Here is a 57,135-nt window from a genome sequence, read left to right on the forward strand (position 1 = left end):
GATGCCCGGGGCCCACTGGATCGTCGGCCCGTCAGACGGACCGGCCGATCGGCGGCTCAGCAGCCGCTGGTCCGCCAGCGGCAGGCGGTGATGAGCGCGGCGGCGTGCTCCTCGCCGCGCGCGTCCTCCGTACGGACCTCCTCGGGCAGGACCTGCAGGGCGTCGATGTCGATCTCGTGTTCCACGATGGCTTCTCCTTCTTGAGAGGGGTGAGAGGGACCGCGGTCCGCGAGCGGACCGCTTCCGGGGGCGTCGGCGAGCGGCGCCTCCGGAAGATCAGGGATTACCGGCCGGCCGCGCGAGGACAGCGGGTCGGTGCCGCGCCGGGGCCCGGCTTCCCGGGCCGGGCAGCGCTCGGGAACCGGCGGCGGCCACCGGCAGCCACGGGCGGCCACCGCCGTGCCGCAGCCGGAGCAGCAGCGAGAGGGTGCCGGCCAGCCCGGTGGCGTACTCGGCGAGGACGGTGGCGCGGTTCTCGTCCGGCAGGAGCAGCCGGCCGTCCCGCAGCACGGCTTGCACCGCGAGGTGGTCGACGAGCAGGTCCGCCCAGGCCCGGTAGCGGGGGTCGCCGGTGAGGTCGGCGGCGTCGAGCAGGAACTCGGCGTTCCCGGTGAGGCCGTGGCAGGTGGCGGTGGAATCGGCGGCCCGGCCCGCCACCACGGCGCGCGCGGCGCCCTCCACCAGACGCAGCAGTCCGGAGTCCGTGGCTCCGGTGGCGTGCCACAGGCGGACCAGGAAGGTGCCGACGCCGGAGGAACCGCTGCACCAGTGGCGGGCGAGGTTCTCGTCGTCGGACAGATGACGCGCGCGGTCCACCGGCCAGAGTGCGCCGGCCGGCCCCTTACGGGCGGCCGTCGCCAGCGTGTGGCCCGCGTCGACGGCCGCCGCGAGGCAACGTTCGTCCCCGGTGGCCTCGGCCGCGGCGAGCAGGAAGGTGCTGACGCCCGCGACGCCGTGCGCGAAACCGTAGTGCCAGGCCCCGGCGAGCGAGGAGTCGAAGTCCTCGGGCACCGGCCAGAAGACGCCCTCGGGCACCCGTTGGGCGGTGGCCAGCAGGCCGTCCGCGGCCTCGGCGGCCCGGTCCAGGAACCTCGGATCGCCGGTGGCGTGCCAGAAGTGCAGTTGCGTCAGTCCGGCACCCGCCGCGCCGTGGCAGACATCGGGGTTCGGCCAGCGCAGGGGCAGTTGGACGGCGAGGTCCTTCGCCCGTTGGGCGAGGCCGGCGTCGTCCAGCGCCCGGGCCGCGTCGAGCAGCGCCCATGCCGTGCCGGACCGCCCGAAGTGCAGGCCGGGGAGGTGCGAGGGCACCGCCTCCTGCCGGGCCACCGTCCACTCGGCCGCCGTCCGGAGACCGTCCCGCAGGATCTGTGCTTCCTCGGGGGACCACAGGGGGCGGGGCCGGTCCTCGTGGTCGTAGGCGTTGCCGTCTTCTTGGTCGTCGTTCCCGTGGACGTACGCGTTGTCGCCTTTGTGATTGTTGTCCCCGTGGTCGTACCCGTGGCCGTCTGGGTGATCGTCGTCTTCGTGGTGGGGGGCGTTCCGCTCGTTGTGCGCGGCGCTCGCCTCGCGTCGTGCGCCGTTTCCGTGGTCGTGCCGGTCGCGCCGGTCGTCCGGACGGGCCGTGCCGGAGTGGTCGGCGTCGAGTACGCCCAGGGCACGGGCCAGTACCGCCACCGGGCCGGCCGCGCCGTGCTGGACGGCCACCGGGTCGCAGGTTTCGCCGAAGTCGTCCGAGGGCCACAGCCGTTCGGCGCGCGGACGCATGGTGGCGAGCAGGTGGGCGACGCCGTCCCGCAGCAGTCGGTGACGAGTGGCGGTCGAGGCGCCGGTGACGGAGACCCGCGGACCGGGAGAGGGCGGAATCTGCGGCGCGGTGGTCCGTCGTCCGTCGCGCGCGTCGTCCGAGAGCGGGGGCTCCTGACCCGGCGCGCCGGATGACGGAATCTCCGTGCGCGGGACCTCACGGCCGACCACCACCCCGGACGCCGGAGCTGCCGCGACGTCCCTCCTACCCTCCGTCCGCGTCGACCGACCCAACCACCGCTCCACCCGCTCCAGGTCCCACCGCTCCCCCGGTTCGTCCCGCATCAGGCCGAGGACGAGTTCGGCGAACCGGTCCATCACCGGGTGGTCGCGCGCCAGTAGACGGACCAGTTCTCCGAGCCGTTGTTCGGTGGGCCGGGCCACCGGGCGGTCCGCGGCGAACAGCGGATCGGCGCCGGTCAGTGCGGGGAGCACGGTCGCGCCGAGCGCGTACAGATCGGCGGTCCGCGGCAGTGCGGGGGCCACTTGGGCGGTGGCCAGCAGTTCGGGCGCGGCGTAGCCGGGGGTGGCGCCGAGGACCCAGCGTTCGCCCTCCGGGGCGGCCATTTCCAGGTCGATCAGCAGGACCCGGCCGTCCGGGGTTACCATGACGTTGTTGGGGTTGAAGTCATGGAGCGTCAGTCCCAGGTCGTGCGCGGCGGTCACCAGACCGACCAGCCCTCGGGTCAACCGGTGCGCCGTCTCGTCATCGGGGCAGGCCACCCCGTCGCCTGCCAGGCGGTCGGCGACCGTACGACGCACGGTGGCCCCGGGGACCGACTCCGTCACCAGGAAGACGCTTCCCTGTTGGTCGAAGGTCTCGATCAGGCGCGGCACGAGGGGCGCCGCGGACGGCTCGCGGCCGAACCGTCCGAGCAGGGACGCCTCCCGGCGCAGCAGGTCCTGCACGTCCAGGCCCTCCAGCCCGGCGCCGACATGGGCTCTGGCCTGCTTGACGACCACCTGCTCACCGGTCGCGGTGTCCTCCGCCCGGAAGACGCCGCCCTTGTTGGAGTGCTGGATGGCACCGCGCACCCGATAGCGGCCGTTGAGAAGTACGGGTTTGGAGGCGCCGCCGCTCCGGACCGGGGCGGCCGTGCGCCCGGGGAACGGGTCCCCGGCCCAGGCCGGCGGGCTGAACCAGGCCTTGCGCTCGTCGGGGACGCTACGGCCGTCCGGATCGGTGAGGCGGGCGGCGAAGCAACCGTCGTTGGTGAGCTCGGGGACGGCCGCGAAGGCGCCGAAGCGGTAGAACACCTGGCTGTCCGGCAGGTAGCGCCGGTCGGAGAGCACCGCGGGGCCCGGCAAACCGCGGGTGGCCCGGTGCAGTTCCTCCGCGAGCAGCCGGAACGCCGCGTCGTCCGCGGGGTACACCGTGAGGAACTTGCCGCCGCCTCCCCGGGCGTACCGGCCCGAGACCAGTTCGGCGACCCGGCCCGGCGTGCCCGCGAACTTGAACGCGGCCCGATGGGCGACCAGCACCTCGGCGGCCCTGGCCAGGGTCAGCGGGGCCGACAGCGGTGTGGCGGAGACGTGCAGCTTCCACCCCTGGGCCCGCCGCACGACCCCGCCCGGGGGCCGGACGTGGCACCAGAACTCCCCCGGTTCGACCGTCCAGCCACCGGATGCCGGCCGCGCCGGTGACGGGTGCCCGGAGGACGGGTCAGGGGTGAGAGCGTCCTGTGGGAGCACGGACGACGGGTCCGGTTCGGCCGTGTGCGTCGGCCGACCGGTCTCGGCGCGGGCGATGGCGGCCCTGACGATGTCGGGCAGCAGCGCCAGGTCCGCCCGCTGTTCACCAGGCGAGCGGGCGGGTGACCGGCCCTGTTCCGGCCGGGCAGCCGACGCCTCGGGGCCGGTTCCGGCGGCGGATGGCCTCGGCCCCGTCGCGGTGCCGGAGACGTTCGTCTCCGGTGCGGTGCCTGACGGGTTCGGTCCCGTCGTAGCGGCCGACTCGCTCGTCCCGGCTTCGGTGGCGGACCTCACGGCAGCAGGCCTCCGACCGGAACGGTACGGACCGCATCCCCCTGCGACGTCGCAAGCGTGGAGTTCCACCGCGGCCGGCCTCGGGCACCTCCGAGCCGGGCGGAACAGGTGGCGGGCACCATGGCGAAGACCCCCTGGGACGAGTGGGACCGGGACGTGATCAACCCTGCGCCCCGGCCCTGACGTCCGGCTGACGTTTCGCCGATGTGCGCGCCGAGGACGTCAGCACATACCTCCAGTGACGTGCACAGCGAACGCGCGTCAGTGCGCACGGACGACTCACCGTCAGACGCCGCGCACGGACGACTCACCGTCCGTACGCGGCGTCGCCTCAGAGAGGCTGAGGCTTCCTCTCCGGAGCCCGCGTCAGTGGCCGAGGTTCCGCGTCGCCTCGCTCTGCCGGCCGGCGGCTTCCCTCATGAAGCCGGCGACGACGGCGAGCTGATCGTCCGTGTAGTCCGCGCACAGTTCCCGCAGCGAGGCGACGAAGTCGTCGAAGTCGGGGGCGACGGAAGCGGCCCAGCGTTCGTCGAACTCGACCAGTACCTTCCGCCCGTCGGCCGGGTGCCGGATCCGCCGGGCCGCTCCCTTGTCCTCCAGGCGGCCGATCAGGGCGGTCACGGACGCGGGCGTCAGCCCGGTGTGCCGCGCCAGCTCCCCGGCGGTCAGCGGGCCGAGGCGCTGGAGCAGGTCCAGCGCCTTGGTCTCGGTCGCGCTCAGCCCGTGCCGGGCGGCGAGCGCCGTGTGGAAGAGCACGGCGGCGGTGCTCAGCTCCCTTCCCGCCATCAGCACTCGGTCGATCAGTTCCTCGCGTTTTGCCACGGCGGCAGTCTACCCGTACTCTTTAGTTAGATCGAACTAAATAACTCATGGTCAATGTTCCGCCTCACGCCGCGACGGCGTGGCGGACCCGCGTCAACGCACCGCATCCGCGCACCACGCCACCAACGGGTCGCGCTTCCGCGGCCCTCACCCAACCGATCGTCACTGACCCGGAACCCACGGCATGGGGGCTACATCGTGAAAGCACTGATCATCGGAGGCGGCATCGCGGGCCCGGCCGCGGCCATGGCCCTGCGGCGGGCCGGCATCGACGCGACGGTTTACGAAGCACGCCCGAGCGGAGCCGAGGGCGCCGGCGTCTTCCTCACCCTCGGTTCCAACGGCATCGACGCCCTGCGTGCCATAGGCGCCGACACCGAGGTGGTTTCCGCCGGTTTCCCGACGCCCGAGATCGTCGTCTACAGCGGTACGGGCAAACGGCTCGGCGTCACCCGCGTCAGCGGCACCGCCGGGTCCGGACCGGTCAGCCACACCCTCCAACGCGCCGGCCTCTATGGCGCGCTGCGCGACGAGGCCCGTCGCCGCGGCGTTCCCTTCGTACACGGCAAGCGGCTCACCGCCGCCGAGGAGACCCCCGATGAGGTGCGCGCCCTCTTCGCCGACGGCAGCGAGGCCACCGGTGACCTGCTCATCGGCTGCGACGGCATCCACTCCGCGGTGCGCCGCCTCATCGATCCCACCGCCCCCGCGCCCGCGTACGCCGGACTGCTCGGCCTCGGCGGCTACACCCGCGGCGTTCCCGTGGACGTGGAGCCGGGCAGCTACCACATGATCTTCGGCAAACGCGGTTTCTTCGGGTACGCGCTCGCTCCGGGGGGCGACGTGTGGTGGTTCGCGAACGTGCCGCGTCCGGACGAGCCCGCACGCCATGAGACGGAGGCGATCGGTGCCGAGGAATGGCGTGCACGGCTGGTGCGGATGTTCGCGGACGACGCCGGGCCGGCCGCGCGGCTGGTGCGGGCGAGTCAGGAGATCCTGCCCGCCGGCCCCCTGCACACCGTGCCGCGCCTCCCCCTGTGGCACCGCCACCGGATGATCGTCATCGGGGACGCCGCGCACGCTCCCTCCCCGAGTTCCGGGCAGGGCGCTTCGCTCTCCCTTGAGGACGCCGTCGAACTGGCCAAATGCCTGCGCGACCGGCCCGGGATCGAGGAGGCGTTCAGCGCCTATGAGGCGCTGCGCCGCCCGCGTGTCGAGCGCATCGTCCGGCAGGCGGCCCGGATCAACAACAGCAAGGCCGCCGGGCCGGTCGGCCGGGTGGTCCGGGACGCGCTGATGCCGCTCGTCCTCAAGCTGACCGCCGACGGCAAGCAACTGCGGCGGACGTACGACCACCGCACGGACTGGGACGCGCCGGCCCCGGCCGCCACCCCGGCGCGCTGAGACCAAGGTGCGCCCCTTCGGATGGCCGCCGCACGGCTGGGCCAAGGATCACCCCTTGCTCCCGGCCTCCGTCTCACCGAGCGAGGTCACGAGGTCGGACGCGGTGAGGAGGCGGACGGCGCCCGCGTCCAGACCGGCCGGGTGCAGGGCGAAGACCTCGCTGCCCTCCGGGAGGGCGAGGTCGCCGCGCAGCAGGCAGGCGAACTCCGCCCGCGCGGCCTGCGCCTCGGGGACGTCGTCGGTGGCCGGGGTGCCGATCCGGGCGGCGAACGCCGCCACGTCCTCGACATCGCCGCGCCGGTAGGAACCGCACGTGCCGTCGTGGTGCCGTACGAGGACGGTCCGCGCGCGGGCCGCGGCCTGCCAGGTGGCCAGCTCGCCGAGGCCGATCCGCGCTCCGGACGCGAACAGCCCCGTCAGGCCCTCCCCGAGGATGGCCAGACTGTCGGCGTGCCGGTGGACCGCGTGGTGGGTGCCCGTGACGCCCTGGGCGATGTCGAGCCACCGCATGGTGCGGTCCGCCACGTCGACGATCAGCGGGACACCGGCGCGGGCCCGGCCCGTCAGGTCGAACCGCTGCTCCACCTGGCGCGGGTCGAAGACCGGCCCGGTGCCGCCGGGCTCGTCACGGGCCATCAGGCCGGCGAACCCCTCGGCGAGGTCCTCGAACGCCACATTGTTGAACGAGAAGACGACCGCGACCACGTAGCGGACGCCGGCGGCGGCCAGCTTCTCCAGATCGAGGTCGATGAACTCGCTGGCACCCTGCGGGGGCGGCGCGCTCGTCAGGTCGCCCGAGTGCACCGCAGCGTCTTGAGAGAAGCGCAGGCTGGTGTAGTCACAGGTCCCGATGTGCTTCCAGTCGGCGCTGAACAGCGCCGCGGACAGGTCCAGGTCGGTGCGGCCGGACATCTCGCTCTCCATCCAGTGGAGGAAGAGCCTCAGCGTCCGCCCGGCGGGCACCGGCAGCTCACTGCCGCGCGGCAGCGTGACGAGGGCACGCGACGCGGTCCGCTCCGCGAACGGCGCCATCACGCCCTCCAGGGCGGCGTCTACCACCGCGACGTCGACCGCTCCCAACGCGCCCGCCCGCCGCAGCACTTCCCCGTGCAGGATCGCCACCGCCCGCTCGACCACGGCGGCCGGCAGCGGCGCGCGGTCGTCCGGGATGATGTGGGCCTTCGCATTGCCGCCCTTGGGGAAGAAGACGCGTTCACGGCGCGTGCGGGAACGCGTACGGATCTCCCCCAGCGCTGACAGCAGCACGGCGGGAGCCACCCGGCGAACGGCCTTCTCCAGCACGGTCAGCACAAGGTCGCCGGTGCCCGGGGCCGTGGAGCCGCCGTTTGCGCCGGTAGCGCCTTCGTCCGGAGCCGTAGGGCCGCCGTCCGCGCCCGTAGAGCGTGCGTGCGGGCCCGTAGAGCGTGCGTCCTCGCTCGTAGAGCTTTCGTCCACGGACAGACTCAGCAGGTGGTTCAGTCGGCGGAGCAGCTCGCCCGGGCGCCGGGCGAGGAGGCTGACGGCGGCGGACACGTCCCCGGCCGCGAGCGCCGTCTCGACCCGGGACGGCCAGCTCGGGAGGGAGACCTTCGCGCCCGGAGAGTCCGCCGACGCGTTCTCCTTCTCGTCCGGCGAGGTGGCTATGGCGGCGGGCCCGGCCTCCCCCGGCAAGGTCCTTACGTCGTCCGAGGGCGACGCGGATCGCACGTTCCGCGCGGTGGCGCGCAGGCGCGCGGACAGGCCGTCCTCGGTGAGGCGGAACTCGCGCAGCGCCGCGAACGCCAGGGCCGCCCGCGGGTAGCGCGCCGCGTGCTCGAAGGGGTGCAGGCGTTCGGCGGCGTGCTTCCACGCCTTCGGGTGGCGGCGCAGGTCTTCCGCCATCGAGGTGGGGTCGAGGCCGTCCAGGACCGCCAGGAGCGCGCGGCGCAGGGGACGCGGCACCGCGGTGAACCGCGGCACGGTGACAAGCCCCGCGTCACCGCCCGAGCGCACTACAAGCAGGCGCAGCACATCGGTCGCGGTGTTGATCAAGGAGGTGGCCGCCGGGAGCGTTACGGGGTACGCGGTCGGGTCGGCGAGCAGCCAGGCCAGGAGTCGGGCCTTGGTTTCGCGGCCCGGGACCGTGTCGGGCAGCCAGGAGAGATCGGCCCGGTCGCGGTCGGCGAGGAAGGTGTGGAGGTCGTCGGCGTCCTGAGGGCTGAGGGCGCTGGTGCGGGCGAGCAAGGTGGTCAGTTCCCGTCCCGCGTCGGCGGTGCGGGCGGCGAGATCACCGCCGTACGCCAGGACCCGCAGCCGGTCCGGGAGGGCGCGCTGCCCGCTCGCCGCGTGGCGCGGACGCCGGGGGCGCAGGAAGGGGTCGTCGGCGTCGATGCGGCGGTGGCAGATCGGGCACGCGGAGAAGTCCGAGCCGTCGAAACACGTGCGGCATACCAGGTGCGCGCACGGCGAGACCGGATGCACGGTGCCCTGGGTGCCGCACAGGACGCACGGCTGCGTCGGGTGCTGGAACAGGATGGTCAGCAGGCGGTCGACGTAGAAGGCGAACGTGTCGGCCGGGGTGGAATCCGGGAAACGGCGGAAGAGCGGGGTGTGATCGCGATCCGCGCCGAGGGCCCGGTCGAGGTCCGCCAGCAGGGCGTGTCCTTCGGCGGTCAGGGTCGGGACGTCCAGCCCGGTGAACGCCTGGCGCAGGGCGGCCGACATCAGGTAACCGCGGTCCAGGAGGTCGGCCTCCAGCAGGGCGACGCCGGCGGTCGCGTCCACGGCCGGTCCGGCGCCGCGAGCGGAGGCAGAGGCGGAGGTGGAGGTGGAAGCGGGCAAGTAGACGGCACCCCGGCGGCTCAGCAGCACGGCGGCCAGGCCGCGGCGGCTGCCGGTGGTGCTGATCGTGACGGTCGTGTTCGTCATTCCCGTTCCTCCCCCTTGCCCGACGTGACCGCCGGGAACGACACGGCACCGGCCGGTACGGCCGTGGCCACGCGAATATCTCGGACGTCGAGCGGAATGTGTACGTCCTTTTCTTCCCCTCCCCCCTTCGGACGGGGCTTCTGCCTTCGTCCGGAACGAGGGAGCGTTGCCGTCTCCACGAGCGGAGAAGGAATGGCCGTACGTGTCGGCCGTTCGACGTCACCGAAACTACCAAGGTGGTGATCTTCCGCGCATCCGCATTGTCCGACAGCCGGTTCACGGCGGGGTCGGTGTGCGGATGCGCAGGATTGGCGGTGTGGTCGCGCTGTACCGGTGGACGTGAATCGGTACGGGAATGCGCTTGCCGCATCGCAGCTCGTGGGAGGCGTGCCAAGCCATGCCGCGGTGCAGTCGGTGCCTGACGTACCGTGATATGCCCGCAGCCGCGGAAATCCCCTACGGAATGACGCGTGTTCATAGGCAGGCGATTCGCGCTTTCGTCTCACCGCGCCGGTCTTCCGGACGTGAGGTGCGGGGCGGGAAGTGAACGCGCTCGGATTCTTTGGAGGAAAAGACGAGAGAAGGAAGCACGCTTCGGAGCCGCCCCGCGTGGAAAACAGTAGCAGGACGAGTAGCCCGCGCACATCGGGATTATGGCCGAGGCGCCAGGAGGCGCCGGAGACTTCCGTGCCGGAAAGGCATCGGTGCTCTGCGGGGGTGGAAACCCGGCCATGCGCTGATACCGGTGACGGCGCGCGCTCCAGCCGGCTCGGCGCCCACATCACCAGCCCCCGTGCCCGGTCCCCAACTCGGTTGTCAGTGCCCACTGTCATGCTGGGGACCGGTGTTGCTCCTCGTCCGATCACGGTGCTCGGATCCCGTCGTCGAGTCTCGCCGCCGATGTTCGCCGCCGGGACTCGTTGCCGGGTCTCGCGGTCCGTTCTCGCTATGGAGGGGGCCCGATATGGGACGACGCCAGGACCTTGCCGACGCGCTGGACGCCGAGATGACGGAGCGGCTGCTGCCGGACACCGCCGTGGCGGCGCTGGCGCGTTGGGTCGCTGAGGACGGGCTGCCCTACGTGTCCGGCACCGGCGGCCACGCCGTCGGATACGTGCCGGCGCGCTGGGCGGACGTGCGTCCGTGGCCGGTTCGGTTCGGTGGGCGATCGGGGACGGACGCCGTGCCGGTGAGCCGGGCCGATGTCGTCGCGGCGGTACGGGACGCGGCCGGCCGGGGGGCGTGGGACGAGGCCCTGGTCGCGTCGTACGTATGGGGCCAGGGCCGGATCGGCTACGGCCCGTACCGCTTGCGCGAGGTCCTGGCCCAGGAGGGGGTCGTCACCACCTTGTCCCGGGCCGCCGAAGCGCTGGAGGACCGGGGCCCGGTCGCGGCGTACGGCACCCTGCACCGCGCGGTGCCGTATTTGGGCCCCGCGTTCTTCACGAAGTTCCTCTATTTCGCCGGCCTCGCCGCGCCGACGTCGTCCGGGCCCCGCGCGTTGATCCTGGACCAGCGAATAGCCCGGGTCCTGCGCGCCCACGCCACCCGTGTCGGGCTGGCCGCCGGTATGGAACACGCCGCCGGGACGGCAGCGTGGATCTGGTCCGACGGAGGGTGGACGCCCCACCGCTACGGGAGGTATCTGGACTGGATGTCCGCCGTGGACTCGCAGCTCGCCCGGTCGCCCCTCCTGAAGTGGCCCGATTCCGCCACGGATCTGCTGGAACTGGCCCTCTTCAGCAACGCTTGGGATCCGGACGGGGAGGAGGATCAGGATTCGGGCGAGGCGTGAGGGAGCAGGCACGGCTGGAGAGTCCGAGCGACCGTCGGAATCCCGCGGCCTCCGCGGGAAGGGATCACCTCCGCGGGAAGGGAACACCTCCTCCGGCGTGCTCGTCCCGCGTCGGTTCTCACCTTCGGTTCTTCCCCCTCGGTTCCTCACCTCCGGTGGCTCACCGCAGTTTCCGGAAGAAGGCGCGGATGTCGCCGGTCAGCAGGTCCGGGGCCTCCATCGCGGCGAAGTGGCCGCCGCGGTCGAAGGTGGACCAGTGGACGACGTGGTGCTGCTTCTCCGCCAGCGCCCGGTCCGTGAGAGATCCGGGGAACAGCGCGCAGCCGGTGGGCACGTTCGACTTCTCCGGCTGGGCGCCCCAGGTCTGGGATTCCTTGTAGAGGCGGATGGAGGACGCGAAAGTGCCGGTCAGCCAGTAGAGGGTGACGTTGGTGAGCAGGGCGTCCCGGTCCACCGCGTCCTCGGGCAGATCCTTGGACGGGTTGCTCCACTGCCGGAACTGGTCGACGATCCACGCCAGGAGACCGGCGGGCGAGTCGTGCAGGCCGAACGCCAGGGTCTGCGGCCGGGTGGACTGGATCGCCGCGTAGCCGAAGCGTTCGTCACCCCAGTCGTCGGTCTCACCACTCCACTCCTGCTCGCCGCCCGACTCCTGCTCCTTGCCCCACTCCTGCTCGCTGCCCCACTGCTGCTCGCCGCCTTCCCCGTCCGGCAGGGTGATGGGGTCGTTCATGTGCACGCCGACGACGTGGTCGGTCGCGATCCGGGCGAGTCGGGCCGCGACGAAGGAACCGGCGTCGCCGCCCTGGGCTCCGTAGCGTTCGTAACCCAGTCGTGCCATCAGCTCGGCCACCACCTCCGCGTACCGGTCGGTGCTGCCGTCACCGGCCTTGCGGGTCGGCCCGGAGAAGGTGAAGCCCGGGAGCGAGGGGATGACCAGGTGGAACGCGTCGGCGGGGTCCGCCCCGTGGGCGCGCGGGTCCGTCAGTGGTCCGATCACGTCCAGGAACTCCACGAACGACACCGGCCAGCCGTGGCCCATCACCAGCGGCAGCGCGTCCGGTTCCGGCGAGCGGACGTGCAGGAAGTGCAGCGGCTGTCCCTGGATCTCGGTGGTGAACTGCGGGATCGCGTTCAGCGCGGCTTCCTGGGCCCGCCAGTCGTAGCCCGTCCGCCAGTACGCGGCGAGTTCCTTGAGGTAGGCGACCGGCACGCCGTAGTCCCAGCCCACGCCCGGCAGTTCGTCGGGCCAGTGGGTGGCGGCCAGCCGCGCGTTCAGGTCGTCGAGCTGGGCCTGCGGAATGTCGATACGGAAGGGGTGGACGGTGCGCTCTGTATGCGTCATGGGAGTCACGTTAGGAAGGGCAGAGGACAGGTTGTGTCCTCTGCCGGCCGCCCCGCCGTACCAACGCCGGACGCGTGGCACGGCGGGGCGGCCCCGGGCTACGCCCGGCCCGGCTCTCCCTCCGCCCGGGACTCGTCAGCGGCGACCCGGGATCCGTCGGGAGCCGCCCGGGATTCGTCAGCAGCCGGTGCCTTGTCCGCGGGAGCCTCGGGCCTGCCGCCGGTCGCCCGGGGCTCGTTGGCGGCGATCAGCAGGGAGGCGACGAGCGCCAGGAGGCTGATGCCGACGGCGAGCCACAGGGCGTTGCGGTAACCGGTCAGGGTTCCGGAGCCGACGAGCGGTCCGGCCAGGGCGATGCCCACGGACGCGCCGATGCCGAAACAGGAGCCGTTGAGGCCGGGCAGGGCCCCGGGGCTCTCCTTGGGCGACTGGATGACCCCGAGTCCGTTCAGGGTGGTCAGGGCCAGGCCGTTGTAGCAGACACCCATGCCGCAGACGGCCGCGAGCATCACCCACCGGTTCTGCGGGAAGCAGGCCGCCACGGCGAGGACCGCCGCGCACAGCAGGAGCCCGGCCCGCAGCGGCAGCAGCCAGCCCCGGCGGGAGGCGAGCCGGCCGGTGAGCGGGGCGGCGAGGAGGCCGATGGCCGCCGGCGGGGTGAGGAACAGCAGGGAGGACAGGGTGGCGCTCATGCCGTACCCCGTGTGCCGGTCCTGGCTGAGCAGGACGATCGTGAAGTTGAGCGCGGCGAAGACGCCGGTCAGCGTCAGGACGGTGGTGGTGATCAGCGGCCACACCTGACGGGTCCGCAGGTGTTCCACGGCGATCAGCGGGTGGGCCCGGCGCTTCTCGGCCTGCCGGAAGCACAGCAGGAGCAGCAGTCCCCCGGCGAGCAGCGCGAGCGGGCGGACGTCCGACCAGCCGTGCGCGGATCCCTGGCTGAGGGCGAGGTTGACGCACACCAGCGCCGCCGACAGGAACGCCGCGCCCCGCCAGTCCATGCGCCCGGTGGTCCGGGCGGGCGCCTCCGGGAGGACGCGCGCCGTCGAGACCATGGCGGCGACGGCGACGACCACGATGGCGACGAAGATCCAGCGGAAGCCGAGGTGGTCGGAGAGGAGGCCGCCGACGAGCCCGTCGACGCCGCCGACCCCGCCGTTGATGGCCGTGATCAGCCCCAGGGCCGTACCGAACCGCGCCGGGGGCATCGTCTCCCGCAGCAGCACGTACGTCAGGGGGAAGGTCGCTCCGGCGGCCCCTTGCAGGATCCGTCCGGCGATCAGCAGCGGCACGCCCGGGGTGACGGCTGCCAGGACGGCGCCCGCGCACAGGAGCGCCAGGGTGCCCAGGAGGACCCGCCGTCTGCCGAGGTGGTCGCTCAGCCGGGCCAAAACCACGCCCGCGACGCCGTTGACCAGGAAGAACAGGTCCTGGGACCGGGCCACCTCCGCGACCGGGGCGGACAGCGACGTGGCGATGTCCGGCAGGGCGGGCGTCACCATGCTGCTCGCGAGCTGGAAGGCGACGACGGCGAGCACCAGTGTGGCGAGGATCCGGCCCGTGGCCACCGGAGTGGCGGGCGGCGCGCCGAGGCGGGGACCGGCCATCACCGTGCTCCGTCTCTGCGGCACAGGCGCTCCACGAGCCGGGCCGGGAAGGTGCCGTCGGTCTCCAGGACGACCCTGGCGTTCGCGTCGGGGTGCGGTGGGTAGCCGAGGTGGATGCCGCGGGTGTCGGCGATCAGGGCGCCGCGCGCCGGGCCGTCCCCGGTCTCCACGGTGACGTGCAGCTCCGGGGCGAGGAGCGGGGTCACCTCGCCGGCCGCGATGGCGGCGGCGAGCGGATCGTGGCAGGCCGAGCCGCGCGCGGGGAAGGCCACCTTGGCGTGGAAGGCGAAGTACAGGTCCAGGATCTCCCCCGCGAACCGGGCCACCGGGGATCCGTCCGCCAGCAGTTCCTGGCGCAGCTCCTCCGTGAGGCGCTCGCGCATCGTGACGTCCAGCGGCACGATGGTCAGGTCCCGCCAGCCCGCGGCCAGCACGCGGTGCGCCGCTTCGGGGTCGTTCCCGATGTTGGCCTCCGCGACCGGGGTGATGTTGCCCGGGTGGTGCACGGCGCCGCCCATGACGGTCAGCGTGCGGACCATGGCGGGCAGTTCGGGCTCGCGTTCCAGGGCGAGGGCCAGGTTGGTCAGCGGGGCCGTGGCCACGATCGCGAGCTCGCCGGCCGCCTCCCGGGCCGTCGCGATGATGAGGTCCGCCGCGTCGGGGGCGGCGATCGGGGCGGTCGGCTCCGGCAGCCGAACGTTGCCCAGGCCGTTGTCGCCGTGCACGTGGGTGGCGTACTCGGGTATGTCCCCGCGCAGCGTCGTGTCGGCGCCCTGGGCCACGGGGATGTCGGTCCGGCCGTCGAGTTCCAGGACCTGGAGGGCGTTCCGGGCGGCCTGCGCGGCGTCGGTGTTGCCGGCCACGGTGGTGACCGCGCGCAGGTCGACGCCGGGCGTCCGCAGGAGGTAGAGCAGGGCGAGGGCGTCGTCCACGCCGGTGTCGCAGTCCATGAGCAGGGGCTGTCGCGGGGACACGTGGATCTCCTTGGGGTTGGGTTGGGGTGGGGCGGCGGAGGGTGGGGGGTGGCGGTGTCGCGGTCGGCACTCGGGGGCACGGGGACGGTGTGCTTACGGGGGCGTCGGCGGACGGATTCGGGGTGGTTGTCTGACCACTCGGGGAGGCGGGTAGCGGGGCGCCCGAAGGGGCTCGGGGAGGCGCGCACCGGGCGTACGGGGCGGGGGTGGCGGCAAGTGCCGGACGAGGGGCGGGCTCGGGTCCGACCCGGGTGCCTGGCGGTCGGAAGATCCGGCGATCCCAGCGCGCCTGCGGACGTGGTGATGCACGGCGCAGGGCGACGGCCCGGCGGGCCGCGTCAGGTTGATCGCAGGGTGGTCACCGTGCGTCGGGGGCGCCACGTCAGCCCGACAGCAGACGCTCGGCGCATCAAGGACCACAGCCCGCACCCCTGCGTCCGGGAAAGACCCGGCGCGGCGCGAGCCCCGAAATCGGGAGGTGAAGCCTACGGAGACTGATCGCCGAGGAGGCCGGACCAAGGCCGATCTCCCGCTCACTCCGGGCGGAGACCCCCGCCCTTCGTGCGCGGCGCACGCCCACCCCGCCCAAGGGACACCGTTAACCGAGCCCCGCAGACGTATCCGCTCACGGGTACGCGGCGGTCCACACAACCGGCCCGGCGGCAGCCCGTACGACTCGGCCCACGACCGCGCGTACGCCCTGACCGACGACCGTCCGTGCAACCCGACCGACGACCGTCCACACGACTCGGCCCATGACAGAACGGGCGCCCGAGGACGGCCCCGTCCAGGGTGACCGACAGGTGAGCGGACCGGGGTCCGCGGGACCGGCGGTCCGCGGCGGCGTCTGTCATCTTGCGGCGCCTTTCCGATGGGATGCGGGGAACACAAGAGCCCCCGCCGACGAACAGTTGTAAGACAACTGGATGGCGATTGGTGGGAGGCTAGATCCCGCCACCATGGGAAGGCAAGACCCCGAGCTGTTTGACCAGAGGTTCCCGGGCCGCGCATCCTCTACGGGGCCGACCGTCCGGGCGCGCCCATACGTCAGACAACAGCAGGTGAAGCCCATGAAGAGTCCGCGTACGGCACGCCGCCGCACCCCCCGCGTCGAGCTGTACGAGCGGATCGTCGCCGCGATCCACGACGGGACCTTCCCCCCGGGTTCGGACCTGCCGTCCGAGCCGGCGCTGGCCGCCCGTATGGGCGTGAGCCGCCCCGCCCTGCGCGAGGTCCTGATCCTGTTGCAGGAGGACGGGGTGATCACCCGCAAGCACGGGGTCGGCAGCCGGGTGAACCAGCACCTGCCCCCGCGCGGACTCGAACGGCTCCTCCCCGTCGAGGCGCTGCTGGACGAGGGCAACATCACCTGCCGCCGGCTGGCCGCGGAGCACGACGAGGCCACCGACTTCTCCGGTCACCACCTGCGGCTGTCGTCCATGAGCCGGACCTGGTTCTGGGAGACGCTCATCGAGGTCGACGGCGTCCCGGCCTGCTTCGCCCACGAATGGGCCGCCGAGGACTCCGCGCTCACGGCCCTCGACCCGGCCTGCGCCGAGGCGATCGCCCATCAGGCCGCGGCGGACCCGTCGACGGGCGAGCCCGTGGTGACCATGCTCGCCGCGCTCCTGGCCGCGGCCGGCGACCATACGCTCACCGGGAAGAGCACCCTCGGCGCCACCATCCTCGGCCGGGAGCGCGGCAAGGCCATGAACAGGCCCCCGGAGACACCCGCGATCCTGATCACCCAGGTCGTCTCGGCCGAGAGCCGGCCCGTCCTCGCCGCCAAGTACCTGCTGCCGGCCGGCGCCCCGTTCCTGCGGATCGTGCAGCGCCGGTGACGCGGGGCAACGGGAGCCGCTCGGCACGCCGTTGAGGCGGATGGGCCCACCGGCGCGCCCGTGCGCGGGGCGGTGAGTGAACCAGGCATCGCCACCGGCGGCCCAGCCGGTCCACGCACCGATGGGCGGCCCGGCCGCCGACAACCGGCCCCGTTCGGCTCGTTGACCGCCCAGGCCGGTAGCCGTACGGACCTCCGCCGGAAATCGGCCGTGGCGGCCCGGCAATGCGAGACTCGGTCACGCGTCACCCCGTCCGTTGTCCGTACGCACTTCAGGGATGCCCATCACACCCATGACCTCCCCCACCACGTCCTCAGCGCTCCCCCAGCCCTTCGATGACGCGTTCGCCGCCGACCCGTACGCCACGTGGGCCCGGCTGCGGGCCGAAGCGCCCGCCCACCACGTCGGGCTCCCCGACGGTTCCTCGGCGTGGCTGATCACTCGTGAGGCCGACGTACGCGCCGCGTTCACCGATCCGCGACTGTCCGTCAGCAAGAACCACGCCAAAAGCGGTTACCAGGGCTTCTCCCTGCCGCCGGCGCTGGACGCCAATCTCCTGAACCTCGACCCGCCGGACCACCTGCGGCTGCGCCGGCTGGTCTCCAAGGCGTTCACGCCCCGCCGCGTCGAGGACCTGCGGAGCCACGTCAGACGGCCACCGGTCACCTGATCGACCGCCTGGCGGACGCGAGCGGGCCCGTCGATCTCGTCGCCCACTTCTCGAACCCCCTGCCGCTGACCGTCATCGGTGACCTCTTCGAGGTCCCGGAGGCGGACCGGACGCGCTTCTCCGGCTGGATCACCACCATGCTCGCGCCGGAAAGCGGCGCCCAACTCCGCGAGGCCGTCCAGAACATCCACCGCTTCTTCGTCGAACTCGTCGCCGCCCGGCGTGCCGCGCCCGGCCCCGACCTGCTCACCGCTCTGATCGCCGCCCGCGACGAGGAGGACCGGCTCAGCGAGGACGAACTCGTCTCCCTGGCCTTCCTCATCCTCCTGGCGGGCAGCGAGAACACCCAGCACCTGATCAGCGGCGGCCTGTACACGCTGCTGCGGCACCCGGAGCAGCTCGCCGCCCTGCGCGACGACCCGGCCCTGATGCCCAACGCCATCGAGGAGATCCTGCGGTACGCGCTCCCCAACCAGACGGCCATCCGCCGCTTCCCCACCACGCACCTCGACATCGACGGCGTGCGCATCCCGGCCGGTGACACCGTGCTGCTCGGCCTGGCCTCCGCCCACCGCGACCCGGACCGCTACCCCGAGCCGGACCGCTTCGACATACGCCGCGCCGACCCGTCCCACCTCGCCCTCGGCCACGGCATGCACTACTGCCTGGGCGCCCCGCTCGCCCGCATGCAGATCGACCTCGCCCTGACCACCCTGATCCGGCGTTTCCCCGGGCTCGGCCTGGCCGTCCCCGAGACCGAACTCCCCTGGCGCACCACCTTCCGCTCGCACGCCCTGAAGCGGCTGCCGGTGCTGGTCGGCCCGCCGGCTGCGTGAGCCGTCGGCTTGCCTGTCACGGATACCAAGGAGGTGGTGGCCCTGTCCCAAAACTTCTGGGACAGGGCCACCGTCGCCTCCCGTCCGTCGGGCACCGAGCGAAACCGCCCGCTTCCCTACCGGCGACCGGCCTCTCGGCTCGGCCCGCGCGGCCACGGATGCCCGTTCGCGCACCCCGGCCGGGCCCCGTCCCCCCGCGGCCTCGCCGCCGTCACCAGGCGAACGCCTCCGGCGCCGGCCCCGGTCCCGGGAAGAGTTCTTCCAGGGACGCGATCAGTTCCGGGTCCAGGTCGAGTTCCAGCGCCCGCAGCGCACCCGTCAGTTGCTCCGGCGTGCGGGGGCCGATGATCGGGCCGGTCACCTCGGGGCGGGTGAGGAGCCAGGCAAGGGCGACCTCGGCGGGGGCCAGGCCGTGGCGGTCGAGCAGGTCCTCGTACTCCTGGACGCGGGCGCGGACGGAGGCGTCGGCGAGCGCCTCCGGCACGCGGCCGGTCGCGCGGCGGGCGGCGCCGGACCGCCCCTTGAGCACGCCGCCGAGCAGACCGCCGTGCAGCGGCGACCAGGGAATGATGCCGAGGCCGTACGCCTGCGCGGCGGGGATGACCTCCATCTCGGCGCGGCGCTCGGCGAGGTTGTAGAGGCACTGTTCGGAGACGAGCCCGAGCAGGCCGCGGCGGCCGGCCGCCTCGTTGGCCTGAGCGATGGTGTAGCCGGGGAAGTTGGAGGATCCGGCGTACAGGATCTTTCCCTGCTGGATCAGGACGTCGATCGCCTGCCAGATCTCCTCGAACGGCGTGCGGCGGTCGATGTGGTGGAACTGGTAGAGGTCTATGTGGTCGGTCTGGAGGCGCTTGAGCGACGCCTCGGCGGAGCGGCGGATGTTGAGCGCCGACAACCGGTCGTGGTTGGGCCAGGGCCGCTCGGCGGCTTCCATGTGCCCGTACGCCTTGGTCGCGAGGACGACCTTGTCCCGGCGGCTCGCGTCCTTGGCGAACCAGTTGCCGATGATCTCCTCGGTCCGGCCCTTGGCGGCGCCCCACCCGTAGACGTTGGCGGTGTCGAAGAAGTTGACGCCGGCGTCCAGTGCGGCGTCCATGATGGCGTGGGAGGTCGGTTCGTCCGTGTGCGGGCCGAAGTTCATCGTTCCGAGGACGAGGCGGCTGACGGTGAGTCCTGAGCGTCCGAGCTGCGTGTAATCCATCATGAGGCAGGAGCCAACGCCCTTGGGGCGGCGGAGGCAAGACCGCCGTGCCTTCCGCCGCCGGTGGCCGTCGGACATGTCAGGGATCGCCCGGCGGGTCCGTGTCCTCCCTGTCGCGCAGCAGCCGTTCGAGGTTGCGTGCGGCGCCGGTGAGGCCGGCGTCGACGGCCCGGCGGTACGCCCGTTCCGCCTCGCGGGTCCGGCCCGCACGTTCCAGCAGGACGCCCAGGTTCAGGGCGGCGCCGCGGTCACCGGCCCCGGCGGCCTTGCGGTACCACTCCTCCGCCTCCTTGACGTGCCCGGCCTGTTCCAGCCGCACGCCGAAGGCGAAGGCGGCGCCCGGGTGCCCCGCCTCGGCGGCGCGGCGGAACGTCTCCCGCGCCTCCGCCGGCCGTCGGAGCCGGGTGAGCAGCATGCCCAGGCTGAACGCGGCGCCGGGGTCGCCGGCGTCGGCGGCCCGGCGGAACATGTCCTCCGCCTCGGCCGTGCGCCCGGCCCGGTTCAGCAGCACGCCCAGGTTGAAGGCGGCGTCGGTGTCACCGGCCTCGGCGAGGGGACGCAGCGCGCCCTCCGTGACGTCCGGCGCGGTGGGGTAGGCGTTGACGCCGATGGCGAAGCGTTCGGCGTCGTCGGACGCGTGGGCCAGGGCGGCCTGCCACACCGGTGGCGGGATGGGCGTGTGGGTGTGGTCGGTGAGGTATTCGAAGACCCGCCACACGGTGGGGTCGTCGGTGGGCAGCAGCATGCTGGTGATGCCGAAGCGCACGCGGGTGGCCCAGGCCAGGGCCTCGTCGAAGGGTTCCGGCCGCAGCAGGGGCCCGGCGGCCCGCAGCCGCTGCCGGTGCACCGCGTCGAGCAGCTTCAGGGAGAAGCAGCGCAGACCGGTGCGCGCCAGGTCCACGGCGGCGGCGACCAGGGCGGCGCCGCGCGGGTGCCCGCCGCCGCCTTCGGCGTTCTTCCAGTCGCGCCACAGCGCGGGCCCCGCGGCCAGGTATTCGGGGATGCCGTAGGAGGCGTGGTGGGCGAGGGCCGCGGTGATCCGGTCGTCCTGGCACCGGCCCGCCCGCTCCAGTTCGGTCGCGGTCCACAGGCGGTCGACGAGGAGGGGTTCGGTCTGGTTGAGCACGCGGGCCCCGAGGACGGCGGTCTGCCGGGCCAGCCGGTCGGCGGCCTCGTCCCGTTCGTGCGGGCTGAAGGTCTCGTACTGCCGGCCCTGCATGGTGGCCAGCACCGGCACCCGCAGCCGGACGAGGTGGGTCAGCAGCGCCGGCTCCAGCCCCTCGGGCCCCAGGAACGTCTCCAGGTCGTCCAGCCAGACGACGCAGCACACCCCCGTGCGTTCGATGACCTCCGCGGCGGTCCTCAGGTCGGGGCCGCCGGCCGGGGCAAGCACCCGGTGCCGGCCCAGGACGGTGCGCAGCGCCTCGAAGGCGGCGCGGGTCTTGCCCGTGGTCGCGCCGCCCACCAGCAGGACGAGTCCGCCGCACCGGGCCGCCGACGCCAGCCGCCGGCGCAGCGAGGTGTCCAGGTCGCGGCATACGTAGCGGGGTACGGCGTTCCCGTCCGCGCCGGGCCGGGCCCGGTGCGCGCCCGCGGCCAGCGCGTCCCACTCCGCGGCGAGCGGCCACCGCAGCGGGTCCCGGAGGTAGTCGGGCACCCGGTCGCCGGCCAGTGTGAAGGTGATCGGTCCGTCGAACCGGCCGCCCTGGACGACGATGCCGTGTCCGCCGCCGGTCATGGTGTTGCGCACGGCGTCCGGGGCGTGGGCGGCGGATTCACGGGCGGTTCCGCGTGTGCCGCCCGGATCGCGTGTGCCGCCCGGATCGCGTAGGTCCTCCGCGCCCTGTGCGGCCCCGGGGCGGCGCACGTCCTCCGTGTCGTATGCGTTCTCCGCGCCGTACGCGTCCTCCGTGTCGTACGCGTTCCCCGTACCATCATCGTCCGCGTTCCCCGGACCGCCCGCGTTCTCGGCGGCGTGCACGCTCTCCGCGTTCCCCGCGCCGCGTACGTGCTCAAGACCGTGTGCGTCCGCCGTGTCCCAGAGTTCTCCGAGGTCGTACCGTCCCCCTGCACCGGGGGGACGCCTGCCGGGCCGGGCGGCCACGGTTACTCCTCGGGCTCCGGTGGCCGGCGGCCGGGCGCGGGGGGCGGGGTGGTGCCGAAGTGCATCGGCCCGTGGAAGTCCCGGCCCTGCACCACGGCTCCGTGACTGCCGCCCGTGACGTCGCTGTGCACGTCGCCCTCGCCGGTGCGCAGCAGCCGGGCGGCATCGCGCTGCCAGGAGGCCAGGTCGCGGGCGAACTCCGGGTCCGCGGCGGCACGTTCCGTCAGCACGCGGGCCAACTGCCGGGCACGTTCCCGGTCGTCCGGGTCGCGGGCCAGCGCGGTCAGCTCCGCCTCGCCCGTCCGCGCCTCCGGCTCGCCCGTCCGCACCTCCGGCTCGTCGGCCTCGCCGTGACCGCCCGGTTCCGGTTCGTTGCCGGTCCGGTCGTCCCCGCCGGTCCGCTCCCGGCCGCGGAAGGGGCGCCGGACGAGTGCCGTCAGCGTCTCCCAGGCCTGCCGTCCCACCGCCCCGCCCGCTCCGCCGACGAGCGCCGGCAGCAACGCGGTCAGCACCGGATCCACCATGATCCACCCCCGATGGTGTGTTCCGCCTTGTTCCTCACGGTAGACCCGCACCCATGGGCGGGGAACGCGGAACCGTGCCTTACGGCGGCCGGCGCAAGGCGACGGGGCGGCTTTGAGAGGAGCGGGCGGGAAGGCGGCGGCGCTCGTCCGCGTTCGTCTGGTGTGGCACACGTTCACCACCGGACGAGAGGAGAAGGCATGTCCGTCGTATTCGACGAGGAGACACGCAGGCTGCTGGACGGGAAGAGCTTCGCCACCGTCGCGACCCTGAATCAGGACGGCGGTCCGCAGACCTCGGTGGTCTGGGTCGGCCTGGACGGGGACGGCACCCTCGTCTTCTCCACCACGGCCACGCGCCAGAAGGCCCGGAACCTGGCCCGGGACCCCCGGCTGAGCCTGACGGTCTTCGACCCCGCGGACCCGTACCGCACGGTGGAGATCCGGGGCACCGCCGAACTGGTCGACGACCCCGAGAAGACGCTGCCGCAGACCCTGGCGCACAAGTACCTGGGCGGCGACTACCCGGCGGAGCCGGAGGAGGTGCGCCGGCTGATCGTCCGGGTCACGCCGCTGAAGGTCGTCCCCTTCTCGGTCTGAGCGCCGCGCCCGGGCCGGGCACCGACCAGTGCACCACCCGGTTCCCCGCCCGGGCGCCCGCATCAGCCTCCCGCGTCCCCGTCCCCGTCCCCGTCCCCGTCCGCGTCGGGCGGCGGCCCGTACTCCGGCTGCCACATGGCGTCCTGGACGGCCTGGACCGGGTCGTCGGGCGTGGTCGCGGCCACGCCGTCCGCGACGGCCGCCCGCACCACCGCCACGGCGACGGTCGCCGACGACGCACGCAGGTTCTCGACCGGCGGCAGCAGCGGCGCGCCGGGGGTGCCCGTCTCGACCTGTCCGGCGACCGCCTCGGCCGCGGCCAGCAGCATGCCCGTGGTCATACGCTCGGCGCGGGCCACGAGGGCGCCCAGGCCCAGCCCGGGGTAGACCAGCGCGTTGTTGGCCTGGCCGATGACGTGGCGGACGCCGCCGGTCTCGACCGGTTCGACGGGGATGCCGGTGGCGGTCAGGGCCTTGCCGTCGGTCCAGGCCAGGAGGTCGGCGGGCATGGCCTCGATCTTCTCCGTGGGGTTGGAGAGGGGGAAGACGATCGGCCGGTCGACGTGCGCGGCCATCTCGGTCACCACCTGCCGGGTGAAGGCGCCGCGGACGGTCGAGGTGCCGACGAGGAGGGTGGGGTGCACGTTCCGGACGGTGGTCAGGAGGTCGATCGGGCCCGAGGCCCAGTCCCCGACCTCGGACGACGGCCGGGCGTAGCCGCGCTGGTAGTCCCGCAGGTCGTCCATGTCGTCCCGCAGCAGCCCGTTCTTGTCGATCAGCCAGAGGCGGCGGGTCGCCTCGTCCGCGTCCAGTCCGTCCCGGACCATCGCGCCGCGCAGCTGGTCGGCGATGCCGACGCCGGCGGTCCCGGCCCCGAAGATCACCACGCGCTGGTCGCGGAACGCGGTCCCCGCGGCCTTCAGGGCGGACATCGCCGCCGCGAGGGTGATGGTCCCGGTGCCCTGCATGTCGTCGTTGAACATCCGGTAGCGGTCGCCGTAGCGCTCCAGCAGGCGCCGGGCGTTGCCGGGGCCGAAGTCCTCGAAGTGCAGCAGGGCGTGCGGGTACAGGGAGGCGACCGTCTCCAGGTAGGCGGCGACGAACTCCTCGTACCGCCGTCCGCGCGCCCGGCTGTGCCGCACGCCGAGGTACAGGGGGTCGTTCAGCAGGCTCTCGTTGTCCGTCCCCACGTCGAGGACCACCGGCAGGCAGCGTCCCGGGGGGATTCCCGCGGCGGCGGTGTAGACCGCGAGCTTGCCCACCGAGATCCGGATGCCGTGCACGCCCCAGTCCCCGATGCCCAGGATCTGCTCGGCGTCGCTGACGACCACGAGGTCCACCTCGTCGGCGGAGAGCCGCAGCGCCTCGAAGGAGCGCCGGATGTCCTGCGGGCGGTCGATGGACAGGAACACGCCGCGCGGGCGGCGGTACTCGTGGCTGTACCTCTTGATCGCCTCGCCCACCGTGGGGTCGTAGACGATGGGCAGCAGTTCGACCAGGTGTTCGGTGAGAAGTCGGTAGTACAGGACCTCGTTGCGGTCATGCAGTTGCTCCAGATAGATGTGCGCGGCCAGGTCGCCGGGCTGCCGGTGCAATTGTTCGTAGGCGCGGCGGGCCTGCCGGTCCAGCGTGAGCACCGCGTCGGGCAGCCGTCCGACGAGGCCGAGGCGGTCGCGTTCCGCGGCGGTGAAAGCGGTCCCGCGGTTGGTCAGCGGATCGCTCATGATCCGCGGCAGTCCGCCCATGTGCCCGCACCTCGCGTCATAAGTCCGTTCTGCGATCAGTTTGGTGCCGGGGGTGGTGGGGCGCATGTGGCGGATGGGCTGAATGTGGAGGGTGGTGGGCGCGGGGTGTGCGGCCGGTGGCCTCCGGGGGCCGTCGGCGGTCCGCTCGTCCTGGCCTGCCCAGCGCCGCCTGCCTGCCCGCCCTGCGCCCCTGCGCGGCCCCGCGATCCGCTCCTTCCGACGCGTACGGGTTCGCCGCCGATCCTTCGGTGGCCCGCTCGTTCTGCCCCGCCTGCGCCCACCCGGTGATTCCTACACCCCGCGACCGGCTTGCTCCGCCGCGTACGGGTTCGCCGCCGTTCCTTCGGTGCTCAGGAGGACGACGGTGGCCGAAGGGTCGAGGCTCAGAGCCGCGCGGCGGGCGTCGGCGTCCGGGCCGGTGAGGGCGGCACGGACCCCGGCCAGGGAGGCGGCGCCGCAGGGTCCGGCGGGCACGCCGTGGGTGGCGAGGGCGCGGGCCGCGCGGGCGCCGTCCGCGTCGGTGACGGCGACGGCGGCGTCCAGCCCGTCGCGCAGCCGGGGCCAGGCGAGGGCGGAGGGGGTGCCGCAGTTCAGGCCCGCCATGGGCGTCTCCCCGGTGGTCACGCTGACCGGCTCCCCCCGCAGGAGGCTGTGCAGGACGCAGGCCGCGGTCTCGGGTTCGACGGACAGCAGGGCCGGTGCGCGGCCTGCGGCCCGGCCGCGGTAGTGGGTGACGGCGGCCTGGGCGAGCGAGCCCACCCCGACGGGGACGGCGACCAGGCCCGGCGTCCCGGCTCCGGCGGCGGCCAGCTGTTCGTCGACCTCGGCGAACAGGGTGGCGTACCCCTCGACGATCCAGCCGGGGATCCGCTCGTAACCGGGCCAGGCGGTGTCCTGGACGAGGACGGCGTCCGGCGCGGCGGCGGCGTCGGTCGCCCGGCGCACGGCGTCGTCGTAGGTGCCCGCGACCCCGGTGACCTGGGCGCCTTCGGCGGCGATGGCGGCCAGGGCGGCCGGGTGCACTCCGCGCGGCACGAAGACGTGGGCGCGTTGCCCCGCCAGCCGGGCCATGCGTGCCACGGCCCGGCCGTGGTTGCCGTCCGTGGCGGTGATCAGCCGCAGCCGGGTCCCCGGCGGGCGCTCCGCGACGATCCGGTGCACGGCCCAGGAAGCGCCGAGCGCCTTGAACGCGGGCAGGCCGAGGCGGGACGACTCGTCCTTGACGAAGACCCGGCCGACGCCGAGTTCGGCGGCCAGCGCGGGGAGCTCGGTCAGCGGGGTGGGGGCGTAGCCGGGCAGCGCGGCGTGGAAGGCGCGCACGTGGTCGGGGGCGGGGGTGCAGGTCCAGGCGCGGGCGGCGGGGCGCGCGTACCAGGTGGGCGTGTGGAGGGAGGTGGTGATCTCGGGCACCCGGTCAGCCTGCGGTGCGGCCCCGATCGCGGTCCAGCGCGGGTTTCCGATCCGTATCCGTCAGCAAAACGAACGGGTCGTCGCTCGGCGGGGCGGGTGGGGAACAACTGGCGCACTGCCGCCAGCGGCGGCGAGCAACGGAAGTCTTCCGCCTGCGGGAGTGCGTGGCAGACGCTTTCGCCGACGAGGGCGTGCATCTGACGAGGGCGAGCAGCTACGGCACCCACGGCGGCGCACGCGACCCGGCCGACGACGGCCCCGTGCACCACCCACCCACGAGGGCGAGCAGCGGGAATTCCTGCTGGAGGATCTATATTCGCCGGCAGATACGAGCAGATCCGAACAGAAAGGGTGTCGATGTTCGACCTGCACCGGCTGCGTCTGCTGCGCGAGCTCAAGCACCGGGGAACGCTGGCCGCCGTCGCCGCCGCCCTGTCGTACAGCCCGTCCGCCATTTCCCAGCAGCTCTCGCAACTGGAGGCGGAGGTCGGCGTGGCGCTCCTGGAGCCGGTCGGGCGCCGGGTGCGGCTGACCGAGCAGGCCGAGATCCTCGTCGCGCACACCGAGGCGGTGCTGGAGCGCCTGGAGACCGCCGAGGCGGACATCGCCGCCTCCCTCACCGACCTCACCGGGACCTTGCGCCTGGCGTCGTTCCAGACCGCCGCGTTCGCCCTGATCCCCACGGCGCTGACCGCGCTGCGCGCGGCGCACCCCCGCCTGCGGACCCACGTCACCCAGCTGGAGCCGAAGAGCGCGCTCCCGGCCCTGGTGGCCCGGGACTTCGACCTGGTCATTGCCGAGGAGTTCCCCGGCAACCCCAATCCCCGGCCCGACGGCATCGAGCAGGAAGACCTGTACGAGGACGCCCTGCGCCTGGCGCTCCCCGGAGCGGTGGCCGCGCGGCTCCCCGGGGCGGACGCGTCCCCGGAGGCCACGCTCCGCGTGCTGGCCGCTCACCCGTGGGCCATGGAGCCGGAGGGCACGGCCGCCCGGCACTGGGCGATGACGCTGTGCCGCAACGCGGGGTTCGAACCCGATGTGCGGTTCGAATCCACCGATCTGCTCCTGCACCGGCGGCTCGTGGAACAAGGCCACGCCGTCGCCCTGCTGCCGGACCTCGTGTGGAGCGACGGGCCGCCGACGGTTCCGCTGCGTGAGCTGCCGCCCGGACACCGGACGCGCCGGCTGTTCACCGCCGTCCGCCGGGGCAGCAGTCGTCACCCGGCCGTGGCGGCGTGCCGGGAGGCGCTGCGGCAGGCGGTGGCCCGCCATGGGGCGGCGGCCGGTGGCGGGGAGTCGGGGCCGCTCCCGTCGTCCGCTGGGGAAGCGGCCGTCGAGGCGGCGCCGTCCGTGCTGTGAGCGGGGGCGGGAAGCCGGCCCGCGTGGCCCCGGCTACCGCCGCGAAGAGCCAGCCCACTTCTCCCGGCTACCGCCGCGAAGGGTCGGCGCGCTTCTCCCGGCTCGCCGCCACGCGGCACCGCCTCAGACCGGCTCCCCCGTCCCGCCCACGGCCCGGGCGGCCTGGGCCTGCCACCGGGGATCGGCCAGAACGTCGGGAAGCGGCTTCCTCCAGTGCTGTGCCTGGGGAAAGAGGGCGGCGAAGCGGTCGCGAACCGTGCGGGGGAAGTACACCGGCGCCCACGTGCCGTCGGAGAAGCCCAACTGGTAGTGGCCTCTGGAACGGTCCCTGCAGTCGCGGACCCAGACGAGTTCGTGCGGGGCGCACCGCCAGCCCGTTTCGGACCGCAGTACGGGCTCCCCGCCCGGCACCGCCACGTGACCGAGGTAGACCAACTGGGCGCGGCGGTCGGTCAGCAGGAGGATCTTGTGTTCGGCCGCACCGCGCGGGCGCAGTCCCCGCAGCAGACCACCGGCCAGGCTGTCCCAGGCACCCCAGAAGGCCTTCTTCTTCCGCAGGTGCTTCTCGCGCAGCGCCGGATCGCCGAATTCTCCTCGGGGCGGGTCGGGCGAGAGGAAGTTCAGGACCGAGTCGAACGCCCGGGAGCCCCAGGAGGTCTCCTGCCAGGACTGCGCCCCGAACACCAGGACCTCCCATTCCCTCGGCGGCAAGGGAGTGGTGTCGAGGCGGACCTCGCCCGCCTCCACGGGGAACATGTCCACCACACGTTCGCCGGGTTCGAGCACCTCTTCCACCAGCCGACGCAGCTCGCTCCCGGCTTCCGTCATCGGGTCCAACACTTCCCCCTGTTCGTTCCTCGGTCGTCAAGGGCCCACGCGCCACGTCCGTCCGGCGTCGGGCAAACCGTCCGATGTCCGGCGTCCGGCGTCCGGCGAACCATGGGTGCACCGACTGTCTCACCAGGCACACGGGACTTCGCCAGCCTCGTCAACCTCCGCCGCACCACGGGCCACGGCGCCACCGGTGAACGGTACTAGGTGGCCGGGTCCGGGATGCCAGGGGGATCTCGTGAGCGAACGAGAGCCCGGCCGCTTCCGCTCCGGGCCCTCACACGGCCCCTCAGCGGGCCACGGCTCCGGTCGCCTTGCCGGCCGCTGTGCCGCTCAGGTGACCGGTGCGGTGCGGCTGGGGGGCGGTGCTCCGTGTCGTCCGGTGGCAGCGGGCAGGCGGAGCGGGACGTGGGTGGGCGACGAGGACGAGGCGGATGACACGGATGACGCGGATGCACGTGCGACTCAGGTGACGCACGTGGCACGAGGTTGTCGCGCACGACATTCGCACGCATGATCGATGTCGGAAAGGCGAATATCCGCCAGGAGGCCCCGTCAGCCACGCCTGCCGGAATCAGCCATCAGCCCTCCCCCCGCCACCCCCGGCAATCGGCGGCCCCGGCAATCGGCCGCCCCTGCCAACCGGCAGCCCGCTCACGACCCCAGGTAATGCAGCACGGCCAGCACCCGCCGGCTGTAGCCGCGCGTGCCGGTCAACCGGAGCTTGTCGAAGATGGCGTTGATGTGCTTCTCGACGGCGCTCTGGGAGACGTGGAGTTGCTGGGCGATGGCCGCGTTGGTGTGGCCCTGGGCCATCAGGTCGAGGACCTGGCGCTCGCGTGCGGTGAGGCGCTGGAGCGGGTCCGTGTGGGTGCTGCGGGCCAGGAGCTGGCGGACCACCTCGGGGTCGAAGGCGGACTGTCCGGAGCCGACCCGCTCCAGGGCGTCCAGGAACTCGTCCACCTGCACCACGCGGTCCTTGAGGAGGTAGCCCACGCCCGCGCCGCTGGTGGTCAGCAGTTCGGTGGCGTACCGGCGTTCCACGTACTGGGAGAGCACCAGCACGCCGGTGTCCGGCCAGCGGTCGCGGATCTCCAGGGCGGCGCGCAACCCCTCGTCGGTGTGGGTGGGCGGCATCCGCACGTCCACCACCACGGCGTCCGGCGGGTCCTTTGCGACGGCGGCCAGCAGCGCCTGTCCGTCGCCGACGGCGGCGGTGACGTCGTGGCCCTCGTCCGCGAGCAGGCGCAGCAGTCCCTCGCGCAGCAACGTCGAGTCGTCGGCGATCATGACGCGCACGGCAGCTCCGCGGTGATGACGGTGGGTCCCCCGACGGGGCTGTCGACCGTGAACCGACCGTCCAGCGCGGCCACCCGCCGGGCCAGTCCCAGCAGGCCGCCCCCGGACGCGTCGGCGCCGCCGGTCCCGTTGTCCTCGATGCGCACGCGCACCATGGTGCCCTGCCGCCCGACGCGGACGGTCACAAGGGTCGCCCCGGAGTGCTTGGCCGCGTTGGTGACCGCCTCGGCGACGACGAAGTACGCCACCGTCTGGACGGCCGAGGGCAGGTCCCCGCGCACCTCGTCCACGAGGCGGACGGGGATGCCCGCCCGCTCGGCCACCGTTTCCAGGGCCGCGGGGAGTCCGCCCTCGTCCAGCGCCGCCGGGTAGACCCGCCAGGCGACCTCGCGGAGTTCGGCCAGCGCGCGCCCGGACTCCTCGTGGGCCTGGAGCAGCAGCGCGTCGGCCTTGCCGGGGTCGGTGGCGCGGCGGGCGCGGCCGATCAGCAGGCCGAGGGCCACCAGGCGCTGCTGGACGCCGTCGTGCAGGTCGCGTTCGATGCGCCGCCGCTCGTCGTGGACGGCCGCCACCACGCCGGCCCGGCTGGCGGCGAGTTCGCCGATCCGGCGCTCCAGCAGTTCCCGTCCGCTGGGGCCGAGGAACCGCCGGGCGAGCCATTCGTCCAGCAACCGCACGCCGTGGGCGCCCTGCACGGCCAGGAACATCCCGAACGACGCGCTGATGGCCGTGTACACCACGTCGGAAGGGTGGTCGAAACCGGAGGTGAGGAGCCAGCCCCAGAGCGGGAACGACAGGTAACCGAGCAGGATCAGCGTGTAGAGCAGCACCCCGCCGCCCAGCAGGCCCACGGCCCACCGCAAGCCCAGGTAGGCGAACGTCAGGCGGCCGGTGCCCGGCGCGGCGAGGTCGGCGCCGTAGAAGCGGGCCATCCGGCGCCGTTCGGCTCCGGCCAGGTGGCGGGCCGCGCCGAAGACGCGGGACCCGTCGGCGTCGCGGCGGCCCGGCGCGGCCAGCAGCCACAGCCCGCCCACGAGGACGAAGACGAGTTCCGCGACTGCGGTCAGGGCACCTATGAGGAGCCCCAGGGCGACCCGGAGCCGGTGGCGGAAGAACCTACGCATGATCGGCCACGCTAGCCGGACGGACGCGCGGGCGGACTGCGGAAAACCACAGGATCATGCTGCGCGGCACCGCACCGGAACTCTGCGGAGGCCCGCATTCCGCACGGTCTCCGGCATTCCTAGCGTCGTTCCCATGACAGTCATTGCCGCGTCCGACCCTTCCGCCGCGCCCCTCGACGGGGTGGCGGGCTGGGCCGCGGACCTCATGGAATCCATCGGCGCCGCCGGTGCCGGGACGGCCATCGCCCTGGAGAACCTCTTCCCGCCGCTGCCGAGCGAGGTGATCCTGCCGCTCGCCGGATTCACCGCGAGCCAGGGCCGGATCGGCCTGATCGCCGTCCTGGTGTGGACGACGGTCGGTTCCGTCGTCGGCGCCGTGGCTCTGTACGCCGTGGGTGCCCTGCTCGGCCGGGACCGCACCGTGGCGCTCGCGGCCCGCATCCCGCTCGTGAAGGCCTCGGACATCCTCCGTACCGAGGCGTGGTTCGCACGGCACGGCACGAAGGCGGTCTTCTTCGGCCGCATGGTCCCGATCTTCCGCAGCATGATCTCGGTGCCCGCCGGGGTCGAACGGATGCCGATGCGGATCTTCCTCACCCTGACGACCCTGGGAAGCCTGATCTGGAACGCGTTGTTCGTCATGGCCGGCTATCTGCTGGGCAGCCGTTGGCAGCAGGTCACCTCGCTTGTCGACACCTACTCCAAGATCGTCCTGGGCGCCGCCGTGCTCGCCGTTCTGGCCTTCGTCGTGCTGCGGCTGACCAAGGCGGGGAAGGGGGGCCATCGGGCGTCACGGTGAGGGGCGGTGCGCGGGGGCGGGCAGGCCGGGCAGGCCGGGCAGGCCGACGGTTGTCGGGGCAACCCACCTACGCCTCGCGGGGACGGGACGGGACGCCGGGCGGGGCGGGCGGTTGCCGGGTCGTCGCCGCCCACGCCGCGCGGGGGCGGGGCGGGCGGTTGCCGGGAGGGGAGGCACGGCCCGGGGTGAGCATGCCGGGCCGCACCGTCCCGGGGCACGTCAACACGGGCGTCCGCGTTCAGCACCGCCCCCGGCGCGCGTAGTGGCGGGCCAGGGCGTGGAACGCCTGCTTCGGTTCCCAGTGCCACAGGGACGGGGGGTCGTCGTGCCGGTCCCTGATCACCTTGACGATGCTGTACGTGGCCATGTCCAGGTCGCGCCGGGGGTTCTCGGGTATGTGCGGGGACTCCCGGTCGACGAAGGAGAACACCAGCGCCGCGTACAGGTCCATCGACTCGAAGACGTCGAGCATGTCGGTGAGATAGGCGGCCTGGACCCGTTCGCTGCGGACCAGATTCCCGACGATCTCGGGCTCCGGCTTGGAGCGGTCGATGACGTTCCACGCCATGCCGCCCCGCTTGGGAGCGCCCTTGTAAGCGCAGGTCCCGAACTCGCTGATCGCCACCGGCTTGCCCCACCGCCGGTACCCCTCCAGCTCCCGGACGTAGTCGGCCCGGCGCGGGTGGTACCCGTAGTAGTTGACGCTGACGATGTCGAACAGGTTCCAGTCCACGTCGTCACCGTGCGCCCCGCCGTACGTCAGCGGACCGCGGAAGACCGACCTGCCGACGGCGGCCGACCGGGCGATGAACGCGCGCAGCCGCCGCGCCATGAGCTCGCGGTCGAACGTCCCTTTGAGCAGGTTGTCGATCCGCTCCAGGACGTCCTTGCCCGGCACGATCCCGGGGACGAACAGGAAGAACTCGCAGCCCACGCTGAGGTGGACGCGGGCGCCCTGGCGCCGCAGCCGCTCGGCGTACCGGCCCGTCTCCGCCAAGTGGTCGAGAATCTCCCGGTGCGGACGGTCCCCCATCCGCGGCTGGAGCCAGACGTGCAGCCCGCGCTCGGCCGCTTCCGCGGCGGTGGCCGTCAGCCGCTCGACGCCGGTGCCGTAGATCGAGACGGAGTTCGCGTGCAGCCGGTCCTTGATGGCGCCGATGTCCGCCCGCATCCTGGCGAGGGTCCACCCCGTCCCCGGCGTCTCCCCCGCTGTGGCCTCGTAGCACACACCCCGGTAGGTGAGCCCTCGCCGGTGTCCCGCCCCGGCTCCGGCAGGGCGGCCCGTCTCGTCGTCACGGCCGGCCACACCGCCCCGGCCCGCCGCCTCGGCCCGCCCCGCCGTCAGGAACGAACCGGTCGCCGCGGTCACCCCGACCGCCGCCGCGCCCGCCAGGAATTGCTTGCGCTTGATGCCCTCGGTACCCACTGTGCCCCCCGTTGTCCGCGTTCCGCCGTTACTCCGACTCCGCTCCCCCACCACCCGTGCGGGGCCGGCTGCTTCCAGTCTGGAGTTCCGGGCCTGCCGGGACATCGGCCGACTGTCCAGGGTGGCTTCGACTTACGGATGAAGGGCACGGCCCACCGCGCGACTTCCGGCTGAGCGCACACGACGGCCCGGCCGGTGAACACCCTCACCGCCCGGGCCGCGCGGCCCCCACCGCCTCCGTCAACCCGGTCCCGGCACCCGCCGCGCCTCCACCCAGACGCGGGTCCGGACGGCCCGGCCTGCGGATTCCTGAGGGCCGTCCTCGTTCTCCTCCTCGCGTCCGGAACGGGGATTCCGGACGACGGCCTGGCCGGTGGATTCCTGAGCGCGGTCCTCGTCCCCGGCCTCGCGTCCGGAACGGGGGCGCGGGACCGGGCGGGTGCCGGGGTGGCCGGGCGGTGGGGGCGGGGTGGGACGTGGCCGGTCCGGGCCGGCGGTTCGGTCGCGCGCCCGCTCGGTGGCGGCCTCCGCCCCACCGCCGGGAGTGCGCCGCCCGCCCTGCGCCTCGGGCGCCCGCCGTCCCCGCCGGGTCTCCTCCGGCCGGCGTTCGTCGGACGCGGCGCGGCGGGCCGCCCGGCGCCGGGCGGCGGCACCGGTGCGGTGCGGGCTCTCGCTCAGGACGCCGCGCATCGCGGTCAGCGCCTGCTCCCTCGTCCGCGCGCTCGACGGCGGAACGGAATAGACGAACCGCGGCCCGCGCCGATGACAGGCGGGACAGACCTGATCGCTCTCGATCAGCACGCCGTCCTCGCATCCGGCGACGGTGCAACTTCCCCTGGCCACCAGTCGGCAGGCGAGGTCCTCAGGCGTCCACCGGGGCAGGCCGGTTTCCTCGTCGGTCTCCCCCAGAGCGTGCGACCAGCGCCCGTACCAGCGGCGTTCGATCCGGTCGAAGAGCTGCTGGGGCGACCGGCGCGCCAGCTCGTCCTGCACCGTCCGGACGACGACGGGCGGCAGCCTCCCCCCGAGGGCGCTCAGCAACGGACGGGGCAGGGCCCGCAGCACGAACCCGACCGGATCGCGGCCGGGCCGCGCCGGCGGCTTCCGGCACCTGCCGCACTCCGCCTCCTCGCGCTCGCGCGCGTCCCGGTCCAGCGCCCGGGCGCACCGCCGGCACCGCCCCCGGCAGGTGGCGCACAGACCATCGGGCAATCCCCCCAAGTGGCGGGACGGCAGCCGCCCGCACCCGACGCAGCACGACGCGCACAGGCCGCACAGGCGCTCCGCTCCGACGTACGTCGCCCATCTGCGGCTCTGGCAGCGGCAGCACATCGCGACGTCGCAGTGCTCCTCGTGCGGGCCGACGGACGTGGCGGAGAGGGCCGGCGGGGTCGGGGACGGGCGGTGCGGCATGGCGCGTCACCTCGGAAGCGGACAGGCACGGACACAGGAGCGGGCGCCCGCCAAACAATCGGGACCCGCGGTACGACGAATCTGTCGATCATCACTCTGTGTCGCCATCGGCTCAGCCGCGTTCCTCCGTACGAGGGGCCGAGATGATCCATCCGAGGGAATCGCCAGGCGCGTGGCGCCCTTTTGGGAGTCCGTCTGCTATTGGGACGAGGAATGTGTCGGCGGTTGCCCCAGCGCGGCCCCGATCGCGGCCCCGGTACGGAACAGCTCGACGAGCAGCGGGCGCACGGCCTCCATGCGAAGATCCGGCCCATGCGAGACACCCATCCCACCCGGGAAGCCCTGGCCTCCCTCGCCGCCCGGCACGGGGTCGCCCTGGAAAAGGTGCGGCCCCTCCCTTCCGGGGAGGCCAATCACGTCCTCCTCTTGGGCGACGAGTTGGTGCTACGCGTCCCCCGGTCCGAGAACTTCGTTCCCGACCTGGTCAAAGAGGCCGCCGTCATCCCGGCCGCGCGGCGGGCCGGGGTGCGTACTCCGGAGGTCGTCACCTTCGACGCCGGGTGCTCCCTGCTGGAGGTGCCGTACATGGTGCTCGCGCGGGCGCCGGGGGTGGACCTCGCGCGGCTCGATCCGCCGGAAACGCACGCGCAGGAGGTCTTCCACCAGGTGGGGCGTGAGCTGGCCAAGCTGCACCGGCTGCCCACCTCCGCACCGACAGCTCTCCCGGACGCCGTCCCTGCGGACGAGGACGCCGAAGACCCCCGGTCGTTGGTGGCCCGCCTCCTGGCGGACGGCTATCTCGATGCCGGTTCCGCGCGCTGGCTCCGCGGCTGGTTCGACCGGCTCGCACCACTGGTGCCGCCCGCCCCGCCGCGGGTGCTGGTGCACGGTGACATCGCGCCGCAGAACCTGCTCGTCTCCCCGGATGCCACGGTGCTCGGGGGCATCGTGGACTGGGGTGACGCGCTGTGGGCCGACTCCGCCACCGAGTTCGCGAAAGTCCCGCTCCTTAACGTCCCGGCCCTGCTCGACGGCTACCGGCAGGAGAACGAGGCGGACGAGGAGCCCGGTTCGTGGGAGGCGCGGGTGCTGTGGCACCACCTCGCCTGGGCGCTCGCGCGCCTGAAGGCCCCCTCCCCGGCCCCCGGCCGGCGCCACTGGACCGCTCCCCCGGCCGCCCGGCTGCTCGGCCTTCTGCGGTTCCTCGCCTCGTCGCCTCCTCCGCCGTGGGACGGCTTGGTCTGATGGCGCGGGGCGCTCGTGCCGCGAACGCCGGACTGACCATTCTGCGGGACACCCTGGTCAGAGCACGGAAAGGCCCCGCCCATGCGCCTGGGGGAAGACGCACGAACGGGGCCCGATCACCCGGCACCGGAAGTCAGCGCGACCGGCGACGGGGGCCTAGTCGGTGATGAGACACCTCGGACACGAGACAGCCCGCTGCCACTGGTCCACCTTGCCGACAGCGCCGCACACCGGCCGCCCCTCCCGAAGTCGGTGAACGGTCAATACGTCATCCCCGACCGTTCCCGTGAGTTTCCCCGTAGGGGCCGACAGCTCTTGATCCGTCACCGCCACGCTCCCGGCTCGAACCGGTAGGGGCGCGTGATGTGCTCTCGGTACGTCAAGTGGCCGGGATGCGCCTTGAGATGCACAGCCGCCCACTGCGTCCCGTCCTCGGAGTACTCGGCCCCTTCGCTGGTCTCTCCGCATCCCTTGCACTCCATGGTGCACAGGACGGGGTCGGCGTTCTCGGTCTCGTCCGGCCGCAACGTGTGATCGCGGAACCGGTATTTCACGCGTGCCATGACATTCCTCGCTGTGACGGGAGCTCACGCGCCTTGCGGGATGCTCATCCGGTCTTGGCCCCCTCTTGCTTCCACGCACGGACCCGCGACAGCTTGGGTTCCGTGTGGGGGTGGTTGTTGATCTCGATCAACAGGTCCCGGTCTTTCGATGTGGCGTACTGCTTGGCCAGCGCGCCGCATACGTCGCACCCCTCAGCCGGCGTCGCCCGCATCTCCGGGTACTGATGGCTGGACACGATCTCTCGCGTGCCGGTGTCCGTCGCCTTCCCCGCCATGTCTGCTGTCCCCTCGCGTGGTCCGATGGGCACCCACGCTAGGAACCGCGTCGCCCCAACCCCCAGTCGGTTGCACGAGGTTGCACAGCAATTACGCCAGCCGCTCCATGGCGTCCGCGATCAGCGCACGGGCGTTCGCTCCGTAGACCGCCAGTGCTGCCAACTCCGCGAAAGTTTCCGCGTACATGGCTACCTCGCCTGGTTGCTTGATCGTGAGGTAGCCGGAGATCAATTCGACGTTGACTTGTGTCGTGTCGTAGATCCAAAAACCCTCAGCGGGCCAGCGCTCCCGATCCGGTGTCATGGGCACAACTCCCAGACTCACATTCGGGAGAGAGGCGACGGAAATGAGGTGTCCAAGCTGTCCGGCCATGACCTCGGCGCCACCGATACCGGATCGCAACACCGACTCTTCGACGAGGAACGCAAACCGCCGGTCACCTTCGTACAGCACGCGCTGACGCTCCATGCGCGCGGCCACCGCCTCGGCCACGTCGTCCGCCAGTCCGCGCCGTCGCTGGATCGCTCGCAGCGCTGCCGTTGTGTAGGGCCGAGTCTGGATCATGCCGGGCACAAGCCATGACGAGTAGGACCGGAAACGGCGGGTTCGCTGATACAGCGGTAGCCGGGCTTCCTGCGCTTGCTTGAGTCCGCCCCGCTCCATTCGTCGCCAACCGACCCACATTCCCTCGGCCGTCCGTAGTGAGGCAATCAAGTCTTCGGTTTGTTCCTCGGCCCCGCACGCCCGGCACCACGCCCGAATATCGTCAGCGGACGGAGGCGTGCGCGCGTTCATAATCCGCGAGGATTTCGACTTGCTCCAATCGCAACGCTCCGCGACATCGGCACCGGTAAGGCCGGCATCCCGGCAGATTTCCGCGAGGCGATCCGCGAGAGCCTGCCGGGCCTGCTGTGCGCTGGAGGATGAGGAAACGGCCATGGTGCGTAATCGTCAGGCGGGCCGGTAATCCGCGTGGGGAATCGCCCGCTCCCACGCTGCCTCATACGCCGTGACGTACTGCGCCGCCAATGCCCGATCGTGGATGACCTCCATGCGCGGGCCGGTCCACTGCCCCTCTCCGCTGAAGTGGTGCAGGATCACGGTCTCCTCATCCATGACCCATCCGTCCAGCACGGGCAGCAGCAAGTCACGGGCCAGAGAACGAGGCAACCAACGCACGTCCTCCCCGGCGGCGACATTGGTGAACGTGCCGTCGTACTCATACCGCACATAGTCACTAAGCGGTTCGGAGATCACGCGCAACCGGCGCATGACCACACCTCGGCCTGTTGCCTCGGCCACCACGTCCAGCCACGGACGCCACCATGATGTGCGGTCGGTCGGGTCGTGCCGGTACCCCTCTTGCCACCGGATGAATTCCGGATCATCCCGCATGTAGCCGTCTCGCATTTCAAGATGCAACGCTGAACGTTGCGCCTTTGCGAGACATTCACGTACCGCTGTTGCCACCGTTTACCTCACCGTCCGGACGCGGAATGAATTGCAGCATGTTGGCGGGCAGCCGAATTACCGTTTCGTGGTCCGGCACGTCCGTGGAATGGCCGGGCGACGAACCGACTTCCTGCGCCTGACGGATCGTTGAGTCATCGGCTTTCCATGACTGGATGATCAGGTCACCCGTCGTGTCGTCCAACCAGATCGTTGGCGAACCGTCATCCGGGGTGTTCGGCCAGATCCCCAAGAACTTCAGGGCCATTGAGCGCTCCTCTACCGAGTCGGTTGCACGTGCTTGCACGAGCCTCGCCCCGCGCGTGATAAACGTCAAGAGGCCAAACGCCGGCAGCGGAACCAACAGATCAGACCCACTCGGGCGTTCGATTATAAAAACTACCGGACGTGCGTATCGAGAGATCCGGAAAGGAACGAGTTCCGCATCCTGCGCAACAGGGGCCGAGCACGCGGGCAAACCCTCCGACCCGCCATCATCCGGACCCCCGGCCACCGGATACACCCACATCCGGCAAGCCCCGGACGAACCGTTCGAGGCCGTCCATGCCCGCGGCGGCCAGGATGTGCGGGATGGCGGCGCGCGGGCCGACAAGTCCAGGGACCTCACCCCCGAAAATCATCCGCCACCCCCACCAGCACCACCCGCGTCCCCTCCCGCAGTGACCGCCAGCGGTGGGTGACGCCGCCGGGGCAGAAGAGGGTGTCGCCGGGGCCGAGTTCGTAGTGGCGGCCGTCCGCCTCGGCTTCCACGGCGCCTTCGACGACGTACATCACCTCGTCGTGCGGGTGCTTGAACGCGCGCCGCCAGTCGTGCCGGCCGGTGAACTCCAGGGCGTGCAGCTGGCGGTGGCCGCGGACGAGGGGGCGGACCCGGCCCTGGGCGCCGTCCTCGCTCACGGAGGCCGAGTCGGCGCGCACGACGTCGACCGCGCGCGGTGTCTCGGCGGCGGCCAGCAGGCGTACGGCCGTGGTCTCCAGCGCGTCGGCGATCCGCTGGAGCGACCGCATGCTGGGCCGCGCCCGGTCGTTCTCCACCTGGCTCAGGAAGGGCGCGGACAGGCCCGAGCGGCGGGCGAGTTCGGCCAGGGTGAGGTCGAGCGCGCGGCGGCGCCGTCGCACTCCCGCCCCGATCTGCGGGATCGGTTCCCCTTCGCGCATGGTCCGTCACCCTTCCTCGTCCACGGTTTGATGGTCCGTCACGTCCGACGGCGCACGTCAATGATCGCCGACCGGCTTATCGGTGCGTTCACACGGCCGCAACACCCGGGTCCTAGAGTCAACGCTGTTTGTTCCCATCAAACAAAGTTTGACGAAGGGAAGTCACCGTGACCGCTGTCGATCAGAACACCCGACGCCGCCGGGGCACCGGCCTGATCGCCCTGGACGCGACGGCCGCGTACGCGGGCCACACCCTCTACGCGCCGCTCACCGGTTCCGGTGAGGTCTACCTCGTCGACCTGCACGGCGAGGTCGTGCACCAGTGGAAGCTGCCGTATCGCCCGGGGCGGCACGCGCGCATCCTGCCGAACGGGAACCTCGCCTACAACGGCGTCCTCCCGGACCAGGAAGCGCTGTTCCCGATGTGGCACAAGTACCGGGGCGGCGTGATGCGGGAGATCACGCCGGAGGGCGAGGTGGTCCGCGAGCACATCGATCCGCTCCAGCACCACGACGCCCACCACTACGGCGACGGGCGGATCCTGTACTCGGCGCTGGAGCCGCTCACGGGCGCGCACGCGGCGGCGGTACAAGGTGGCGTCCCCGGGTCGGAGGCCGGAGGGGACACGGACGGGCGGCGTGACGGGAGCGGGTCCGCCGACGCGGCGCCGGGCACCGTGTACGCCGACACCATCAAGGAGGTGGACGCCGAGGGCCGGACGCTGTGGTCCTGGCGGGTGAGCGACCACCTCGACCGCGCGGAGTACGCCCTGCACCCCGCCTACGCACGCGAGCACTGGCCACTGATCAACGCGGTCCTGCCGCTGGCGGACGGCAACGTGCTGGCCAGCCTGCGCAGCGTCTCGGCGGTGGTCGTCATCAGCCGGGCGACCGGCGAGATCCTGTGGCGCACGGCGCCGGGCACCGTCTCCCAGCAGCACAACCCCACCGAGCTGCCCAACGGCAACTTCCTCGTCTTCGACAACGGCGTCTTCCGCCCCGGCCACGACGTGCCGTACTCCCGCGTGATCGAGATCGAGCGGAGTTCGGGAAAGATCGTGTGGGAGTACCACGACCCGTCGCGGGAAGCGTTCTTCGCGCCCTTCATGGGGAGCGCCCAGCGGCTGCCGAACGGCAACACGCTCGTCACCGACTCCCCGGCGGGCCGCATCTTCGAGGTGACCGCCGAGGGATACCTGTGCTGGGAGTACGTGGTCCCGCACTTCGGCGGGTATCGCGAACCCGAGGTCGGCACCCTCTTCCCGGCGCAGAACAACGCCCTGTTCCGCGCCTACCGTTACGGGCCGCACGAGGTGCCCTGGCTGAACCGGCGGGGGTGAACGATGCCCGACATCGATCTTCCGGCCGACGCCGATGCCGGTGCCGATGCCGCCTCCGCCTCCGGCCCCGGACCCGCCCGCAAGCCCGGGGCCCGTCAGAAGGACACCCACCAGAAGACCGCCCGCCACCCCGTCGACGAACGGCTCCCCTGGCATCGGCTGGTGCCGCTGTCCGCGCAGCACGTCCTGGCGATGATCGCCGCGCCGGTCGCCACCGCCTTCCTCATCTCCACCACCCTGCGGCTGTCCGCCGGCCGCACCGCCGCCCTGCTCAGCGCGACGCTCGTGCTGTGCGGGGCGGGCGCCCTGCTCCAGTCCTTCGGCGTGCTGCGGATCGGCGCCCGGCTGCCGTTCGTGATGCTGCCGGGCGGCGCGGCCGTCGCGATCTTCCTGGACGTCGCCGTCCGGTACGGCGCGGCCACCGCATCGGGGTCCGTGCTGCTGGCGGCCGTCCTGCTGCTGCTCGTCCTGCCCGTGTACGGGCGGATCGTCCGGTTCTTCCCCCCGTTGGTGATGGGGGCGACGGTGCTGGTGATCGGCGTCAACATGGTCCGGGTGACCGTCCCGATGATCACCGAGGGGGTGGGGACGGCGCTGGTGACCCTGGCCGTCACCGCGCTCGGCTTCCTGCTGCTGCGCGGGGTGGGACGGCAGATGTCGGTGCTGCTGGGCATGGCGGCGGGCACCCTCGTCGCGGTGCTGACGGGCACGCCGTTCCGGCCCGCTCCGGGGGACGCGATCGTCGCCCTCCCCCATCCCTTCCCGTACGGCCTGCCGCGGTTCGACCTGCTCGCGGCGCTGCCGCTGATGGTCTTCGCGCTCGCCTCGCTCGCCGAGGCCACCGGGCAGACGGTGCTCAACAGCGAGGCGGTGGGCCGCCCGCCGCACCCCGCGCGGGACGTGCCGCGCACGGTGCGCGCGGACGCCGTGGCGTCGCTGGGCGCGGGCGTCCTGGGGACGTCCATCATGGTCACCAGCGCGGAGAACATCGGCATCGTCCAGCTCACCGGCGTCCGCAGCCGGTTCGTCACCGCGGGGGCCGGGGTGCTGCTGATCCTGGCGGGGCTGTTCGCGCCGCTCACCCGGGTGCTGACGGCGCTGCCCCCGCCCGTGGTCGGCGGCGCCGCGCTGATCGTCTACGCGGTGATCGCCGCCATGGGTGTGGACATGCTGCGCCGCGCCGACCTGAGCCAGGGCCGGGCGTCCACGGTCCTCGCGCTGACGCTGCTCGCCGGGCTGCTGCCCGTCCTCGCCCCGCAGGTGTACGAGCCGCTGCCGGTTTGGGCCCGGACACTGTTCGGCAACGGCGTGCCCGCCGCCACCCTCACGGCCGTCGTCCTCTGCGCCCTCACGGCGCCGCGCCGTCCGTCCTCCCGCCGACCACCACCGTCCACGGCCGGACGGTCCACCGCGTGACCAGGCCGTGGCGCACGTACGGGTCGGCGGCGGCGAACTCCTCCACAGGCGTGGCGTCCTCGGTGTCCCACACTAGGAGCGCCCGGTCCAGCGGCTCCCCGAGCGCCCCGGCGAGCAGCAGTTCCCCGCGTTCGTGGGCCGCGCGGGCGAGCTGCAGGTGTTCCGCCCGGTGGGCCGGACGCCGCTCGGCGTACCCGTCCACGAGCGTGTACTCCAGCACGTAGTACGCCATGTCGTCGCCCTCCTGGTCGCCGCCGGCCGCTTGTGTCGCGCGCGGGCGGGGCCGCCCGTGACGGAGGCCCCGTCCGCGCCGCACGCTACGCCAGCGGGCGGGCGGCCCGGAAGCGGTGCAGGTGGATCAGCACGTCGTGGCCGCGGCCCAGCGCGTACGGCCGGTAGGGGTCGCCGGGCGGGCCGATGTCGCGGGTGGGGCGGGTCCGGTCGAGCCAGGCGCGGGCCTCGGGCGGTGCGGTGCGCACGTCGAGGAGGAAGGCGCGGGCGCCCGTCGCGCGTCCGACCCGTTCCAGGGTCTCCTCGCTGCTGCCCGCGCGCGGCGGGCCGAAGGTGTCGGTCCGCCACCCTCCGTCGTCACCGGGCACGGTGGCGGCTCCGCTGCCGAAGGTCGTTCCGACGGAGAGGTAGTCCGGTCCGAGCAGGCGCCGCAGGTAGGCGCCTTGGGTGACGGGGTAGTGCACGGGGTCGTAGGTTTCGTACGCCGTGTGGCCGGTGTGTGCGGAGAGCAGGACCTTGTGGCCGGTGTGCCGGTGCCACCACGCGGTGTTCCGGGCCATCAGCTCGTCGCGGTAGCGCATGGCTTCGGCGAGGTCAGGGTCGTTCTCGGAGACCATGGCCAGCAGCGTGGCGGTCTGCTCGATGACGCGGGCGTGCTGCACGGTCCACGCGTGCGCGTCCCGGTCGGGCGCCGGGCCGAGCCGTTCCAGGCGCCGCACGGCCCGGCGCGCCGCGGCGGCCAGCCGCCGGCGTTCGGCGGGCGGCAGGGCCTGGAAGTCGGCCGCCGCGGCGTGCCGGCGCAGCGCGCGGTAGCGCGCGGTAGCGCGCGGTGAACTCCGGCCGGAGGGCGGGGTGGTGCCGGGCGACGTAGCCCTCGACGGTGTCGAAGAGCGTGTCGTGGATGCGCGGGAAATCCAGGTCGTTCCCCAGGAACCGCACCGGCCGGTGGGGGTGGCGCAGGTTGTGGGCGCGCATCCAGCGGATGAGGTCCAGGTACTCCTGGACGAGCCAGGGCCACGCGCCCTTCCCGAACTCCTCGTCCATGATCACGCGCGGGTCGCCGACACCGCGGGTCACGTACGCGTCGATCCGCAGCCCCGCGCCCCACCCCGTCTCCAGCGCGAACGCGGTGAAGCCCTTCTCCTCCACCAGGTAGCGGAACGCCCGGTGCTTGAGCGTGAACAACTCGTGCGCGCCGTGGACCACTTCGCCGAGCCCGACGACCGGAACGGACCCGATCGCCGCTCCCAAGGGGCGCAGGTCACCCAGCGGGCCGTGCGGCTCGGTCGTCCGCAAGGGGCGGGCGGCGCGGGCGAGCGCCGCGACGACGGGGGCGGTCCGGCCCTCCGTCCGCGCGGGATCGGGGCCGGGAGGTGTCCTGGCCCATGCCGGGCTCGTGACGAGCGGCAGGGCCACGGCGGGCAGCGCGGCCAGCAGCGAGCGCCGGGAGACGGGTGCCATGCGGTTCTCTCCTTCCTGGGTGGGCGGCACGGCGAGTCGCGCGGTCCGCTCCTGCCTGCGATACGCCCGCGATGACGCCGATGACGATCGCCGCCGTCCACCCCCACCCTCCCGTGACGGACCCGGGGACCACGATCCGGCGGCCCCCCGCACGACGGTGGGGCCACCCCGACCCTCCCGGAGCCCGGCCGTCCCGTTCACCCGCCCGGCCGCCCCGGCGCCGCGCCCTCGACGATGGTGGCGAACCCGTCCAGCAAGGGGCGGAGGCCGAAGGTGAACAGCGCGTCCAGGTCCATGTCGTAACCGTCCGCGCCGAGCCCGGTAAGGACCTTGGTGACCATCGGGTGGCGGGCCGAGCCGATCACCGCGGCGAAGGCGACGGCGTGCCGCTCCATCCACTGGTCCTCGGAGAGCCCGGTCTCCGCCTGGGCCTGGAACTCCCGCTCCAAGTTGACCGCGAGGCCCTGGACGTAGCTGTAGAGCAGGATGTGCAGGTCCATCATGGTCGTCAGGTCGAGGCCGCGGCCGTCGAGCGCGGTGAGCGCCCAGTCCGAGTGGACCAGCAGGTTGGGCAGCGGCAAGGGGCGGGTGAGCGAACCGATCTGCGCCAGCCACGGATGATCGCGGTACAGCGACCACAACGTGTGCGCCTCCAGTTCCAGGCAGGCCCGCCAGCCCTCCGGGCGCTCGGCCGGGTAGGACCGTTCGCCGAACGCGGCGTCCGCCATCAGGAAGACGAGTTCGTCCTTGCCCGCGACGTAGCGGTACGGGGACATGGCCGCCACTCCCAGCCGGGCGGCCACACTGCGCATGGACAGGGCGGCCAGGCCCTCCGCGTCGGCGATCTCGATCGCGGCCCGCACGATCCGCTCGCGGGTCAACTCCCCGTCCGCCGTCGGCCGGGCCCCCGGTTCGCGGCGCTTCGGCGGCGTCCCGTCGTCCGGACGCGCGGGCGCGCCCCGACGCCCCGGCGGTGCGGACGCCCGCCGGCCCGCCACGACCGTGCCCACCCGGGGGCGGGCCTCCACGACGCCTTCCAGGCGCAGGGTGGTGAGCGCCTTGGTCGCCGTGGCGAGCGCGACGCCCCATTCGCGGGCGATCTGCCGGGTGGAGGGCACGCGCTCGCCGGGGGCGAGTTCCCCCTCGTCGATGCGGCGCCGGATCTCGGCGGCGATGCGCCGGAACGGCGGATCGGGTGTCGGGACCATCCCCTGTCTCCTCCCATGCCTTCCATGCCGGGGCCGATTTTTCCGGCCTGTCTGACTGTACTAGCACAGCGACTAGCGGCAACAACGTTCGATCAGTCCTGTCTGACCTAGTACAGAGAGGCCATATGGCCAGTTGGCAGCCCTGTGTTTACACCGTACGCTCTGGCCGCGTACACCGTACGAACACCTCCCGCACGAAGGAGTCCACCCATGAGGACCGTGCTCGTCTCCGGCGCCGGCATCGCCGGAACCGCGCTCGCCTGCCTGCTGCGCCGCCAGGGGTTCGCCCCGACCGTCGTCGAACGCGCACCCGGTCCGCGCCCCGGCGGCCAGGCCGTCGACGCCCGCGGCGTGGCCCTCGACGTCCTGGCGCGGATGGGCCTGCTGGACCGGGCGCGGGCCGCCCGCACCCGCATGCGCGGCATGTCGGTGCTCGACGCGGAGGGCCGGGAGATCGAGCGCTCCACCGAAGTGGCCTACAGCAGCGGCCGGCTCGACAGCGAGGACATCGAGCTGCTCCGCGAGGACCTGGTGGGGATGCTGCACGCGCGGGCCCGGGAACACGCGGAGTTCGTGTACGGGGACGGCGTCACGGCCCTCGACGAGGACGAGCACGGCGTACGGGTCACCTTCGAGCACGGGCGCCCGCGCACCTTCGACCTCGTGGTGGGGGCGGACGGGCTGCACTCGGCCGTGCGCGCGGCGGCCTTCGGGCCGGAAGAGCGGTTCGTGCGGCACCTGGGCTCGTGCGTCACGGTCTTCAGCTCCGAGAACTTCCTCGGTCTGGAGGACTGGCAACTGTGGCTGGGGGACGGCGCGTCCGGCTACTGCGTCTATCCGGTACGCGACAACACCGAGCTGCGCGTCACCTTCGGTTTCCCTGGCGAACCGCCCCGCCACAGCCACCGCGACATCGAACGGCACCGCCGGCTGGTCGCCGAGCGGATGGCGGCCCTGCCGTGGCAGGAGACGCCCCGGCTGATCGAGGCCATGCGCCGGGCACCCGACTTCTTCTTCGACGCCACGGCGCAGGTCCATATGGACCGCTGGTCGCGGGGCCGCACGGTACTGCTCGGGGACGCGGGCTACTGCGCGTCCCTGCTGTCGGGCCAGGGAACGAGCCTGGCCCTGGTGGGCGCGTGGGTGCTGGCCGACGCGCTCGGCCGGTCCGCCGGCGACCACCGCGCCGCGTTCGCCCGCTACGAGACGCGGCTGCGCCCGTTCGTCACGCTCAACCAGGCACTGGCCACGGAGAACCCCGGGGGTCCCGCGCCCGAGTCGTCGGTCGAGCTGGCGAAGAACGCGATCGCGCTGGACGAGGACGAGGACGGGGACGAGGTCCGGGAAAGGGTCGGTGGCGGCACCGCGCCGAGGGTGGTCGGGACGTCCGCTGCCGCGAGGTGAGGAGGCGCCGGACACTCGCGGCTCCGCGCGGGCGGCACCCCGGAGGAGCGGCGCGCACCGCGCCTCGCCGCCCCCTCACCCCACCGCCACCTCGGCTCAACGACACCGACTCCAGGTACTCCTCGCTCCACAGGGTTGGTCAGGGCTTCCGTACGGCGCTCCGACCCGCCATACGAGCGCGTTACGGCCGGCGGCTTCGTCAGCCGGTCCGGTCGCACCGCGCTCACCCCCGAGGACGCGCGCCGGAGCGGTCCGGGCTACGGCTGGACGGTCATCTCCCCAATGCCCGTCCCACCGCAGTGGGCCGTGGACTGGCCGCTCTGCCCGGGCGCCACCGTGACGTGCTCGCCGTCCTGGTCGAACGCCAAGCCGCAGACGAGGTGCACCCAGAACGTCTGCGGCGCGGTACCCCGGTTGACGCAGAAGGCGAACCCGGTGGAGGGGTCGTTGTTGTGCTTTTCGGTGAAGCAGTCCAGGCCGGGCGGTGTGGCCTCGGCCGTCCCGCCTCCCACGGTGACGGCGAGCCCGGCGGTGAGCGCGGCAACGGCCGACGCCCGTCCGATCCTCGCGCGGACGCGACTCCCTCGCGATGTCATGGTGGCCTCCTTGGGGCACGTGCGGTTACTGCCTCCCCCCTGGTCCCCCGGTGCGGTCACGGAAAACCCGGGCCGCCTTCACGGACCGTGAGCACGGGAGGCGGTGCGGACCTCACCCGTGCCCCGCGTCCCGACTCGCCGCTTCCGCACGAGAGGTCCCCTCTCCCGTCGGCCCGCGCTATAACGCCGCAATGAGACCTTCAGGACCACCTCGCAGAAGCGTCGTCGGAGCGCTGGGAGCGGTTCCCCTGGCCACGGTCGGCAGCCCGGCCCCGGACCTGCCCGCCGCGCCCCACCGGGCCCCCGACGCGCGCACGACCCTCCTCAGGAACGCGGAACTCGTCCTCACCATGGACCCCAAGGTCGGCCGAGGGGAGTTGGGCACCCTGGAACACGCCGACGTGCTGATGCGGGACGGGGCGATCGCCGCCGTGGGCCGGCGGCTGCCCGTACCGCACGGGACGCGGGTGGTGGACACGGCGGGCAAGCTCGTCCTGCCGGGGTTCGTGGACATCCACAACCACCTGTGGCAGAGCAGCATCCGCGGCGGCTGCGCCGACCAGGACCTGAACGGCTGGATGACCGGCTGCAACCGCCCCACGCTGCCCCGGATCACGCCCCGCGACATGTACCGCTTCGTGCGGCTGGGCGCCCTCGACGTCCTGCGGGTGGGCGTGACCACGGTGGTCGACTGGGTGCACCCCGTCCCGTACGAGACCGGCGAGCAGTACGTGCGGGCGCTGGACGAGACCGGGGTGCGGTTCGTCTACGCCATGGCGCAGGACGACGACCGGCTCGACCTCCTCTCCCGGGTCAAGAAGGATTTCCTGGACCCGCTGCCGCTGGCCTCCGCCCAGGTGGCCGCGCACCCCTTCCTGGCCGATGTCGCGGGGCTGCGCCGCCGCCACGAGATCGCCCGCGAACTGGGGCTGATGCTCAACTGCCACGTGCTGGAGCACCGTACCGACCGGGCGCGGGACCCGATCCGCGCGCTCCGCGCGGTGGGAGCGTTCGGCCCCGGCCTCCTGATGAACCACGCGATCCACCTCACCGAGGAGGAGATCGCGCTGACGGCGGACCACGGGGTGCGGGTCGCGCACTGCCCGCTGAGCAACATGCGGCTGGCGTCCGGCATCATGCCGCTGCCCGCCTTCCACCGGCACGGCGTGCCGGCCGGGCTCGGGCACGACGGCGGGAGCAACGACACGTCGGACATGTTCGGCGTCATGAAGTCCGCCGTCGGGCTGCAACGGGCGCTCCACCAGGATCCGGGGGTGTTCCCCACCCTCCCGGCCGTGCTGCGCATGGCGACGCTGGGCGGCGCGGAGTGCGTCGGACTGGCCGATCGGGTGGGTTCCCTGACGCCCGGCAAGCGGGCGGACGTGATCGTGCTCGATCCGGCGACGCTCAACTTCGCTCCGCGCCGTAACTGGATCAACCAGATCGTGCTCAACGGTCAGCCCGCCAATGTCGCGTACGTCTTCGTCGACGGGCATCCACGGGTGGCCCGCGGCCGGCTGCTCGACGTGGACACCGACGAGGTGGTCCGCCAGGCCGAAGAGGCGGCCTCCCGGCTCGGCCCTCTCTGAGCAACAGCGGACCTCTCCGAGCACCATCGGATGCCCCTGAGCACCGTCGGACCTCGCGGAGACCTCGCTGAGCACCGGCGGCGCCCGTCCGCGCCGCACCTCCCTCCGCCTCCCCCGCCTCCGCACGGCCCTCCGCACGGCCCGCCGCTCGGGACGACCCGGTCGGCCCCGTCACCCCCCGCGCGTCACTCCGCCGACCGCTCGTAGACGATCCGCCCGTCGACGACCGTCAACTCGACCGGGAGCTCCGGGATCTCGTGCGGATCCGCGTCCAGCAGGTCGCCGCCCAGGACGCACAGGTCGGCCACCTTGCCCACCTCCAGGGAGCCCTTCCACTCCTCCGCGAAGTCCTGCCACGCGGCGGCGACGGTGTAGGTCCGCAGCGCCTGCGCGAGGCTGATCCGCTGTTCGGGACCGCTGACCCGGCCGCTGAAACGGGACTCCCGCAGCATCATCGTGGCGACGCCCTGGCGCCAGTCCGGGTAGCTGACCGGCGCGTCGGAGCTGCTGGTGACGGTGACCCCGGCGTCCAGCGCGTCCCGGTAGGGGAACTCGTACGCGGCCCGCTCCGGCCCGACCAGTTCCTCCTCCATGTCGGCGACGATCCATTTGATGCCGGGGTTCATGTTGACGCCGAACCCGTGGGCGGCGAGCTTCGACATGCTCGCGGCGGTGAGGAAGTCGCCGTGGATGACGTAGTGCCGGGGGTCGGGGCGCGGGTGGCGCTCGGTGGCGGCGATCAGCGCGTCGGCGACCGCGTCGATGCCCCGGTCACCGGTGACGTGCACGCCGAGCTGGAGCCCGGTGGCGTGCGCGTGGTCGATGATCTCGCGGAGTTCGCCGAGGCGTTCGGCGTCGTCGTCGCCGCGCACCGAGAGCGCGCCGCAGCCGCCGCCGATGAACGGCTCGTACATCCAGGACGACTTGTTGGGCGGCACCCCGTCCGCGAAGATCTTGACGCCCAGGACGTTGAGCCACCGCGGGTCGGGGCTGTCCGTGGCCTTCGGGCCGTCCCCGCCCGTCAGCTCGTCCAGGATCCGGACGAAGTCCGCGGCGCTGCTGGTCAGGCCGGTCGGCAGGAGCAGGACGCCGACGCGCGCGGTGAGTTCGCCCGCGGCGTGCAGTCGGCGGTAGGCGTCCAGCGTCCGGGCGCCCATGGTGCCGGCGGACATGTCCTCGCCGCCGGGGCCCAGGCCCGGTTCGGTGTAGCTGGTGACGCCCAGCGCCCGGAGCTGCGCGAGCGCGGAACGGATCGCGTCCATCCGCGTCTCCAGGGTGAGTTCGGGCACCGCGCGCTGGACGAGGTCCTGGGCGCCCTCCTGGAGGATGCCGGTGGGTTCGCCGTCGGTGTCGGTGACGATGGCGCCGCCTGGCGGGGCCACGGTGTCCCGGTCGATTCCCGCCAGCTTGAGGGCGGCAGAGTTGGCCCAGGAGGCGTGGCCGGAGATCTCCTGGAGGAGCACGGGGTGGTCGGGGGCGGCGGCGTCCAGGTCCTGCCGGGTCGGCAGGCGGCCGGGGTTGGCGGCGCACTCCTCCAGGCTGCCGGTGTCCCAGCCGAAACCGGTGATCCACTGCCCCGGGGGCGCGGTGCGGGCCGCCTCCCGCACCGCCTCGGCGACGGCCGCGATCGACGGCACCCCGGCCAGGTCCAGGGCCATCGGCGGCGTGGTCAGGCCGAAGTGGCAGCCGTGCAGGTGCGAGTCGTTGATGCCCGGCAGGAGGGTGCCGCCCTTGAGGTCGACGACCCGGGTGGCGGGCCCGATCAGGCCCTCGATGTCGGCCCGGTCACCGACGGCGGTGATCGTGCCGCCGGTGACGGCGAGCGCGGCGGCGACGGAGAACTCCCGGTCGATGGTGAGCACGTTTCCGCCGACGAACACGAGGTCCGCGGGCCGTGGCTGAGGGGTGGGTCGCGACATGGCAATTCCCTTGGTGCGGGCAGGACGTGGCCGTCCTGGACGTGGAACGGTGGTGCGTTCGTTTCACGCGTTTAGCGCTTTTTGCGCGTTTCGCGTGGTGAGGGCGTGCGTGGGGGCGGTCGGGGGTCATCCCGGGTTCTCGGGTTCCCGGTTCCCGACGGTGATCCCGTTCGCGGCTACGGCGCCGGGGACAGGGACCGGGGCGGGGAAGCGGGGCCGGCCGGCTGGTGATCCGTTCGGCGCGGGAGGGTTCGGCGCCCCGGGAGAGTCCGGCGGGCCGGCAGATCCGCGCGACGCGGGTACGGGGCCGGCGGGGCGGTGGCCCGGAAGCCGGGCGAGGGGGCCGTGGCCACCGCCGACCCTGCCGCGTCCGGCACCGTGCGCACCCCCGGATCGGGCAGCGGCGGGAGTACGGCGGGCCCACCGGCCGTCCGTTCCGTCCCGGGCAGGACGGCGGCGGCCACGGCATTCCCCTCCACGAACGCGCACCTCCCCCACGGCACGAAGACCGGACAGCACAGGACATAGGCCATCGAGCCGGTCACGAACGGACTGTTCCCGCAGTAAAGCGCACTCCCCCGGCGGCCGATGCATCACCCCCCGGGTCGCGGTGACACCGATGATCAACGTTAGGGTCGCCGGAGCACGCGTCATGCCGGGCGCGACGCGCAGGTGAATCCCGGCGATACCCGCCCATGCGCAGGCGTTCCCCGCATTGGACTGCACACAACGCAGGGGTCGGCGGCACGGAGCCTGTGCGAGCGCGGCACGTTCCGGACGAGATGACCGAGCGGCGGCAACAGGACGTGAGGTCGCTCTTGGGACCGCGGCGCGCCGGAACGCGATCGTCAGCAGAAGGACGCCGGGCGCCCGGCCGGAACACGGCCGAGAACGGCCGGACTTCATGGTTCCGCGCGCGGGAAATCCCTGAAAGACGCCGGTGCGTTATCTCACGGAATTACCGTGGTGAATCTTCCGCCCACCCTTGGGAATTACGCCGTCAACGCCGCCCGGACCGCGGGCAGACTTCCGCGGTCCGGGCTCCGCTGGTATGGGATCACAACCTGGTCATACGGAGGGTGTGTTGACCCCTTCGCCGGGCCTCTTCCTCCTTCCCGGGATGCGTGTCTCTTCGAACGCCGCCTGGTTTTCCTTTCTCTCCTCGTTCCGTCATCGGATTCCTCCGAGGTGTTCCTTCTCACCCGCCATGACCAGGGGCGGCCGGGCGACACCGCCACACAAGGCCATGGGCCAGCGTAAGGACGGGCGGAGGGGAACGGTAGACGGCAGAAACAAGTCCGACGGTGCGATGATTCCGTGATGCCGCGAGATGTTTTCCGCACGGATGCGGCCGGACGGACACGGCCACACAGACGCGACCGAACGGATACAGCCACGCGGATACGGCCACACTGACGCCACCGCACACATACAGCCACACGGACAATGCGCGCCTTTCAGTGCGCCACCATGGGGAATTCCGGAAGGAATGTCCTCCGCACCCGGGAAGCGCCGCTCATTACCCCCGGAAAAGGGCGCGACGGTATTCGCCGCGGGAATGCCCTTGCTTCATTCGACGCACCGCCGACGCCGTTCCGCCCACCGGCCGGCCGGGCCCGGCGACGGCGTACATGCCGGCAGCCGAGAGCACGCCTCTACAACGCACGCGGCGTCACCCGTGACGGAGTTGGTGGGATTCGATGAACTTCGGCCACTCTCGTACCCCGCGACCCCAGCCCACCAGGGAAAACACTCGGCCCCGTCAGAGCGGGCGGACGTGGTGACGCCCCTGGTGATCCACTGTCCGGCACCGTGCGGTGGGCTCCTTCCGGCCGGTTCGAGAATGGCCGAGATCATGGGATCACCCTCCTGAAGGCGCCAACTACTGTTGATCCTCGGGTTCCTAAGCGGCGCACGGCCTCCTACGATCCGGTTTCATGACCAACTACCCGTCGGGGCCGACGCCGTCTGCCTCTCACGGACCTGACACGGCCAAGCTGTTCGGCCGCCGCCTCCAGCGCCTGATCGACGTGGTCCGCCCTGAGGGACGGCAGCGGTACACCGACGCCCAGATCGCCGCGTACGTCGGTGTCAGCGCCCAGTACATCCACAAGCTGCGGCACGGGAAGTCCGTGCCCTCGGTGGAGAAGGCCCAGAGCCTGGCCGAGTTGTTCGCGGTCGAGCACGTGGACTACTTCCTCAAGCCGGACCACGATCCCTCCGTGCGGGCGGTGGAGCGGCGGCTGCGCGCGCTGGAGGAGGGCCGGGTGGGGCGGGAATCCGTCGGGAGGACCGGTGCGGACGAGGGGCGCGCCCCTGGTGCGGCACCCGGCGCCGACGAGGAGTTGTGGCGCCGCCTGCGGGAGGAACACGGCGTGCGGGAGATCGCGATGCGGGCCGGGCAGCTGTCGCCCGAGGCCAGGTTCGCGGTCCTCGGCATCGTCAATCAGTTGTTCCGGAGCGAGAAAGGGGTGGCTCCACCAGAGCGGCCATGAGCCGGTGACCTCCGCGACCGCCGCGGTGCCCGGCGTGTGAGGGCCCGGGGAGAGCGGTCGCATGCCATCCTGCGATGCCATAGGGCGGGTCGTCGGCCCCGCCCGTCCCACCGCCGTCCGTCCTCCCACAGGGATCGCGCGGTTCCGTCCGCAACACGACCCGGCAGGGCCGGGTCTCGACGGTGGTGTGCCGCACACCGCCAGCCGTTTCACCGTGCCGCGCCGGGACGCCGGCCCCGGCACCACCGAGGTTCTCCCCACCGAGCCCACCGAGCCCACGGGGCCTTCAGGGCCCCTCCGGGCTCGACGACATCGATCCGGGCCCGTACCGCGTCCGCGGGAGGGCCTTCCCCCGCGTACCCGGAGGAACGGGCCGCCGTCTCCGCGGCCCGTCCGAGAGGCGCGGTCCGCGATCTCCGGGGGACCGTCGCGTTCCGCGAGCGCGCCGGGCATGCCCGGACCAGCCCCTCACCCGCCCCACAGAGAAAGCCGCTTTGATGTGAACGCACCGAACAGCGCCTTCGTCGGCGCCTTCCGCCCGCATGTGGCGGTGGTCCTCGGCGGCGGGCTCGCCGGGATGCTGGCCGCCGCCGTCCTGTCGGAATACGCCGAGGTCTTCGTCGTCGAACGGGACCGCCTGCCGGCCGCCCCCTCCTGCCGCAAGGGACTCCCCCAGGCGCACCACGCCCACACCCTGTGGTCCGGCGGCGCCCGGGTGATCGACGAGCTGCTGCCCGGCACCCTCCAGCAGTGGTTGCAGGAGGGGGCCCGCCGCATCTCCCTGCCCAGCGGCATCGTGTCGCTGACCCCGCGCGGCTGGCTGCGCCGCTGGCCCGAGTCGCAGTACCTCATCGCCTGCTCCCGTGACCTGCTGGACTGGGTCGTCCGCCGTCAGGTGCTCGATCTGCCGGGGGTCCATCTGCTGGAGGGCACCGAGGCCGTCGGGCTCCTCGGTACGGCGGAGCACATCACCGGCGTGACGGTCCGCGACATGTTCACCGACCACCGGCGCCGGCTGGACGCCGACCTGGTGGTCGACGCCAGCGGCGCCCGGTCCGCCGCGCCGCGCTGGCTGTCCGGGCTGGGGCTGCCCGCTGTGCGCGAGGAGGTCCTCGACACCGGGCTCGCCTGCGCGAGCCGCCTCTACCGGGCGCCCGCGGGTTCCGAGGACTCTCCCATCGTCTCGGTGCGTTCGGATTTCCGCGGGGCGCTGCCCGGGCAGAACGCCACGCTGGTGCCGATCGAGCACGGGCAGTGGCTCGTCACCCTGTCCGGCACCCGGGGCGGGCACCCGACGAAAGACCCCGACCGGTTCGAGGCGTTCGCCCGGCAGCTCCGCCACCCGCTGGTGGGCGAACTGATCTCGTCGGCCGAGCCGCTGACCGACGTGCGGATCACGCACGGCACCGCCAACCGCCGGCGCCACTTCGAGCGGATGGACGCCTGGCCCACCGGGTTCACCGTGCTCGGGGACGCGGTGGCCACCTGCAACCCGCTGTACGCCCAGGGGATGTCGGTGGCCGCCCGGCAGGTCGCGGCCCTGAGCTGTGTGCTGCGCAAGCACAGCCTCGACGACCCCTCCGTCGCCGAGAAGGTGCAGCGCGGGGTGGGACGGGCGCTCGGCGGCCCGTGGTCGATGGCCACCGGCCGGGACGCGTGCGCCGAGGCGACGGGCACGCGGCCACCGGCCTCGGCCCGGCTGCGGCGCGGGCTCACCGACCGGGTGCTGTGGGCCGCCACCGGCCGGCCGGCGGTGTCCCGGGCGCTGTTCGATGTGCTCTCGCTGTCCGCCCCGCTCACCCGCCTGATGCGGCCGGCGGTGGTCGCCGGGGTGGTGCTCGGCCCCGGGCGGCCCCCGCTGGCGAGCGCGCCCTTGAGCGGTGTGGAGAGCCGGAGCGACGGGCAGCGGCCCGCCGCTCCCCTCACCCCGGCCGAACAGAACTGACGGGCCGAGGAGGTGAGGCCGCCCTCACCTCCTCAGCCACCCGAGGGCGGCGCTTCGACTGACGGCGCTTCGGCTGGCGGCGCTTCGACCGGGACCGGAGGGTTCGCGGGACGGTTCCGCCACGTGGTCCCCGCCGGTCGGCGACCCCCGGAACGCCCGCACGGCCGGTGACCGGTAGGCGGTGGCCAGGCGCAGCAGGTGCTCGATCTCCTCGGCGAGGTCGGGCGCGCCGGGGCCGGAGAGGTCGTCCGTCTGGGGTTCGGGCTCCCGGCCGAGGTCCCGGGCGTGCAGTGCGGCGGCGAGCCAGCAGGCCGTGATGTGCGCGTCGGCCAGGTGCGCGGGCACGCCGAGCCCGCCGATGTGCCGCCGGATCCGTTCCAGCGTGCCGGGCGGGACGTAGTTGCGCAGGACCAGCATGGCGTCCCTGATCTCGATGACCCGGCGGTACAGGCGCAGTTGGAGCGGGAGCACCGCCGCCTGGAGGGGATGCGCCCCGCCGAGGACCACATCGGGGGCGGCGGCGGTGAGCTCCCGCCACAAGGGGGTCAGCCCGCGGTAGGCCCTGCGGTACCGGCGCCGGGTGGCGAGCCGCGCCACGACCGGCAGCGCGCAGCCGACCGCCAGGAACAGCCCCTCGGCGCCGGAGATCGGCGAGAACAGCGGGACGAGGGCCTCCTCCCCGGTCACCATGTAGCAGATCTTGAGCGCCCACAGCACGGAGGCGAGCAGGATGCCGGTGCCGAACAGCCGCAGCCCGTACCGCAGCAGCCGGGGCACGCCGTACCCGCAGTGGCTCCAGCAGATGACGCCGCACACGGTGTCCACGATCAGGTGGAAGGCCAGCAGGGTCCACCAGTAGGCGTCCGAGACGCCGGAGCGGCTTCCGGAGGGGTCGATCCGGTTGCGGAGGTGCCCAGGCGCCGCGTAGTCCAGGAGGACGACGACGGCCAGGACGGTGACGGCGGCCCCGCACACCACCGGCACGAAGCGCCGCCACCCCATCACCTGGAAGACGAACCACAGGACCGCTGCCGCGGCGACGACGCTGAGCAGGTGCTTGGTCAGGTCGACGGCGTGCGGTCCGTGCGGGCCCGGCACCAGCCGCGCCAGGGCGGTGGTGACGGGCTCCCGGTGCATCGTCATCGTCAGGGCCGTGACGACGAGCGCGCACCACAAGGGCCGCTGGTCCTTTTCGCGCAGCGCCTGGGGCGCACGGACGAGGGCCACCGCCCACAGGGCGGCGGTGCCGCCGTCCTCTAGCCACGTCGCCACGGGTCTCCCTGCTCACGTCGCCACGGGTCTCCCTGGTGCCGTGCCCCGCGCAGTCCCATGGCGGACTCCAGGCCGCCTAGCACTCCGGACAGCAGGGTGGGCGCCGGCACCCGGCCGGCCGCCTCCAGGATGAGCGTGGCGATCATCTCGGCCTCCTGCTCCTGCGTGTCGGAGTACTGGATGCGGGGCAGGGCCGCGCGGACGGCCTCCGGGTCGGCGAGGTCCACCCGGCGGGACAGCCACCGGTCGGAGGCCGCCGACCGGTGGCCGCACACCATGTGCCCGATCTCGTGGACGATGATGTGCTCCTGGTGCAGGGGGCTGGTGCGCGCGTCGTAGAAGACGTAGTCGGCGCGGTCGGCGAGCAGCCACATCCCCGAGGGCATACCGGGCACGGTGGGCGTCGGGAACGGCATCAGCTCCAGCGGGCGCCGGCGCTCGCGGGCGAGCTGCGCGCACAGTTCCTGGGCGGAGAAGGGATCGGGGAGCGTGATACCGCTGATGACCTTCTGACATCGGCCGCGTAATCGGTTCCAGCGCATCACAGTCGGTTCTCCGGAGGGTTTGAGGGTGGGAGGTCACCGGGCCCGGTGGCCGCGGTCCGTCACCGAACCGCCGCGGACCCGTGCGAGCAGCGGCGCGCGCACACGCGGAGAGGGGCGGGCGGGGCGCTGGGCGCCGTAACGCCCGGCGTCGCGCCCGGGCGTCCCGTCAGGACGGGGTACCCGGCGGGGGTGCCGTCCGGACGGCGGCCGGTTGGCCATGAGAGCGGCCGTGAGGTGCCGGCTGCCGTCGCCACGGAACCCCCTCGGCGTGGGCCACTGATCGTCTGTGATCGTAGATCGCCGCATTCCGTACTGCCAGGTTGCCGACGAGTACGGCACTCGGTGCCAGAAGTTGTCCGGTTCGTGACGCCCTGAAGTGCCGGGGAGCGCCGGCCCCCGGGCCTACCGGGCGGGCGCGACCGGTCCCAGGGTCGCCGACGCGGCGGGGCCGTACCCGGCCGCCGCCAACGGGACGCGGATGTCGCGGTCCAGGTCGGGGAGGTAGCCGAGGAGGACGTCGGCGGGGCCGGGGATCTCCACCCGGCCGAGTGCCGCGGGCAGCAGCAGCGTCCGCCCCCGGTCCAGCTCCCAGGAGCGGCCCGCGCAGACCACGGTGACGGGCCCGCCGGCGTTGCTCAGCACGACGGCCGTGTCGAAGGCGTGCACCACCGACGCCGTGGACCCGGCGCGCCGGCGCTCCAGTGCGAAGTACGGCCCGGCGCACAGGATCACCCGCTCCGCGTCGTCCCGGTCGGGGAGCCGCAGGCCGGGCGCGAAATCCGGCCGGTGTTCCGGCTTCCACTGCCGCAGCAGGGCCTCGATGTTGGCGCGCCATTCCCCGTCGTCGAGCGCGCCGCCGTCCTCCATGCGGTGGCGCATGGCGTGTTCCTGGAGGTCGGAGGTCTGCTCGATCTCGTAGACGAGGGTGCCGGGGCCGAAGCTGTGCAGCGTCCCGGCGGGCACGTACAGCGTCTCGCCGGCGCGTACGGGCAGCCGCCGCATGACGGCGTCGAAGTCCTGGTCGAGCAGCGCCTGCCGCAGCCGTTCCCGGTCCACCCCCGCGCGCACGCCCACCAGGGCGGTCGCGCCCGGCACCGCGTCCAGGACGTGCCACGCCTCCGTCTTGCCGTTGGGCTCGCCCTCCAGGTGCCGGGCGTCGGCGTCGTCCGCGTGGAGGTGG

46 protein-coding genes and 1 pseudogene (1 of these 47 only partly in view) are annotated in these 57,135 nt (G+C 73.0%); 15 read left to right on the forward strand and 32 right to left on the reverse strand.

Translation table 11 applies throughout. The features are described from left to right. Positions 1-56 precede the first annotated feature (56 nt). The 3 genes from ABZX96_RS25700 to ABZX96_RS25710 form a co-directional block, all read right to left on the reverse strand. A complete protein-coding gene (locus ABZX96_RS25700) occupies positions 57-185 on the reverse strand; it encodes an ALQxL family class IV lanthipeptide (protein ID WP_355548882.1) in 129 nt (42 codons plus the stop codon). A gap of 91 nt (positions 186-276) precedes the next feature. Continuing rightward, on the reverse strand, positions 277-3,789 hold the full coding sequence (locus ABZX96_RS25705) for a lanthionine synthetase LanC family protein (RefSeq protein WP_355548885.1): 3,513 nt from the start codon (positions 3,787-3,789) through the stop codon (positions 277-279). 366 nt (positions 3,790-4,155) lie between these two features. Further along, positions 4,156-4,611 (reverse strand): MarR family transcriptional regulator, encoded by a 456-nt coding sequence (locus ABZX96_RS25710; protein WP_355548888.1) that lies wholly within the window; start codon positions 4,609-4,611, stop codon positions 4,156-4,158. Positions 4,612-4,809: 198 nt separating this feature from the next. Here ABZX96_RS25710 and ABZX96_RS25715 point away from each other — a divergent pair, with 198 nt between their 5' ends. Beyond that, a complete protein-coding gene (locus ABZX96_RS25715) occupies positions 4,810-6,015 on the forward strand; it encodes an NAD(P)/FAD-dependent oxidoreductase (RefSeq protein WP_355548891.1) in 1,206 nt (401 codons plus the stop codon). A gap of 48 nt (positions 6,016-6,063) precedes the next feature. Here ABZX96_RS25715 and ABZX96_RS25720 read toward each other — a convergent pair whose 3' ends face one another. Then, on the reverse strand, positions 6,064-8,922 hold the full coding sequence (locus tag ABZX96_RS25720) for an RING finger family 4 domain-containing protein (RefSeq protein WP_355548894.1): 2,859 nt from the start codon (positions 8,920-8,922) through the stop codon (positions 6,064-6,066). 964 nt (positions 8,923-9,886) lie between these two features. On the opposite strand from ABZX96_RS25720, the gene ABZX96_RS25725 reads away from it, so the two are divergent. Next, entirely contained in the window at positions 9,887-10,717 is an 831-nt protein-coding gene (locus tag ABZX96_RS25725; protein ID WP_355548897.1) for a hypothetical protein, read from the forward strand. A gap of 160 nt (positions 10,718-10,877) precedes the next feature. Here ABZX96_RS25725 and ABZX96_RS25730 read toward each other — a convergent pair whose 3' ends face one another. The 3 genes from ABZX96_RS25730 to ABZX96_RS25740 all read right to left on the reverse strand — a co-directional run bounded on the left by ABZX96_RS25730 (position 10,878) and on the right by ABZX96_RS25740 (position 14,643). Then, positions 10,878-12,062 carry an epoxide hydrolase family protein gene (locus ABZX96_RS25730; protein WP_355548900.1) on the reverse strand — a complete coding sequence of 395 codons (1,185 nt, stop codon included), beginning with the start codon at positions 12,060-12,062 and terminating at the stop codon, positions 10,878-10,880. Between the two features lie 98 nt (positions 12,063-12,160). Further along, positions 12,161-13,669, reverse strand: coding sequence for an MFS transporter (locus ABZX96_RS25735; RefSeq protein WP_355548903.1), 1,509 nt, complete (start codon positions 13,667-13,669; stop codon positions 12,161-12,163). Continuing rightward, positions 13,669-14,643 carry a nucleoside hydrolase gene (locus ABZX96_RS25740; RefSeq protein WP_355548906.1) on the reverse strand — a complete coding sequence of 325 codons (975 nt, stop codon included), beginning with the start codon at positions 14,641-14,643 and terminating at the stop codon, positions 13,669-13,671. The genes ABZX96_RS25735 and ABZX96_RS25740 overlap by 1 nt, the downstream gene beginning before the upstream one ends. A 1,070-nt stretch (positions 14,644-15,713) precedes the next feature. On the opposite strand from ABZX96_RS25740, the gene ABZX96_RS25745 reads away from it, so the two are divergent. The 3 genes from ABZX96_RS25745 to ABZX96_RS25755 all read left to right on the forward strand — a co-directional run bounded on the left by ABZX96_RS25745 (position 15,714) and on the right by ABZX96_RS25755 (position 17,990). Next, on the forward strand, positions 15,714-16,484 hold the full coding sequence (locus tag ABZX96_RS25745) for a GntR family transcriptional regulator (protein ID WP_355548909.1): 771 nt from the start codon (positions 15,714-15,716) through the stop codon (positions 16,482-16,484). 277 nt (positions 16,485-16,761) lie between these two features. Then, a complete protein-coding gene (locus ABZX96_RS25750) occupies positions 16,762-17,154 on the forward strand; it encodes a hypothetical protein (RefSeq protein WP_355548912.1) in 393 nt (130 codons plus the stop codon). 137 nt (positions 17,155-17,291) lie between these two features. Then, positions 17,292-17,990 (forward strand): cytochrome P450, encoded by a 699-nt coding sequence (locus tag ABZX96_RS25755; RefSeq protein WP_355548915.1) that lies wholly within the window; start codon positions 17,292-17,294, stop codon positions 17,988-17,990. 211 nt (positions 17,991-18,201) lie between these two features. Here the strand turns inward: ABZX96_RS25755 and ABZX96_RS25760 are convergent, their stop codons facing one another. The 3 genes from ABZX96_RS25760 to ABZX96_RS25770 all read right to left on the reverse strand — a co-directional run bounded on the left by ABZX96_RS25760 (position 18,202) and on the right by ABZX96_RS25770 (position 21,819). Next, entirely contained in the window at positions 18,202-19,191 is a 990-nt protein-coding gene (locus ABZX96_RS25760) for an aldo/keto reductase (protein ID WP_355549021.1), read from the reverse strand. Positions 19,192-19,270: 79 nt separating this feature from the next. Next, positions 19,271-21,295: a tetratricopeptide repeat protein gene (locus ABZX96_RS25765; RefSeq protein WP_355548918.1), complete on the reverse strand. Its 2,025-nt coding sequence runs from the start codon at positions 21,293-21,295 to the stop codon at positions 19,271-19,273. A gap of 2 nt (positions 21,296-21,297) precedes the next feature. Continuing rightward, positions 21,298-21,819: a hypothetical protein gene (locus tag ABZX96_RS25770; RefSeq protein WP_355548921.1), complete on the reverse strand. Its 522-nt coding sequence runs from the start codon at positions 21,817-21,819 to the stop codon at positions 21,298-21,300. A 198-nt stretch (positions 21,820-22,017) separates the two neighbouring features. Here ABZX96_RS25770 and ABZX96_RS25775 point away from each other — a divergent pair, with 198 nt between their 5' ends. Next, positions 22,018-22,416 carry a PPOX class F420-dependent oxidoreductase gene (locus ABZX96_RS25775; RefSeq protein ID WP_355548924.1) on the forward strand — a complete coding sequence of 133 codons (399 nt, stop codon included), beginning with the start codon at positions 22,018-22,020 and terminating at the stop codon, positions 22,414-22,416. Between the two features lie 62 nt (positions 22,417-22,478). On the opposite strand, the gene ABZX96_RS25780 is transcribed toward ABZX96_RS25775, so the two are convergent. Both ABZX96_RS25780 and ABZX96_RS25785 read right to left on the reverse strand, forming a co-directional pair. Further along, positions 22,479-24,161, reverse strand: coding sequence for an NAD-dependent malic enzyme (locus tag ABZX96_RS25780; RefSeq protein WP_355548927.1), 1,683 nt, complete (start codon positions 24,159-24,161; stop codon positions 22,479-22,481). Between the two features lie 291 nt (positions 24,162-24,452). Further along, on the reverse strand, positions 24,453-25,571 hold the full coding sequence (locus ABZX96_RS25785; RefSeq protein WP_355548930.1) for a pyridoxal-phosphate dependent enzyme: 1,119 nt from the start codon (positions 25,569-25,571) through the stop codon (positions 24,453-24,455). Positions 25,572-25,928: 357 nt separating this feature from the next. On the opposite strand from ABZX96_RS25785, the gene ABZX96_RS25790 reads away from it, so the two are divergent. Beyond that, positions 25,929-26,930 carry a LysR family transcriptional regulator gene (locus ABZX96_RS25790; RefSeq protein ID WP_355548933.1) on the forward strand — a complete coding sequence of 334 codons (1,002 nt, stop codon included), beginning with the start codon at positions 25,929-25,931 and terminating at the stop codon, positions 26,928-26,930. 123 nt (positions 26,931-27,053) lie between these two features. Here the strand turns inward: ABZX96_RS25790 and ABZX96_RS25795 are convergent, their stop codons facing one another. The 3 genes from ABZX96_RS25795 to ABZX96_RS25805 form a co-directional block, all read right to left on the reverse strand. Then, positions 27,054-27,758: a hypothetical protein gene (locus ABZX96_RS25795; protein ID WP_355548936.1), complete on the reverse strand. Its 705-nt coding sequence runs from the start codon at positions 27,756-27,758 to the stop codon at positions 27,054-27,056. Between the two features lie 657 nt (positions 27,759-28,415). Then, positions 28,416-29,051 (reverse strand): response regulator transcription factor, encoded by a 636-nt coding sequence (locus ABZX96_RS25800; RefSeq protein ID WP_355549023.1) that lies wholly within the window; start codon positions 29,049-29,051, stop codon positions 28,416-28,418. Further along, complete coding sequence (locus tag ABZX96_RS25805) at positions 29,048-30,184, reverse strand: histidine kinase (protein ID WP_355548939.1); 1,137 nt, start codon at positions 30,182-30,184, stop codon at positions 29,048-29,050. The genes ABZX96_RS25800 and ABZX96_RS25805 overlap by 4 nt, the downstream gene beginning before the upstream one ends. Positions 30,185-30,317: 133 nt before the next feature. Here ABZX96_RS25805 and ABZX96_RS25810 point away from each other — a divergent pair, with 133 nt between their 5' ends. Next, positions 30,318-30,983, forward strand: a complete 666-nt coding sequence (locus ABZX96_RS25810; RefSeq protein WP_355548942.1) for a DedA family protein — start codon at positions 30,318-30,320, stop codon at positions 30,981-30,983. Positions 30,984-31,221: 238 nt separating this feature from the next. On the opposite strand, the gene ABZX96_RS25815 is transcribed toward ABZX96_RS25810, so the two are convergent. Next, positions 31,222-32,409 carry an abortive phage infection protein gene (locus ABZX96_RS25815; RefSeq protein ID WP_355548945.1) on the reverse strand — a complete coding sequence of 396 codons (1,188 nt, stop codon included), beginning with the start codon at positions 32,407-32,409 and terminating at the stop codon, positions 31,222-31,224. A 240-nt stretch (positions 32,410-32,649) separates the two neighbouring features. After that, positions 32,650-33,822, reverse strand: coding sequence for a hypothetical protein (locus ABZX96_RS25820; protein ID WP_355548948.1), 1,173 nt, complete (start codon positions 33,820-33,822; stop codon positions 32,650-32,652). A 312-nt stretch (positions 33,823-34,134) separates the two neighbouring features. Between ABZX96_RS25820 and ABZX96_RS25825 the strand changes: the two genes are divergently transcribed. Next, the gene (locus tag ABZX96_RS25825; protein ID WP_355548951.1) at positions 34,135-35,067 is read left to right on the forward strand and encodes an aminoglycoside phosphotransferase family protein; all 933 of its coding nucleotides are present in this window, start codon (positions 34,135-34,137) and stop codon (positions 35,065-35,067) included. A 323-nt stretch (positions 35,068-35,390) separates the two neighbouring features. Here ABZX96_RS25825 and ABZX96_RS25830 read toward each other — a convergent pair whose 3' ends face one another. From ABZX96_RS25830 to ABZX96_RS25855, 6 genes are all read right to left on the reverse strand, one after another. Further along, positions 35,391-35,630: a hypothetical protein gene (locus ABZX96_RS25830; protein ID WP_355548954.1), complete on the reverse strand. Its 240-nt coding sequence runs from the start codon at positions 35,628-35,630 to the stop codon at positions 35,391-35,393. A 44-nt stretch (positions 35,631-35,674) separates the two neighbouring features. After that, positions 35,675-35,938, reverse strand: a complete 264-nt coding sequence (locus ABZX96_RS25835; RefSeq protein WP_355548957.1) for a hypothetical protein — start codon at positions 35,936-35,938, stop codon at positions 35,675-35,677. 58 nt (positions 35,939-35,996) lie between these two features. After that, the gene (locus tag ABZX96_RS25840) at positions 35,997-36,845 is read right to left on the reverse strand and encodes a helix-turn-helix transcriptional regulator (protein WP_355548960.1); all 849 of its coding nucleotides are present in this window, start codon (positions 36,843-36,845) and stop codon (positions 35,997-35,999) included. Between the two features lie 12 nt (positions 36,846-36,857). Continuing rightward, positions 36,858-37,376: a DUF6879 family protein gene (locus ABZX96_RS25845; protein ID WP_355548961.1), complete on the reverse strand. Its 519-nt coding sequence runs from the start codon at positions 37,374-37,376 to the stop codon at positions 36,858-36,860. Beyond that, positions 37,357-37,623, reverse strand: a complete 267-nt coding sequence (locus ABZX96_RS25850; RefSeq protein ID WP_355548963.1) for a hypothetical protein — start codon at positions 37,621-37,623, stop codon at positions 37,357-37,359. Before ABZX96_RS25850 ends, ABZX96_RS25845 begins: the two co-directional genes overlap by 20 nt. A 356-nt stretch (positions 37,624-37,979) precedes the next feature. Continuing rightward, positions 37,980-38,534, reverse strand: coding sequence for an XRE family transcriptional regulator (locus tag ABZX96_RS25855; RefSeq protein WP_355548965.1), 555 nt, complete (start codon positions 38,532-38,534; stop codon positions 37,980-37,982). 167 nt (positions 38,535-38,701) lie between these two features. On the opposite strand from ABZX96_RS25855, the gene ABZX96_RS25860 reads away from it, so the two are divergent. Then, on the forward strand, positions 38,702-39,874 hold the full coding sequence (locus tag ABZX96_RS25860; RefSeq protein WP_355548967.1) for an aryl-sulfate sulfotransferase: 1,173 nt from the start codon (positions 38,702-38,704) through the stop codon (positions 39,872-39,874). A 3-nt stretch (positions 39,875-39,877) separates the two neighbouring features. Continuing rightward, positions 39,878-41,290 carry a solute carrier family 23 protein gene (locus tag ABZX96_RS25865; protein WP_355548969.1) on the forward strand — a complete coding sequence of 471 codons (1,413 nt, stop codon included), beginning with the start codon at positions 39,878-39,880 and terminating at the stop codon, positions 41,288-41,290. Here the strand turns inward: ABZX96_RS25865 and ABZX96_RS25870 are convergent. The 4 genes and pseudogenes from ABZX96_RS25870 to ABZX96_RS25885 all read right to left on the reverse strand — a co-directional run bounded on the left by ABZX96_RS25870 (position 41,223) and on the right by ABZX96_RS25885 (position 44,190). Beyond that, positions 41,223-41,522, reverse strand: a complete 300-nt coding sequence (locus ABZX96_RS25870) for a YciI-like protein (protein ID WP_355548971.1) — start codon at positions 41,520-41,522, stop codon at positions 41,223-41,225. The two genes, ABZX96_RS25865 and ABZX96_RS25870, sit on opposite strands and share 68 nt — an antisense overlap. 85 nt (positions 41,523-41,607) lie before the next feature. Then, positions 41,608-42,435 (reverse strand): erythromycin esterase family protein, encoded by an 828-nt coding sequence (locus ABZX96_RS25875; RefSeq protein WP_355549024.1) that lies wholly within the window; start codon positions 42,433-42,435, stop codon positions 41,608-41,610. Further along, positions 42,377-42,982 (reverse strand): annotated as a pseudogene (locus ABZX96_RS25880) (erythromycin esterase family protein); the annotation flags it as partial. The pseudogene ABZX96_RS25880 and the gene ABZX96_RS25875, both read right to left, overlap by 59 nt. Before the next feature lie 197 nt (positions 42,983-43,179). Beyond that, complete coding sequence (locus ABZX96_RS25885) at positions 43,180-44,190, reverse strand: GntR family transcriptional regulator (protein ID WP_355548973.1); 1,011 nt, start codon at positions 44,188-44,190, stop codon at positions 43,180-43,182. A gap of 210 nt (positions 44,191-44,400) precedes the next feature. Between ABZX96_RS25885 and ABZX96_RS25890 the strand changes: the two genes are divergently transcribed. Then, complete coding sequence (locus ABZX96_RS25890; RefSeq protein WP_355548975.1) at positions 44,401-45,594, forward strand: FAD-dependent monooxygenase; 1,194 nt, start codon at positions 44,401-44,403, stop codon at positions 45,592-45,594. A gap of 257 nt (positions 45,595-45,851) precedes the next feature. Here ABZX96_RS25890 and ABZX96_RS25895 read toward each other — a convergent pair whose 3' ends face one another. After that, positions 45,852-46,190, reverse strand: a complete 339-nt coding sequence (locus tag ABZX96_RS25895; RefSeq protein WP_355548977.1) for a hypothetical protein — start codon at positions 46,188-46,190, stop codon at positions 45,852-45,854. Positions 46,191-46,381: 191 nt separating this feature from the next. On the opposite strand from ABZX96_RS25895, the gene ABZX96_RS25900 reads away from it, so the two are divergent. After that, positions 46,382-47,779, forward strand: a complete 1,398-nt coding sequence (locus ABZX96_RS25900; protein WP_355548979.1) for an amidohydrolase family protein — start codon at positions 46,382-46,384, stop codon at positions 47,777-47,779. A gap of 185 nt (positions 47,780-47,964) precedes the next feature. Here the strand turns inward: ABZX96_RS25900 and ABZX96_RS25905 are convergent, their stop codons facing one another. Beyond that, entirely contained in the window at positions 47,965-49,698 is a 1,734-nt protein-coding gene (locus ABZX96_RS25905) for an amidohydrolase (protein ID WP_355548981.1), read from the reverse strand. A 1,937-nt stretch (positions 49,699-51,635) separates the two neighbouring features. Here ABZX96_RS25905 and ABZX96_RS25910 point away from each other — a divergent pair. Together ABZX96_RS25910 and ABZX96_RS25915 are read left to right on the forward strand one after the other, a co-directional pair. After that, positions 51,636-52,193 carry a helix-turn-helix transcriptional regulator gene (locus tag ABZX96_RS25910; RefSeq protein ID WP_355548983.1) on the forward strand — a complete coding sequence of 186 codons (558 nt, stop codon included), beginning with the start codon at positions 51,636-51,638 and terminating at the stop codon, positions 52,191-52,193. Positions 52,194-52,692: 499 nt separating this feature from the next. Continuing rightward, a complete protein-coding gene (locus ABZX96_RS25915) occupies positions 52,693-54,138 on the forward strand; it encodes an FAD-dependent monooxygenase (protein WP_355548985.1) in 1,446 nt (481 codons plus the stop codon). A 24-nt stretch (positions 54,139-54,162) separates the two neighbouring features. Here the strand turns inward: ABZX96_RS25915 and ABZX96_RS25920 are convergent, their stop codons facing one another. From ABZX96_RS25920 to ABZX96_RS25930, 3 genes are all read right to left on the reverse strand, one after another. Continuing rightward, entirely contained in the window at positions 54,163-55,410 is a 1,248-nt protein-coding gene (locus ABZX96_RS25920; protein ID WP_355548986.1) for an MAB_1171c family putative transporter, read from the reverse strand. Continuing rightward, complete coding sequence (locus ABZX96_RS25925) at positions 55,395-55,952, reverse strand: hypothetical protein (protein ID WP_355548988.1); 558 nt, start codon at positions 55,950-55,952, stop codon at positions 55,395-55,397. Before ABZX96_RS25925 ends, ABZX96_RS25920 begins: the two co-directional genes overlap by 16 nt. A 405-nt stretch (positions 55,953-56,357) precedes the next feature. Beyond that, positions 56,358-57,135: the 3' portion of a class I mannose-6-phosphate isomerase gene (locus ABZX96_RS25930; protein WP_355548990.1), read on the reverse strand. Its footprint extends 293 nt past the window's final position; 778 of the gene's 1,071 nt are visible here — the last part of the coding sequence; its start codon lies off the right edge, out of view; its stop codon occupies positions 56,358-56,360.

The organism is Streptomyces sp. NPDC003077, assembly GCF_040611095.1.
Taxonomy (GTDB): Bacteria; Actinomycetota; Actinomycetes; order Streptomycetales; family Streptomycetaceae; genus Streptomyces.

Coding starts and splice junctions, on each gene's coding strand:
- ABZX96_RS25720 (WP_355548894.1), bottom strand. CDS start 8,922: ATGACGAACACGACCGTCACGATCAGCACCACCGGCAGCCGCCGCGGC.
- ABZX96_RS25725 (WP_355548897.1), top strand. CDS start 9,887: ATGGGACGACGCCAGGACCTTGCCGACGCGCTGGACGCCGAGATGACG.
- ABZX96_RS25730 (WP_355548900.1), bottom strand. CDS start 12,062: ATGACGCATACAGAGCGCACCGTCCACCCCTTCCGTATCGACATTCCG.
- ABZX96_RS25735 (WP_355548903.1), bottom strand. CDS start 13,669: ATGGCCGGTCCCCGCCTCGGCGCGCCGCCCGCCACTCCGGTGGCCACG.
- ABZX96_RS25745 (WP_355548909.1), top strand. CDS start 15,714: ATGAAGAGTCCGCGTACGGCACGCCGCCGCACCCCCCGCGTCGAGCTG.
- ABZX96_RS25750 (WP_355548912.1), top strand. CDS start 16,762: ATGCCCATCACACCCATGACCTCCCCCACCACGTCCTCAGCGCTCCCC.
- ABZX96_RS25755 (WP_355548915.1), top strand. CDS start 17,292: ATGCTCGCGCCGGAAAGCGGCGCCCAACTCCGCGAGGCCGTCCAGAAC.
- ABZX96_RS25760 (WP_355549021.1), bottom strand. CDS start 19,191: ATGGATTACACGCAGCTCGGACGCTCAGGACTCACCGTCAGCCGCCTC.
- ABZX96_RS25770 (WP_355548921.1), bottom strand. CDS start 21,819: ATGGTGGATCCGGTGCTGACCGCGTTGCTGCCGGCGCTCGTCGGCGGA.
- ABZX96_RS25775 (WP_355548924.1), top strand. CDS start 22,018: ATGTCCGTCGTATTCGACGAGGAGACACGCAGGCTGCTGGACGGGAAG.
- ABZX96_RS25780 (WP_355548927.1), bottom strand. CDS start 24,161: ATGGGCGGACTGCCGCGGATCATGAGCGATCCGCTGACCAACCGCGGG.
- ABZX96_RS25790 (WP_355548933.1), top strand. CDS start 25,929: ATGTTCGACCTGCACCGGCTGCGTCTGCTGCGCGAGCTCAAGCACCGG.
- ABZX96_RS25795 (WP_355548936.1), bottom strand. CDS start 27,758: ATGACGGAAGCCGGGAGCGAGCTGCGTCGGCTGGTGGAAGAGGTGCTC.
- ABZX96_RS25800 (WP_355549023.1), bottom strand. CDS start 29,051: ATGATCGCCGACGACTCGACGTTGCTGCGCGAGGGACTGCTGCGCCTG.
- ABZX96_RS25805 (WP_355548939.1), bottom strand. CDS start 30,184: ATGCGTAGGTTCTTCCGCCACCGGCTCCGGGTCGCCCTGGGGCTCCTC.
- ABZX96_RS25810 (WP_355548942.1), top strand. CDS start 30,318: ATGACAGTCATTGCCGCGTCCGACCCTTCCGCCGCGCCCCTCGACGGG.
- ABZX96_RS25820 (WP_355548948.1), bottom strand. CDS start 33,822: ATGCCGCACCGCCCGTCCCCGACCCCGCCGGCCCTCTCCGCCACGTCC.
- ABZX96_RS25825 (WP_355548951.1), top strand. CDS start 34,135: ATGCGAGACACCCATCCCACCCGGGAAGCCCTGGCCTCCCTCGCCGCC.
- ABZX96_RS25830 (WP_355548954.1), bottom strand. CDS start 35,630: ATGGCACGCGTGAAATACCGGTTCCGCGATCACACGTTGCGGCCGGAC.
- ABZX96_RS25840 (WP_355548960.1), bottom strand. CDS start 36,845: ATGGCCGTTTCCTCATCCTCCAGCGCACAGCAGGCCCGGCAGGCTCTC.
- ABZX96_RS25850 (WP_355548963.1), bottom strand. CDS start 37,623: ATGGCCCTGAAGTTCTTGGGGATCTGGCCGAACACCCCGGATGACGGT.
- ABZX96_RS25855 (WP_355548965.1), bottom strand. CDS start 38,534: ATGCGCGAAGGGGAACCGATCCCGCAGATCGGGGCGGGAGTGCGACGG.
- ABZX96_RS25865 (WP_355548969.1), top strand. CDS start 39,878: ATGCCCGACATCGATCTTCCGGCCGACGCCGATGCCGGTGCCGATGCC.
- ABZX96_RS25870 (WP_355548971.1), bottom strand. CDS start 41,522: ATGGCGTACTACGTGCTGGAGTACACGCTCGTGGACGGGTACGCCGAG.
- ABZX96_RS25885 (WP_355548973.1), bottom strand. CDS start 44,190: ATGGTCCCGACACCCGATCCGCCGTTCCGGCGCATCGCCGCCGAGATC.
- ABZX96_RS25890 (WP_355548975.1), top strand. CDS start 44,401: ATGAGGACCGTGCTCGTCTCCGGCGCCGGCATCGCCGGAACCGCGCTC.
- ABZX96_RS25895 (WP_355548977.1), bottom strand. CDS start 46,190: ATGACATCGCGAGGGAGTCGCGTCCGCGCGAGGATCGGACGGGCGTCG.
- ABZX96_RS25900 (WP_355548979.1), top strand. CDS start 46,382: ATGAGACCTTCAGGACCACCTCGCAGAAGCGTCGTCGGAGCGCTGGGA.
- ABZX96_RS25905 (WP_355548981.1), bottom strand. CDS start 49,698: ATGTCGCGACCCACCCCTCAGCCACGGCCCGCGGACCTCGTGTTCGTC.
- ABZX96_RS25910 (WP_355548983.1), top strand. CDS start 51,636: ATGACCAACTACCCGTCGGGGCCGACGCCGTCTGCCTCTCACGGACCT.
- ABZX96_RS25925 (WP_355548988.1), bottom strand. CDS start 55,952: ATGCGCTGGAACCGATTACGCGGCCGATGTCAGAAGGTCATCAGCGGT.